Source organism: Streptomyces peucetius (assembly GCF_025854275.1).
GTDB classification, from domain to species: Bacteria; Actinomycetota; Actinomycetes; order Streptomycetales; family Streptomycetaceae; genus Streptomyces; species Streptomyces peucetius_A.
Window position 1 is genome coordinate 5,122,999 of the sequence record NZ_CP107567.1, and the last position, 57,671, is coordinate 5,180,669.

Here is a 57,671-nt window from a genome sequence, read left to right on the forward strand (position 1 = left end):
ACGGTCGTGATGCCGCCCCACGAGGGGGCGCAGGACTGGGGGTTTCACCATGGCTCGTGAGGAACTGACCCGGCTGACCGGCAACGGGAACGGCGAGTGCGGCAAGGACGACTGCCCGAACGTCTACCGGACCGCGTCCGGCTCGTTCGTCGTCCAGGGCGACGTGTCCAATGCGTTCGACGCCCCCGAAGGGGAAGGGCTCGTGGAGATCCCGGAGGAGACGTTGAGCGAGGCTTTCCGTGCTCTTGGCTGGTGAGGCATGGGCGGCGCGGTTCCAGCACTTCAGTCGGGAGGCGTGGCGCCTGGAGACGTTTCCGCAGTACCTCATGCCGCAGGAGGAAGAGGAGTTCGCGGCGCTCCGCTCCAGGGCCCGTATCGACCCGGACATGGTGGCGAACGAGTACACCGATCGGCTACGCCGACAGGTTGCGGAGGGGCGCACACAGGGCCGCGTTCACGTCGTCACTCGCCCTCTGTCGGAATACCTGCGCTTCGAATTCCACCACTACTACAAGGCCCATTCCTTGGCCGGCGAGCAGATCCGCATCCTCGATGTCACGGACAGGCGCAACCCGTTGGATGGCGTGCAGGACTTCTGGATATTCGACCATTCCGAAGTGATTCTCATGAACTACCACCCGGACGGCAGGCAGATCGGCCGCGAAGTGTACGAGGGTGATACGGCGCCGTTCATCGAATACCAGAGGATCGCGGTATCCGAGTCGGTTCCCTTTGAGGAGTACGTGAAGGGCCTTGACCTTTGAGTCGGAGGCCCTAGGCAAACCACCCGCCAGCCGCGTCCCCAACCTCACAGGGCAATACAGCTAGTTCTCCTCGTGCTCGGCGCGGCCAGGGGCCGCCGCCTCACCTGCGCCCGCCCTCCGGGAGGCTTGCGCGAGGGTTTCGAGCGCGGTGAGGTGCGCGGCGAGCGCCTGCCTGCCGTTCAGGGTGAGCGCCACCCAAGTCCGGGGCCGCTTACCGAGATAACCCTTCCGCACACTCACGTAGCCGGCTTTCTCCAGCGCCGCGACCGTCTTGCTCATCACGGAGTCCGTGACCCCGCAGTAGTCCCGCACCGCCCCGAACTCGGCCTCCGTGCAGCCGGAGAGGAACGCCGCCACGGTGAGCCGGGTCGGATGATGGATCTCTTTGTCCAGGCCGGGAACGTCCGCAGGGTTCACGACGACTCCAGAGCACGGGCACGCCGACGGGCGGCCCCCACCCAGGCTCCGGCCCCGGCGACCACACCGAACCCGACGAACCAGCCGGCCGTTCCGTAGGGGATCGCCAGCAGGAGGCCCGCGACGAACGGTACGAGGGGTGCGCCCCAGGAACGCCATGACGCCCGCTGCTCGCGCCGGTCGAACCAGGGGGCGATCCCAGCGCTGCGCATCATGATCCAGGTCACCGCGAGGAAGCCGACGGAGCAGAGCATGGCTGCCGCGAGGAACCAGCCCTGCCACTGGGGCCACATGCGTGCCGCGCCGAAGCCGGTGAATCCCGCGGCGAGCAACAGCCCGTGCGTGGCGGGATACCAGCCGGGCACCGCCTGGGGGCGCCGGGCCGCGGTCTGCGCGGCACGCGCGCCGCGCAGTGCCGCCGCGGCGGACTCTGCGCTCGGCTGCATCGCTCCTGAGGTGTTCATCGGTTCTCCGGCTTCTGGTGTCGACGAGGGGGGGCTTACGCATTCCAGCCTGGCATGAACTTTCCAGACTGGCAAGTACTTTCCATCACGATGCCCGCAGGCATGTGAGAGCCCCTCCGGGGGGCCCGGAGGGGCTCTCGCAGTGGTGGCCGTAAGCGGCCGGTCACCTTCTCCGAGGCGACTTCACCGCCCCTGAGCCGACTTCACCTCCCGCGCCAGCTCGGTGGCGGCCGTCAGGCTCAGACCCGGGAGCTCCAGCCGCAAGGCCCGTATGGCCGCCACCTCATGGCTCACGGGGTCGATGCCTTCACGCTCGAGGATTCCCCGGGCCCAGCGCAGCCGCGGCTCGCCGGCCCGCTCCGCCAGGTCGTCCAGGATCCGCGCGGCGCGCCGCAGTCCGGGGAGCTCGTCAACGGCGGCATCCGACAAGGCCTGGTGCACCGCGTCACGAGCGTCGCCGAGGTCGCTGAGCGCGATCAGATGCACTTCCTTCTTGCTGAACATGCCCGTTCCTTCTTTCTCGTCGGCCCTCTGGACCAACCTCCCAACCGTCCGGAGAATCCCGGTGGTTGACGTCCGGTCACGCTACAGCCGGCCATTGCTCCCGGTGACCACCGCCCGAGAAGAGCCGTGCATCAGCGCCAACTTTGAGGCGCCCCGGACTGGGCCAATTCGCAAGAACCGGGGCACCTGCCCCGGGGTGGCGCCGAAGGCTCAAGAATTATCGTTACTTTGTTCACGCGAGCCTGTGGTGGACTGGCTCAATACCCGGCCGCCGGATGCCTGACAGGGGCCATCACCATCGCCGCCGCCATCGCGATACGGATGGACTCGTGAATCCCGGAAATTCTCACACGAGGTGGAACAAGCGAATGCCAGTCGCCCGTAAGAAGCCTGCCCCGGGACTGCGGTTGGGCGCATATCTCGCCCGTGGAGACCGCCTGCAGCTGGGATTCGCCGCCCTGTTGGCACTGATATCGACGGCCGCGACACTGGCAGTACCACTGATGGTCAGAGACCTCGTGAGAGCCATTTCGGGAACCCGCGGACTGCTGTGGCCGGTCACCCTGATGGCCGCGGTCGCCATCGCCGGAGCACTGTCGGCGACCATGTCCGGCTATCTGCTCTCCCGTATCGGCGAACAGATGATCCTGAGACTGCGTTCGCGCGTCATGGACCACACCATGCGGCTTTCCCTGCGCGAGGTCCGGACCCAAGGTCCGGGCAACCTTGTCGCACGTGTCACCTCCGACGCGATGATGCTGCGCTCCGTGATCGACGTCGGGGCATCCAGCTTCCGCTGTCGGTCATCACCGTCCTGGCCACCCGGGTCGTCATGAGCCTGCTCGACTGGGTGCTCGTCCTGATCACCGTGGGGTCCTTCGCCCTTGCCGGCGCTGTCATCGGCCTGGTGATCGTCCGCGTACGGCGCAGCATCGTCGCCCAGCAGACAGCCCTCGGCGAACTGGCGCAGCGCTTCACCGCCACACTCGCCGCGCTGCCGACCATCAAGGCGTACCGTGCCGAGGAACACGCGACCGCGTTCCTGGCCCAAGACGCCACCGAGCTGACGGAATCCACACTCTTCAGCGTCCGGCTGCAATCACTCATCGGCCCCCGTGATGGGCCTCGGCCAGCAGATCGCTCTCGTCAGCATCATTCTCGGTGGCGGCGTCAGGATGGCCTCCGGCGATCTGTCCATGCCGGACTTCACGGCCTTCCTTCTCTACCTGCTCCAACTCGTCGCTCCCGTTGCGATCGTCGCTTCCAGCATCAGCCAGTTGCAGGCGGGGCTCGCCGCCCGCACGCGCTTCGACGAGCTCCTGTCGCTTCCCCAGGAAGCCGACGACACGGCCCCCACCGGCCCCGTACCGGTCGAGGGCGCACCGGGTGTCGAATTCAGCGACATCGCCTTCGGCTACGACGACGAGCCGGTCCTTGGGAACCTGACCTTCTCGGCACCCCGCCGCGGGCTCACCGCGCTCGTCGGGCACTCGGGAGCGGGGAAGTCCACGGTGCTGACGCTCATCGAACGATTCGTGCACCCGGACAAGGGCACGATCCGTGTCCTGGGGCATGACGTGATGGACTGGCCGCTGAACGAGCTCCGCCGGCGCGTGGCCTACGTCGACCAGTCTTTCACCCTGCTCGAAGGGACGGTACGCGACAACCTCCTGCTGGGTTGCGAGGCGGCACCCGGCGACGACGTACTCCTCGACGCCCTCCACTCCGTGGCGCTGCGCGACGAGGTGCTGCGGCTCCCCGACGGGCTCGACACCGTCCTCGGACGTGCGACGGACCTCTCGGGCGGACAGCGCCAGCGCCTCGCCCTGGCACGCGTGCTGCTCACCGACGCCGACGTGTTCTGCTGGACGAACCCACCTCGCAGCTGGACAGCATCGACGAACAGCGTCTGCGCGACCTGGTCACGCGGCTTGCGCAGGACCGCTCCGTGGTCGTCGTGGCCCACCGACTGTCTACCGTGCAGCATGCCGATCACGTGCTGATCATGGAGTCCGGCCACGCCCTGGACGCCGGAACGCACCAGGAACTGCTCGCCCGTTGCCCGCAGTACCAGGACCTCGTCCGCAATCAGCAGTGGTCGGCGGACGAAGCGGGCGCCGCCCCACAAGGCGTGCCGGCGTAGGCGGGCACGGCGAGGGCCGTCACCGCCGGCCGGCGGGGGCCCACGGCGTTCCGAGCGCTCGCCTGTGGGGTGATCTGCCCCACAGGCTGTCACAGCGGCCGAGAGCGCGGCGTCTTGTGGGCGTACCCCTGGAAACGGAGGAGGCACCATGGCTGAGCACGCTGAGGTGTTCGTGATCGGCGGCGGATACGCCGGTGTCCTGGCGGCGAATCGCCTGACGCAGCGCGACGACGTGACCGTTACGCTGATCAACCCGCGCCCGGCGTTCGTCGAGCGGCTCCGCCTGCACCAGCTGGTGGGCGGGTCCGACGACGCGGTCGTCGACTACCGGGAGATCCTGGCCGAGAACATCCGGCTGGTGGTCGACACCGTGACCGGGATCGACGCGGCCGGGCGCAGTGTGGCGTTGGCGTCGGGCGGCACGGTCGGCTACGACTATCTGATCTACGCCGTGGGCAGCGGCAGCGCCGACCCGCGGGTACCGGGGGCGGCGGAGTTCGCCCATCCGATCGCCGGCCTGGAGGAGGCGGAGCGGCTGCGGCCGGTCGTCGACGCCGCGCCTGCGGGGGCTGCGGTGTCGGTGGCCAAGCAGGTCCGTCCGGCATTGAGACCGCCGCCGAGCTGGCGGAGACCGGGCGTGAGGTGACGCTCGTCTGCGGCGGCGCGCTCGGCCCGTACCTGCACCCGCGGGGCCGCGCTCGGTCGCCAGGTGGCTGGCCAGGCTCGGCGTGACCGTGGTCGAAGGACCCGGCACGAAGGTGACGGCGGTGACGCGCGATGCCGTGCGGCTCGGTGACGGCCGCGAGTTGCGCAGCGACGTGACGATCTGGACCGCCGGGTTTCGGCGTGCCGGACCTGGCCGCGCGCAGCGGGCTGAGCACCGACGCCATGGGCCGCCTGCTCACGGACGAGACGTTGACGAGCGTGGACGACGTGCGCATCGTCGCCGCCGGGGGTTCGGCGGCGCAGTCGGGCCTGCCGTACCGGATGGGCTGCCGGTCCGCGGTCCAGCTCGGCCCGCAGGCCGCCGAGACCGTGCTCAGCCGGATCGCGGGTGTGCGGCCCGCGCCCGTCCACGTGGCGTTCGCCGGGCAGTGCATCAGCCTGGGGCGCCGCGCCGGGATCTTCCAGTTCGCCCGCAGGAACGACATCGCGATCAGCTTCTACCTCGGCGGCCGTCCGGGCGCGAAGCTCAAGGAGTTCGTGGTCAAGCACACCGTCAAGCAGCTGGCGGACGAGGCACGCAAGCCCGGTGCGCAGAACCGGTGGCTCAGGGACGGCAAGCGCCGGCAGCTGCTGCGGGACAGGCGCCCCGAGGCGCCCACCACCGCCGAACAGGCGGCCTAGCCAGGTACTCGTGTCCCGCCCGGGAGGGCGGGCCCACGCGGGCCCGCCCTCGAAGAGAGGCTCGTACGACGGGTGATCGCGGTCCTGTCCACGCCGTACGTGGTCCGGGCCGTGCGGGCGGCCACGGCCGGCAACCGCGCGGCAGCCTCCTCTTCAGAGCGGTGGGCGAGCCCGAGGGCCTGCCCGGCGCGGGCCCGGCCGGTGCGGGGTCGTGTCGGCGGGACGCCCACGGGTGTCGTACGCCCGTGGAAGGATGTGCGCACGTCGGACGGAACGTGCGCGAGGGGCGTCATGGCAGAAGGCGGTTCGGGTCGGGCCGGCTCGGTGATGCGGGCCGGCCGCGAGGCCAGGAGCCTGCTGGCGCGGGCCGCGGAGCTCCACGACGCCGCCCGGGCCGTGGTCGCCGATCACGGCCGTGCGACGGCCGAGGTGCGCGCGGCACTCGACCCCCTGCGGACCGAGCTGGTGGACCAGGAGCTCGGGTCCATCCCCGTGGCCAGGCTCAAGGACGTCACCGAGGGCCGGCTGCGGCTCGGCGCTCTCGAGGACGCCGGCTACGGAACGGTCCGTCAGGTGCACGCCGCGGGACGTCACGAGCTGCGGCAGATACCCGGCGTCGGCCGGCAGACCGCTGACCAGGCGATCGCCGCCGCGCGGCAGATCGCGGACGCGGTCGCCGAGACCGTCTCCGTACGGATCGACGTGGACCACCCGGAGCCGCGCACCACCGCGCTCGTCATCGCCCTGCACCGGCTCGTCGAGGCAGGGCCGGAACTGCGGCGCGCCCTGGAGACGGCGGAGCAGCTGGAGAAGAAGCTCGCCGATCCGCTGACGGCGGCCGGGCCCGCGGCCGGCCGGGTGCGCATGCTGTTCACCGGCCGGAAGCGGCGCGAGCAGGCGCTGGCGGCCCTTGCGCGGCTGAACGAGGTCACCGCCGAGGCGGCGGACGCGGACGTGCCGCTGCTGCTCGGCCAGGCGTCCGTCGACCTGCTGCGGAGCCCGGCCTCCGACGTCGCGGCGTGGGTCGACTTCGAGCTGCGTTCCGCCGAGTACTACAGCCTGCTCGCGGAGGTCACCGGGAAGGGCCCCGATCCCGAGACCGCCGAAGGGCTCCTGCCGGCCGAGCTCGCCGAACGGGTCCGCGCCCAGCAGCTCGACGACACCCACCGCCGGGTGTCGCTCCGCGGCTACCAGGCCTTCGGCGCCAGATTCGCGCTCGCGCAGCGCCGGGTGATCCTCGGTGACGAGATGGGCCTCGGCAAGACGGTCCAGGCCATTGCCGCGCTCGCGCATCTCGCGGCGCGGGGGGACACCCATTTCATGGTGGTCTGCCCGGCGAGCGTACTCATCAACTGGACGCGTGAGGTCAGGTCGCGCAGCACGCTGAGACCGGTGCCCGTGCACGGCACCGACCGCCGGGACGCGTACGCCGACTGGTGCGACCGGGGCGGCATCGCGATCACGACCTTCGACGCCCTGCACGGTCTGGCGGTCCCCGACGGCACACCACCGGGGATGCTGATCGTCGACGAGGCCCACTACGTGAAGAACCCGGAGGCGCGCCGCTCCCGGGCCGTGTCCCGCTGGGCCGAGCGGTGCGAGCGGGTCCTGTTCCTCACCGGTACGCCGATGGAGAACCGGGTCGAGGAGTTCCGCAGTCTCGTCCGCCACCTCCGGCCGGAGCTGCTGCCCACCATCCAGGGCAGCGACGCCGTCGCGGGCTCCCAGGCCTTCCGCCGCGCGGTCGCCCCCGCCTATCTGCGCCGCAACCAGCAGGACGTGCTGACGGAACTGCCGTCGTTGCTGCAGGTGGAGGAGTGGGAGGAGTTCAGCGCGTCCGACGCCGCGGCGTACCGGGAGGCGGTGCTGAGCGGCAACTTCATGGCCATGCGCAGGGCGGCGTACGCGCGCCCCGGGAAGTCGGCGAAGCTGGAGCGGCTGCGTGAACTGGTCGCGGAGGCGGCGGACAACGGGCTCAAGGCCGTGGTCTTCTCGTACTTCCGTGACGTCCTCGGAACCGTTCACGATGCCCTGGGCGGTGGCGTGTTCGGCCCGATCTCGGGGAGCGTCCCGGCGGCCCGCCGCCAGCAGCTCGTCGACGAGTTCACGGCCGAGCCCGGGCACGCGGTGCTGCTGGCCCAGATCGAGGCGGGCGGCGTCGGACTCAACTTGCAGGCGGCGTCCGTGGTCATCATCTGCGAACCGCAGGTGAAACCGACGATGGAGCACCAGGCGGTCGCCCGCGCCCACCGGATGGGGCAGGTGCGCCCCGTGCAGGTGCACCGACTGCTCGCGACGGACAGCGTGGACCAGCGGATGCTCGACATCCTGGAGAACAAGTCGCGCCTGTTCGACGCCTACGCCCGGCGCAGCGACGTCGCCGAGGCCACGCCCGACGCGGTCGACATCTCGGTCGGTTCGCTGGCCCGCCGGATCGTCGAGGACGAGCAGCGGCGGCTCGCCGGCCGGCCCGAGGACGCGCCGTCCCCGGCCTGACCGGTGAGTGACCGGCACCGGGGCGTCAGGGTGCCCGGCGCCGCCGACGGCGGGTCAGGCGCACCGGCGGCGGAGCCTGCGGAGCGCCCCCGACGCCGACCGGTGCGGGAGGCCGGTGCCGGGGTGCGGTGGGCGTCACGGGGCGAGCCCCGTCTTGAGCCCGGCGCCGCACAGCGGCACCACGGCCGTCCGGTCGGTCCACGCGCCGACGGCGGCCCAGCAGGCGACGCCCGTCGATTCGACGAACAGGCCCCGTGCGGCGAGATCGCGCTGGGCGGCCCGGATCTCGTCCTCCGTGACGGTCAGGAACGTTCCGCCCCACTCCCGCACCGCGCGCAGGATCTGGCGGGCCCGCGGCGGTCTCGGGATGGCGATCCCTTCGGCGAGGGTGGGCAGCCGCGAGGGGGCGGGCCGCGTCGGGGTGCCGCCGAGCAGTTCGCCGGCACCGGCACGGAACGCCGCCGCCAGCGGCGACACCGCCTCGGCCTGGACGGCGACCAGCGCCGGACGGGAGTCGATCAACCCGTGCGCGTGGAGTTCGGTCAGCGCCTGGGCCGCGCCCAGCAGCAGGGTGCCGTTGCCGACGGGGACGACGATCGCCTCCGGGAGCCGGCCGCCGAGGTCCTCCCACAGCTCGTACACGTACGTCTTCGTGCCGTGCAGGAAGTACGGGTTGTAGACGTGGCTCGCGTAGAAGACGCCGTCCTCGTCGGCGGCCGTGCGGGCGGCCGCGGCGGTGGCCTCCCGGTCGCCGGGGACGATTTCCAGCCGTGCGCCGTGTGCCCGGATCTGTTCGACCTTCTTGACGGAGGTGGCCTCGGGGACGTAGACGGTGCAGTCCAGTCCCGCCCGCGCGCAGTACGCGGCGACGGCGGTGCCCGCGTTCCCGCTGCTGTCGGCGACCACTTCGCGCGGTGCGAGACGTCGCGCGAGCTCCGCCAGCATGACGGCGCCGCGGTCCTTGAACGACAGCGTGGGCGTCAGGAAGTCGAGCTTCGCCGAGACGTTCCCCGTGAGTTCCACGAGTGGGGTGCGCCCCTCCCCGAGCGAGGCGGCGGGCCCGGAGAGGGGCAGCGCCTCCTCGTAGCGCCACAGTGAATTCACCCGGCCCGGCAGGGCGGTGAGAGGGACCGGGGAGGCGTCGAAATCGAGGTCCCAGGGGCCGCGGCACTCCGGGCAGCACCAGGTCAGGGAGCTGGTCGGCGCGCGAGTGCCGCAGTCCGGGCAGTGATAGGTCGTCATGGCTGCGCAGCATGGCATCTGTGTGCCGTGCTTGTTACTTGGCGGTCGGACCTCTTGTGGGATTCCTATGGATCGGTCAATCTTTCGCTCGGCAGGTGGAACTCGGGACGCCGCGAACCCGTCGGCGCGCCTTGTCATGCTCCTGTCGGAATCCCCCACAGCAACGCACCACCAATGAGGAGGACCCCTCACATGTCAGTGATGCGTGATTCCCGCCGAAGACTTACTTCGGTCAGTGCCATAGCCGTCGCCGCCCTGGCGCTCGGAACGGTCTCGGCTCTTCCGGCCGTCGCGGTCGAGCCGGCACCGGAAGGCGTCATCGAGAACGCCGGCGCTCCGGGCTCGGTCCCGGGCAGCTACATCGTCACCCTCGACGAATCGGCGGCCGACGCGGAATCCAAGGCGGGCAAGGCGCTTGCCGCGGAGTACGGCGCGGAGATCAAGAAGACCTACACGGCCGCGCTGAACGGTTACGCCGTCGAGCTCTCCGAGAAGCAGGCCAAGAAGTTCGCCGCGGACCCGGCCGTCGAGTCCGTCGTGCAGAACCGTGTCTTCACGATCTCCGGCACCCAGCCGAGCCCTCCCTCCTGGGGTCTCGACCGGATCGACCAGAAGTCCCTGCCGCTGAACCAGAGTTACACCTACCCGGACAGCGCGGGCGAGGGTGTCACGGCCTACATCATCGACACCGGTGTGCGCATCACGCACAACGACTTCGGCGGCCGTGCGACGTACGGCTACGACGCCATCGACAACGACAACGCGGCCCAGGACGGCCACGGCCACGGCACCCACGTCGCCGGTACCGTCGCGGGCTCGTCGTTCGGTGTGGCGAAGAAGGCCAAGATCGTCGGCGTGCGCGTGCTGAACAACCAGGGCTCGGGCACGACCGCGCAGGTCGTCGCCGGCATCGACTGGGTGACGCGGAACGCCGTCAAGCCGGCCGTCGCCAACATGAGCCTCGGCGGCGGCGTCGACACCGCCCTCGACAACGCCGTGCGCAACTCCATCGCCTCCGGCGTGACATACGCGGTCGCCGCGGGCAACGACGGCTCCAACGCCTCGAACTACTCGCCCGCGCGGGTCGCGGAGGCCATCACCGTCGGCTCCACCACCAGCTCGGACGCCCGCTCGAGCTTCTCCAACTACGGCAGCGTGCTGGACATCTTCGCCCCGGGTTCGTCGATCACCTCGGCGTGGAACAGCAGTGACTCGGCGACGAACACCATCTCCGGCACCTCGATGGCCACCCCGCACGTCGCCGGTGGCGCCGCGCTCTACCTGGCGCAGAACAAGAGCGCCACGCCGGCCCAGGTCTCCTCGGCCCTGGCGAGCGCCGCCACCAGCGGTGTCGTCGGCAACCCGGGCAGCGGATCCCCGAACCGCCTGCTGTATGTGGGCACCGGGGGCACCGACCCCGAGCCGCCGACCGGTGACCGCTTCGAGAACACCGCCGACTACGCGATCAACGACAACTCGACCGTCGAGTCGCCGGTGACGGTCAGCGGCATCTCGGGCAACGCGCCGTCGAACCTGAGCGTGCCGGTCAACATCCAGCACACCTACATCGGTGACCTCCGGGTCCAGCTCGTCGCCCCGGACGGCACCGTGTACACGCTGAAGAGCTACGGCACCGGCGGCAGTGCCGACAACATCAACACCACTTACTCGGTCAACGCCTCGTCGGAGACCGCCAACGGCACCTGGAAGCTGCGCGTCAGCGACAACGCCTGGTGGGACACCGGAAAGATCGACTCCTGGGCGCTGCAGTTCTGAACCCCATGAGCCGGTGACCGGCACAGCAGCAGAAGAAGGGCGGTCGCTCACGCGGCCGCCCTTCGCCGTGCCGTGGGCGTTTCGGCGTGAGGCAGCGACCCGGCGCGGTCCGTTCGATGCCTTCGGCTCCTTCGGCTCCTTCGCGTTCTTCGGCTCCTCGGGTGGCACGTCGCGGTCTCTCGGTGTGCGTGTTTGCCCGGCACGAGACGTTGCCTTACGTACCGTTTGTCCCTGACGAGTGGGGTGATTCCGGAGTGGCGGAAGACAAGCCGGCGAAGCCGGTGATCGGCCCGGACCTGGGGCTGCGCCTGGACGAGCAGCTGGAGGGCATGGCCTCGAATCTGCGTTCCCTCACCAAGGCGAAGGACCGGCTGCAGGGGTTGCTGGACGCGGTGCTGAACATCGGCAGCGAGCTGGACCTGCCCATGGTGCTGCACCGCATCGTCACCACCGCCATGGAGCTGGTGGGCGCCCACTACGGCGCGCTCGGGGTCCTGCACGCCTCGGGCGACCACCTGGAGCAGTTCATCACCGCCGGGCTGTCGGAGGAGGAGCGCGCCGCCCTCGGTGACGTCGACTTTCCCCACGGACGGGGCGTGCTGGGGCTGCTGATCCACCGTCCGGAGCCACTGCGGGTCGTGGACATCCCTGCCCATCCGGCGTCGGTCGGTTTCCCCGAGGGCCATCCGCCGATGCGCACTTTTGGGCGTGGCGATCAGCGTCCGGGGCGAGATCTACGGGGACCTGTATCTCTCGGAGCGGCGCGACGGCCGGCCGTTCGACCAGGACGACGAGGAGGTCGTGCGGGCCCTCGCGGGTGCGGCCGGGCTGGCGATCGAGAACGCGCGTCTGTTCGGGCAGATGCGGGACAGCGCCGAACAGTTCCAGCGGTTGCTGCTTCCGACGCTGCCGGACCTCGCCCCGTTCGCGGGTGCCGCGGTCTACCGGCCGGCGGCCGAGCCGGCCACGCGGGGCGGGGACTGGTACGACGCCGTCGTTCTGCCGGACGACGCCTGCGCCGCCGTGATCGGGGACGTGGTGGGTCACGACCTGCAAGCGGCCGCCGCGATGGCGCAGGCCCGCAACATGCTGCGCGCGCTGCTGTACGACCGGAAGAAGCCGCCGAGCGCCGTGCTGGCCCGGTTGGACCACACGGTGCACGCCATCACCGATCTGCCGGTCACGACAGCCTGTCTGGCCCGCATCGAGCCGGCGGACGGGGGGTGGCAGCTGTGCTGGAGCAGTGCCGGTCATCTGCCTCCGCTGGTTGTCGCGCCCGACGGCCGGACCGAGTATCTGCAGGCGGAACCCGGTATTCCGCTGGGTGTCGATCCCGACGTGGGGCGTCCGGATCACACGCGTCCGCTGCCGGCCGGTGCGACCGTGCTGTTCTTCACCGACGGTCTCGTCGAGCATCCGGATCACGCCATCGACGACCGGCTGGCCGCACTCGCCGAACTGGCCGCGGCGCACTCGGGCCTGCCGCTGGACGACTTCGTCCGCGCGCTGGCCGATCACCGTCCCAGCGACGGACACGACGACATGGCCGTCCTCGTCCTGCGCGTTCCCGCCACGGGCTGAGTCAGCGCCCGCCGCCTCGCCCGATCGCCGTACGGCCGGGCCTGTTCCGGCCCCTTCCCGGCGCCCCGATCCGGCCCCCTGTCCCGGCGGAACCGGACCGGGACAGGAGGCAGGCCGGGCCGGGGGTCAGCGGCGGTTCAGCCCCCTGTCGACCGCGGCGGTCAGCTCGCCGTCCGCGGTGTCCCCGTCCAGCGACCAGAACATCGCCCCACCGAGCCCGTGCCGGCGGATGTACGACGTCTTGGCGTGCAGCACCTGCGGGTCGTCGTACGTCCACAGGGTGGTGCCGTCGAAGAGCCAGGCATGCCCGTTCCGCCGGTCCCGGTGGACCTGGTACGCGCCTGAGTCGGCGAGCTTCTTGAGCACCTTGTAGTCCTCGTACCCGGCCGCCCAGGTCGCCGGTGCGGGCCCGGCCGCCGGCCGGCCCATGCCGTCGCCCCCGCCGGTCACTCCGGTCCAGCCCTGGCCGTAGAACGGCATGCCGACCACCAGTTTGCGGGCCGGCGCGCCGCGCCGGAGCCAGTCGCGGACGGTCCGGTCGACGCTGAAGTCCCCGCGGGCGTACAGCGCGGACTGCTGGGCGGTGGTCTTCTCGCCGGAGACGTGAAAGTCGTAGCCCTGGAGGTTGACGAAGTCGAAGTCCCGCATGATCCGGCGGACGTCGAACCCGGCGTCGATCTTCGCGGCCGAGGCCGGTACGAACGCGGTGAGCTCGTAGTACTTGCGCTTCCCGCCGCGGGCCTTCTGCCGGGACTTCGCGCAGGCGTCCAGCTGGGTGCGGAACTCGTGCACCAGTGCCGTGAAGTTCTTCTTGTCCTCCGGCCGGTACACGGTGTCGGCGTCACCCTCGGAGCCGGGCCACTCCCAGTCGAGGTCGATGCCGTCGAAGAGACCGGCCGCCGCCCCCTCGCCGCCGCGTGCGCCGTCGACCGGCAGGTTGCCCTTGATGTACAGGTCGATGCACGACGAGACGAGCGCCTTGCGGGACTCGGGCGTGCGGGCGGCGTCGGAGAAGTGGGTGGACCAGCTCCAGCCGCCGAGCGAGATGAGCACCTTGAGGCCGGGGTGCTCGGCCTTGAGCTCACGCAGCTGGTTGAAGTTGCCGGCGAGCCGCTGCTCCGCGGTGTCGGCGACGCCGTCGACCGAATCGGCCGCCGACAGCGGGCGCGCGTAGTCCGCCCAGGCGTCGGCCTCGCCGGGGATGTTGCTGCCGGTGAAGCATCTGCCCTCGGCGTCGACGTTGCCGAAGGCGTAGTTGATGTGGGTGAGCCTGGCGGCCTGACCGCTGACGTCCAGGTCCTTGACCTGGAAGTCGCGGCCGTAGACGCCCCACTGGGTGAAGTAACCGACGCGCTTGTACGACTGCTTCTGGTGGTGGCCGGGGTGGCCGTGGTGGCCTTGGCCGCCGCGACGGGCGTCCGCGGCGGACGTGGCGGCAGCAGCGGGGGCGAGGGTGGCGACGAGCGAGAGCGAGCAGACGGCAACAGCCGCCCGGACAAAGGTTCTTCGACGCATCGGACTCATTCCTGTGCGCGTACCGGAAACAGGTTCCGTGAACGGTGTCGTGTGCGCAGGAACGTATTGGTATGGACCATTGCGGTCAAGGGCCTCCGGTGAGCCAACCGCGACTACCTGCGGTAAGCGTCTGCTCAGCGGCAATCATCACTTCGGGTGAAACCCTGGCCTACGCTTGCGGTCAATGACCGAGGGTTGTCACGCTGTTGCAGTCTGTCAACGTGTTGGGAGTGCCAGTGACATTCGGTGAGCAGCCCGCTTATCTGCGCGTCGCGAGCGATCTCCGCGAGAAGATCGCCAACGGCTCGCTGCCGCCGCACACCCGCCTCCCCTCGCAGGCCCGTATCCGCGAGGAGTACGGCGTCTCCGACACGGTCGCCCTCGAGGCGCGCAAGGTCCTGATGGCGGAGGGTCTGGTGGAGGGCCGCTCCGGCTCGGGGACCTATGTGCGCGAGCGGCCTGTGCCGCGCAGGGTCGCCCGCTCCGGCTTCCGGCCGCCGTCGGGCGCGAGCCCCTTCCGTCAGGAGCAGGCCGCGGAGGACGCCCGGGGCACCTGGGAGTCCAGCACCGAACAGGAGGCGGCGACGCCGGAGATCGCCGCCCGGCTCGACATCAAGACAGGCGACCGCGTGATGCGCACGCGCTATGTCTTCCGGGACGCGGGGGAGCCGATGATGCTCTCCACCTCCTGGGAGCCGCTCGAAGTCACCGGGCGTACGCCGGTCATGCTGCCCGAGGAGGGGCCGCTCGGGGGCTGCGGTGTCGTCGAGCGGATGGCCGCCATCGACGTCGTCGTGGACAACGTGACGGAGGAGGTCGGGGCCCGGCCCGGCCTCGCGGAGGAACTACTGGCGCTCGGCGGTGTCCCCGGCCATGTGGTGATGGTCATCGAGCGCACGTACTACGCCTCGGGGCGTGCGGTCGAGACCGCCGACGTCGTCGTCCCGGCCGACCGTTATCGCATCGCGTACCACCTGCCGGTGAAGTGAGCCGGCGCCGGTGACCGGCGGGGGCGGACCGGTGGCCGGTCCGCCGTTCGCCAGTGCCAGGTCGCCCGTAGTGGGGTGGTGGGGCGTATCCGGCCGGATGCGCCCCCTCTTCATGCCTCTTTGTGAAAACCCGTATCCGCTCAGTAAAGGCCAGGCGTAGGCTTCCGCATATGCATACTGCGGTTTCCTGGCGATCGTTACGGACACTCGGGCCGGCCGAGGGAGGGGTGCGATGACCGACAGCGGCGCTGTCCTGCCCTGGCTCGTCATTCGGCAGGACGACAACGGCAACTGTTACCGCGTCGGCAGGTACGCCACCGAGGCCGAGGCGCAGAAGATCGCGGACTCCCTCGACGGCCGCGGTCACAAGCAGCTCTACTGGGTCGAGCGGATCGGCCGGACGGCGCGCTGACGGCGCCGCCGGAGCGCAGGGACCTGTCCGGCGGTCGAGCCGGCTGCCGGGCAGGCTGCCTGGCCGGGGGCCGTCCGGCGGCGCTCCGGCGCGCAGTACGCTCCGCCGCATGACTGATCGTGTGGTGGTCGTGGCCGGAGCCGTGTGCGAGGAAGGGCGGCTTCTCGCCGCACGGCGCAGCGCGCCCGAGGAGCTCGCCGGACGCTGGGAGCTCCCGGGCGGCAAGCTGGAGCCGGGCGAGCGTCCCGAGCAAGCGCTGGTGCGCGAACTGCGCGAGGAGCTGGGCATCGAGACCGAACCTGTCGAGCGCGTCCCCGGTGAGTGGCCGCTGCGGCCCGGATACGTGCTCCAGGTGTGGGCGGTCCGGCTGGTGTCCGGTGAGCCGAGACCCCTGCAGGATCACGACGCGCTGCGCTGGCTCGCGCCCGGCGAGCTGGACACCGTCGACTGGCTCGATCAGGACCGGCCCGCGGTCGCCGCGTGGGAGCGCCTCCGGCGCGAAGAGGCGGGGGAGGGCTTGCGCCGCTGAGCTGTGCGCCGTTCGAGCCACGGCTGCATCCATTGCGGTCCGGGCACGGTAATCAAGGCCCCAAAGGGGGTATGTCCTGATTAACCCCCCTTAAATGGGACACGATTCCGGTGGTGATCGGGGAAGTGGTCGGCGTGATCGGCACCCGAGGCGAATGCGCCGAGTGGACTTTTCCGGCCGAACCGAACGTGGTGCGCACAGCCCGGCACGCCGTCCGCGACACACTGAGAGAGTGGGGACTGGACGCCGCCGTCGGAGACGTGGCCGTGCTCCTGGTCAGCGAGTTGGTGACCAATTCCCAGCGGTACACCCCCGGTCCGATCACCGTCCGGCTGTTCCGGCCGGAAAGCGGCGACCCCCTCCCTGTCCTGCTGGTCGAAGTCTCCGATCCGCTTCCGGATCCCCCGGTCGAGAAGTCCGCGCGCTCCGAGGACGAAAGCGGACGCGGGCTGCAACTGGTGGCCTGTTCCGCCCGGCGCTGGGGCACGCGGCGCGGCAGGACCGGCAAGACGGTGTGGTTCGAGCTTGCCCTGGCTGGTTAGAAGTCCTGAGGGACGACGATCACGTCGGAGTCGGCTCAAAACGAACGAGACCTCTCTGTGATCGTGAACGCCGTGTCGGTGAGAGCCGTAGTGCTGAATACTGCGGTCATGGCCGGTCCGGTGGGTGAGCTGGAGGGGACGGTCGCGTGAGCGAAATACCTGAGACGGCGAGCGACGTCGTATGGCAGAGCAGTCCGCCTGGCTCGATCTATGACTACATCAAGGTGGCCTCCTTCTCGATCGGTCACGACGGACTGGTCGACCAGTGGAGCGACCGGGCCGTGGAACTGTTCGGCATCACCGCCGACGAGGTCAGAGGCAAGGACCCGGTCGAGGTCTTCATGCCCGCGGAGCTTCGCCTGCGAGGACGCCGCAAGGTCGCGGAGATCCTCGACGGCAAGGAGTGGACGGGACTCGTCCCGTTCCGGATGCCGGGCGGCAGCCGGGTCCACGGCCTCGCCGAGATCTATGTGATGCCCAGTCGGACGGCCGGGGGGGAACAGGCGGCGCTCTGCATCGTCGTCGACGTCCGGGCGCTGCGGCGGATAGAGTCCGACCTCGCCGCATCGCAGGCCATATTCGGCCAATCTCCTTTCGGTTTCCTGCTCTTCGGCACCGATCTCACCGTGCAGCGCGCCAACCAGCGCTTTGCCACCGTCTTCGGCGGTGCCGCGGACGACCACCGCGGCCGCACGGTCCACGACTATCTCTGCCGTCCCGAGGCCGAACGGATGGACGCCGCCCTGCGCAGGGTCCTGGAGACCGGCGAGTCCGTCACCGACCTCCAGATCGTCGGGACGGTACCGGGGAGCACGGACCGCAGGCACTGGTCGATCAACCTCTATCGCGTGCACGGCGGTTCCGGCCGGCCCGTCGGTGTGGCCGGGCTCGGCACCGACATCACACGCCGTCACATCGCCGCCCGCGAAGCCGCGAACGCCCGCCGCAACCTCGCCCTCCTCAACGAGGCGAGCGCCCGCATCGGCAACTCCCTCGACCTGGAGACCACCGCCCGCGAACTCCTCGACGTCGCGGTCCCCGGTTTCTGTGACCTCGCCTCCGTCGACCTGTACCAGGCGCTGCTCACCGGTGACGAGGCCCCACCCGGTCAGTGGGGTTCGGCGAGGTCGGAGAGCTACGGCGGCGGCAGCGCGGAACTGCGGCGGGTCGCCTTCGCCAGCGCCGTCTCCGACGGCCCGTTGATGACCACCCCGGGCTGCGTACCCGAAGGCAGCGCCCCCGCCGCGGTCGGTGAGGTCCACCGCTATCCGTTCAACTCCCCCTGCGCCGGGGCCCTGCGCACAGCCCGTGTCCGGACGGTCCCGGGCGAGGACGGCAGCCTCGTCCAGTCGACGCTGGCCGTCCCCATGGTGGCGCACGACACCGTCGTGGGACTGGTGCAGTTCTCCCGCACCAAGGGCAGCGAGCCGTTCGGCGAGCGGGACCGGGCACTCGCGGTCGAGCTCGCCGCCCGGGCCGCCGTCTGTATCGACAACGCCCGCCTGTACCGCAGGGAGCACGAGCGCGCCCTCATCCTCCAGCGCAGTCTGCTGCCGCCCGGCGACCCGGAGGCCGCCGGCCTCGACATCGCGTGCCGCTATCTGCCGGGCACCGCCGCGACCGAGGTGGGCGGCGACTGGTTCGACGTCATTGAGCTGCCGGGCCACCGCACCGCGCTGGTCGTCGGCGACGTCATGGGACGGGGTCTGCGGGCCGCCGTCGCCATGGGTGAACTGCGCACCGCCGTACGGACGCTGGCGCTGCTGGACCTGGAACCGGCGGAGGTGCTCTCGGCGCTCGACGAGATCGCGCGGGGTCTGGGCAGCCCCGCGAAGGCCGGCCGTGCCCGGGGCGGGGCCCAGGTCCCGTCCCGCGTCGCCCACAAGTCCCGCGAGGCGGACCTCTCCGAGGTCTATCTCGCCACCTGCGTCTACGCCGTCTACGACCCGGTCACGCGCCGCTGCACCTTCGCCAACGCGGGCCATCTGCCGCCCGTGCTCGTCGAGCCGGGGGAGGAGGCGCTGATGCTCGACGTACCGCCGGGGATGCCGCTCGGCGTGGGCGGTGAACCCTTCGAGGAGGTCGAGGTCGAAGTGCCGGAGGGCTCCCTCCTCGCGCTCTACACCGACGGGCTGGTCGAGTCCCGCGACCATCCGCTCGACGAAGGTCTGCGGGCCTTCCGCACGGCGCTCACCGACCCGGTCCGCCCTCTGGAGGATGTCTGCGACCATGTGCTCAGCGCACTCGACACGCGGCACGGCGAGGACGACATCGCGCTGCTGATGGCCCGTATACAGGGCCTGCCGGCCGAGGCCGTCGGCGACTGGCGGCTGCCGCGCGAGCCCCGCTCCGTGGGCCGCGCCCGTGAGCTGGCCCGCGGCCAGCTCACGGCCTGGGGCCTCGAAGCCCTGGTGGACACGGTGGAACTGCTCGTCAGCGAGCTGGTCACCAACGCGTTGCGGTACGGCGAGGGCGAGATCCGGCTGCGGCTGCTGCAGGACCGGACGCTGGTGTGCGAGGTGTGGGACGCGGGCCTGGTACAGCCCAGGCGCCGACGGGCACGCGACACGGACGAGGGCGGACGCGGACTGCAACTGGTCGGTCTGCTGAGCGCGGCATGGGGCTCGCGACGGACGCCGCGCGGCAAGACGGTGTGGTTCGAGCTGGCGCTGCCGGACGGAGAGGGGGCGGCGGAGCCGACGGTGGAGCAGCTGCTGAGCATGTTCTGAGGGGACGCCGAGGGCGCGGAGGACGCCGAGGGGGCGCCGGGTGTGCGCTGCGGTGCGGTGCGCCGACGGCGGACCTCGCCCCCACCCCGCCCCTTCCCGAGACTGGGGCAAAGCCCCGGACCCCGGCCCGCCCAGCGGGCGGGGGCCCCGCGCCCGGGCCTGGCCCTGCGGGCGTGACCCTGGGCTCCGCCCATGTCCGCCACGCCCTGCGGCGTGGTTCGGGCTGCGCCCGAACTTGCGGCCCGTCGTGCGGGCCGGGCTCCGGCCGGGCCTGGTACCGCGTTCCGGCAGGGCCCCGGTCACCGCGGCTCCGCGGGGTGGTCGCAAACTCGCCCCTATCGCCTGGCGGTCGGTGGTGGACGTTCCCTTCCGCGCCGCCAGGTGTAGCGGCGTGCCCCCGGACGGGTCGGGTTTCGCTTCGCGCAGTGGCGCGTCCGCACCCGGCGCGACGCCCTACGCCGTCTTCAGCGCGGCCAGGCGCGCCTCGATCTCCGCGGTGTCGCCCATGCTGTCCAGCTGTTCGAACTGGGCGTCCAGTGACGAGGCCGCGAGTTCCTGCTTTCCCAGTGCCTTCGCCTCCTCCCGCCGGACCTTGTCCTCGAAGCGGTGCAGCTCGCTCGTCGGGTCGAGGACGTCGATGCTCTTCACGGCGTCCATCATGCGGTTCTGCGCCTCCGCGGACTTCGCTCTCGCCACCAGCTCGTCCCGCTTCGACTGCAACTGGCCCAGCTTCGCCTTCATCTCGTCGAGACCGGACTTCAGCTTGTCGACGACCGCCGTCTGGGAGGCGATCGTCGGCTCCGCGGTCCTCGCCTCCCGCTCGGACTGCAGCTGCCTGCCCAACGCCACCTTCGCCAGGTTGTCGAACCTGTCCGCGTCCGCCGTCTGTCCCGAGCTCCGCAGCTCGTCCGCCTTCCTGCTGGCCGCCAGCGCCTTCTCGCCCCATTCGCGGGCCGCCTCCACGTCCTCTTGGTGGTCCTGCTCCAGGAGGCGCAGATTGCCGATGGTGCTCGCCACGGCCTGCTCCGCCTCCACGATGTTGTTCGTGTAGTCGCGGATCAGTTGGTCGAGCATCTTCTGCGGGTCCTCGGCCTGGTCGAGCAGCGCGTTGATGTTGGCCTTCGCCAACTGCGCCACCCGCCCGAGAACGGTCTGCTTCGTCATGCCACTGCTCCTTGAACGCCGGTCGCAACCTTCGCAAGACGGGTAACTCCCGCACCATTCGCCACAGGCGATGTGCCTCAGAAACGGCCACCGCCCATCCGGCCGCGGGTGCCACCGCCGCCGAAGCTGCCGGGCCCGCCACCGAATCCACCACCGAGACCGCCATGGCCCCCGCTCCTTCCCCCGCCGAGCATTCCGCCGAGGAGGATCCCGCCGAGCACCGCGCCCCCGAGACCGCCCCCCGCTCTTCCCACTCCTGTTACACCGCCCGGCCCGTACGGGTTCCCGAATCCGCGGACATCGCGCTCCGCGAGGCTCTGCGCCTGCTGCGCCAGCCAGTCCGCCCGCCGTGCCTCCGCCAGCGCGGTCTGCGGATCGCCGCCCTTACCGTCGTCGCCGGCCAGCGCCTGCGCCCGCTCCAGCCGCCGCTGTGCCTCCGCCAGCCGGGTCCGGGCCTCGCTGCCGACGGCGCCGCGGTGCGTGGTGATGTAGTCGGCCGCCGCGCCGGTACCGGAGCGCGCGCCGAGCATCGCCCGCTCCAGGAGGGCGCGGGCGCGCCGCGTCCCCTGCTCCTGCTCCCGGGCCCCGGCCAGCGCCTCGTCCAGGCCGGCGTCCGCCTCCTCCACGCGGCGCAGCGCGTCGATGGGGTCGTACGGGCCGGTCTCCGTCGCGCTGCGCACCTCTGCGACGACAGCCTCCGCGCGGGCGATCCGGCCCTGGAGCGTGGCGGTCGACGCGCCCTCCGCGGTGCCCTTCAGCAGGCCGCGCGCCTCCGCCAGGTCCGTCTCCGTCTCGGTCAGCGCGCCCGGCAGCTTCCCGGCCGCTTCGGCCAGCTCCTGCGCCCGGCGGTCGACCGCCGCCATCAGCCGGCCGGCCTGGGCGACGGCCGCCTCCGCCGCCCGTACCCGCACGGCGGCCCGGCCGTTGTCGTCGGCCTCGACGGCCTGCCGGGCCTCGCCGAGACTGCTCGTCGCGAACTCCAGCCGGTCCTTGGCCTGCTCCACGTCGTCCGCGACGGGCGCCGCGGCCGAGGGTGCGTACCGCTCGCGCATCACAGTGAGCGCGGCCTCCGCGCTGACGACGCGGCCGTCGGCGTCCTCGAATGCGGCTTCCGCGGCCTCCAGCGCCTGCGGTGCGTTCCGTTCCAGGTCGCGCAACCGGTCGAAGTCCGCCGACTCGGCATCGAGCCGGCGATTGGCCTCCGAGCAGCGGGCCACGATCTCTTCGAGCATCCTGCGCCGGGTGGCGTCGTCCTCCGGATAGGCGTCGTCGAGCTGCTGGCGCAGCCGGAACGCGGCGGTCAGCTCCTGCTGCGCGTGTTCCACCGCCTCCTGGAACGGCCGCGCCGCCTCGTCGCCGAACTGGGCGGCCGCGAAGCCGAGTTCCTCCTGACTGGTGCGTACCGCGTCGTCGGTGTCCACCAGCGCCTGCTTGGACTTGGCGTCGAGCTCGGGGAGCGGCGGCTGCTCCGGCGCGCCCCAGCCCTCCTGGCCGCCCTGCGGCGTGGTGCGGGTGGCCGTGCGCCGCCTGCGTTTGGTGTAGGCGTACGCCGCGAACGCGCCGGCGGCGCCGAGCAACGCGATCGGAAGCACCAGGTCGCCCGTGCCCGTACCCGCGCCCCCGCCCGATCCCGGGTCGGCCTCGCCGGGCGTGATGTCCACCCGCGGTACCGGCCTGCCGGCCAGCACCGCGCCGTAGCCGTCGGCGGCGCCGATCGCGGCGCCCGCCCAGTCGTTCTCCTGCAGCGCGGGCTCCACAGCCGTCGCCGAGACCTCCGCCAGCTGGGCGTCGGTCAGGCGGGAGGCGTCGTCGACCCAGTACGCGTACTGCCGGTCGCGGGTGGCGACGGCCAGCAGGGCGTCCTCCTGCCCCAAACCGTTCCTGGCGGCTGTCGCGGCGGTCCACTCCTGGGCGGACCGGCCGGAGAAGTCCGTCACGTAGACGACGAAGAGCTGCAGCCGCTGCTCGTCGTAGAGGCGGTCCAGCGCCCGGGACACCTGGGCCTCGCGGTCGTCGAGCGCGCCCACGCGGTCGGTGATCTGGCCCTGCCGGGAGAGGTCGACCGGGTCGTCGGCCGTGACCGGGCCTGCGGCGGGCACGACCAGCCACCATGCCGCCGTCAGCACGGCGAGGAAGATCCGGGCGGCTGTTCGCATCACATTTCGGAGGCTAAGTCGCCGTCTGTCCCGCCGCGACCGGACGCGGTCGGGAACCACGGGCGCCCGGCGGCGGTCCTGCACCGCATGGAGATCAACGACGGGACGGCAACGGGAACAGGCGCGCGGCCCGCGGGCAGGGCCGCGGCGCTGCGACGGAGATGGCGGAGCCCCCGGCTGAAGTGGCCCAAGCGGATCGCGCTCGCGCTGGCGGTGGTCCTGCTCGTCCCGCCGGCCGCCGCAGCGGTCGCGCTGCGCGTCAACTACACGGGTGACCTCCGGGACGGCACCCGTACCCGCGGCAACGACGCCGTCTGGCTCGGCCACGCATGGGTGGACGGCCGTAAGAAGGAGGCGGACGTGCGGGACTTCGCCGAGCGGATCCGCGGCACCGGCATCAAGGACCTGTATGTGCACGCCGGCCCGCTGGAGCACGACGGCACGCTGCCCGCCGACCGCCATCCCCGTGCCCGGTGGTTCATCGACGCCGTGCACCGCGAGATGCCGGGCATACGGGTCCAGGCGTGGCTCGGCGACGTACTCGCGAACGACGGTCCGGACGGACTGCACCTCGACGACAAGAGGACGCGCGACGCGGTGGTGGTGTCCGCCGGGCAGATCCTGGACACCGGCTTCGAGGGGGTCCACTTCGACCTCGAGCCGCTGCTCTCCGGCGACGGCGACTATCTGTCGCTGCTCGCCGCACTGCGCACCCTGACGCTGGACCGCGACGCGCAGCTGTCGGTCGCCGCCCACCAGATCGACCCGCTGCCGGCCGCCCACAGCGTGAACGCGACGGTCACGGGCCGCGAGAAGTGGTGGTCGCAGGAGTTCTTCGGCGAGGTGGCGCGGCGCGTCGACCAGATCGCGGTCATGTCCTACGACACCTGGATGCCGCTGGAGTTCATGTACGGCGGTTATGTCGCGCACCAGACGGAGCTGGCGCTCGAGGTCACGCCCGAGAGCACCGATCTGCTGATGGGCCTGCCGTTCTTCCACGAGGACGACCTGGGGCACCACGAGAACGCGGAGACGGTCGCGGCCGCGGTCCGCGGCACCCGCCTCGGCCTCGGGCGCACGGACCGCGACCGGAAACGTTTCGGCGTCGCGCTGTACGTGGACTTCGCGGCGGAGGAGGGCGACTGGCGAGCCTACCGCGAGGGGTGGTGCTGACGGGCCTGCCGCAAGGGGTGGTGCTGACGGGTCTGCCCGCTGGCCGTGCGCTCTCGCACGATCAGCGGGCAGACCCGGACGGTCAGCTCTCCCGTCGCCTGATCCTGTTGCCCAGCCACACCAGCGGGTCGTACTTGCGGTCCGCGGCCCGTTCCTTCAGCGGGATCAGCGCGTTGTCCGTGATCTTGATGCCTTCCGGGCAGACCTCCGTACAGCACTTGGTGATGTTGCAGTAGCCGAGCCCGTGTTCGTCCTGGGCCGTCGTCCTGCGGTCGAGCCCCGCATCCGCGGCCGCGTCCAGCGGGTGCATGTCCAGCTCCGCCACCCGCATCAGGAAGCGCGGGCCGGCGAAGGCCTGCTTGTTCTCCTCGTGGTCGCGCACCACATGGCAGGTGTCCTGGCACAGGAAGCACTCGATGCACTTGCGGAACTCCTGCGACCGTTCCACGTCCATCTGCTGCATCCGGTACTCACCGGCCGCGACACCCGGCGGCGGCACGAAGGACGGGATCTCCCTGGCCTTGGCGTAGTTGAAGGAGACGTCGGTCACCAGGTCCCGCACCACGGGGAAGGCGCGCAGCGGGGTCACCGTGATCGTCTCCTCCCGCGAGAAGACCGACATACGGGTCATGCACAGCAGACGCGGACGGCCGTTGATCTCGGCGCTGCACGATCCGCACTTGCCGGCCTTGCAGTTCCAGCGGACGGCGAGATCGGACGCCTGGGTGGCCTGGAGGCGGTGAATGATGTCGAGGACGACCTCACCGTCGTTCACCTCGACGGTGAAGTCCTCCAGACCGCCGCCGTCCTGGTCACCCCGCCAGACCCTGAAGTGGGCTCGGTACGCACTCACTCGGTCAGCTCCTCTTCGGCGAGGTACTTGACCAGCTCTTCCTTCTCGAAGAGGGCGAGCAGGTCCGGACGGATGGGCTCGGTCGTCTTCCGTTCCAGCTCGATCCGGGCGCTCGCCGGATCGCCGGTGGCCGGGGCCAGCCGACACACCAGGTTGGTCCGGCGCCATTCGCGCTCCATGCCGGGGCAGTCCTCGCGGGTGTGACCGCCGCGGCTCTCCGTACGCTCCAGCGCCGCCCGTGCGATGCATTCGCTGACCAGCAGCATGTTCCGCAGGTCGAGGGACAGGTGCCAGCCGGGGTTGAACTGCCGGTGCCCCTCGACCCCGGCGCGGCTCGCCCGCACCCGCAGTTCGGCCAGCTTCTCCAGGGCCTGCTCCATCTCGCCGGCCCGCCGGATGATGCCGACCAGGTCGTTCATCGTCTGCTGGAGTTCCTGGTGCAGCGTGTACGGGTTCTCCGGGGCCCGCCCGTCCGCCGGACCCTCCGCGCTGAACGGGCGCAGTGCTTCCGCCGCCGCCGCCTCGATCCTGCTCTCGTCGACCGCGGGCCGTGCGGGGAGCCGCTGGGCGTACTCGGCCGCGTGCAGTCCGGCTCGGCGGCCGAAGACGAGCAGGTCGGACAGGGAGTTGCCGCCGAGGCGGTTGGAGCCGTGCATCCCGCCGGCGACCTCACCGGCCGCGAACAGCCCGGGCACGCCGTGAGCGGCGGCGGTGTCGGACTCGACGGCGATGCCGCCCATCACGTAGTGGCAGGTGGGGCCGACCTCCATGGCCTCGGCCGTGATGTCCACGTCCGCCAGCTCCTTGAACTGGTGGTACATCGACGGCAGCCGGCGCCGGATGACATCGGCCGGCATCCGGGTGGAGACGTCGAGGAACACCCCGCCGTGCGGGGAACCGCGGCCGGCCTTGACCTCGGAGTTGATCGCCCGCGCCACCTCGTCGCGGGGCAGCAGCTCGGGAGGACGGCGGTTGTTGTCCGGGTCCTCGTACCAGCGGTCGCCCTCGTCCTCCGACTGTGCGTACTTCTCCTTGAAGACATCGGGGACGTAGTCGAACATGAACCGCTTGCCCTCGGAGTTCCGCAGCACCCCGCCGTCGCCGCGGACCGACTCGGTCACGAGGATGCCCTTCACCGACGGCGGCCAGACCATGCCCGTCGGATGGAACTGCACGAACTCCATGTTGAGCAGCGGGGCGCCCGCCAGCAGCGCCAGGGCGTGCCCGTCACCGGTGTACTCCCAGGAGTTGGAGGTCACCTTGAAGGACTTGCCGATGCCGCCCGTGGCGAGAATGACGGAGGGCGCCTCGAGGACGAAGAAACGGCCCGTCTCCCGCTCGTAGCAGAAGACCCCGGCCACCCGGCCGTCACCCTTGAGGACCTGGGTGACCGTGCACTCCTGGAAGACCTTCAGGCCGGCCTCGTAGTCGCCGAGCTCCCGTTTGTCCTCCTGCTGCAGCGAGACGATCTTCTGCTGGAGCGTGCGGATCAGTTCGAGCCCGGTCCGGTCGCCGACGTGGGCGAGGCGTGGGTACTCGTGGCCGCCGAAGTTGCGCTGCGAGATCCTGCCGTCCTTGGTGCGGTCGAAGAGCGCGCCCCAGGTCTCCAGCTCCCACACCCGGTCGGGCGCCTCACGGGCGTGCAGCTCGGCCATCCGCCACTGGTTGAGGAACTTCCCGCCGCGCATCGTGTCGCGGAAATGCACCTGCCAGTTGTCGCCCGCGTTGACGTTGCCCATGGAGGCGGCGATGCCGCCCTCCGCCATGACCGTGTGCGCCTTGCCGAACAGGGACTTGCAGATCACCGCCGTGCGCGCGCCCCGCTCGCGCGCCTCGATGGCGGCGCGCAGGCCCGCACCCCCCGCGCCCACCACGACGACGTCCCACTGCTGCCGTTCCAGTTCAGTCATCGGGTCCTTCCCTCTGCAACAGCCATCTAGAACAGCCTCGGATCGTCGAAGACGCCGGACGCGACGAGGTAGACGTAGAAGTCGGCCAGCGCGACGCTGAGCAGTGATGCCCAGGCGAGCTGCATATGACGGGCGTTCAGCCTGCCGACCCAGTCCCAGAGGCGGTAGCGCACCGGGTGTTTGGAGAAGTGCCGCAGTCTGCCGCCGATGATGTGCCGGCAGGAGTGGCACGAGAGGGTGTACGCCCAGATCAGGACGATGTTGACGAGGAACACGAGAGTGCCGAGGCCCATGTGGCCCCACTCGTAGTTCTCGTCGCGGAAGGCCAGCACCGTGTCGTAGGTGAGGATCCCGGCGACCGGCACGGCCGCGTAGAAGAAGTACCGGTGGATGTTCTGCAGGATCAGCGGGAAGCGGGTCTCGCCGGTGTACTTCTTGTGCGGCTCGGCGACGGCGCAGGCCGGGGGAGAGGCCCAGAAGCCCCGGTAGTAGGCCTTGCGGTAGTAGTAGCAGGTCAGCCGGAAGCCGAGCGGGAAGATCAGGATCAGCAGCGCGGGGGAGAGCCCCCACCAGCTGCCGAAGATCTCCCAGTTGGGCCCCGCGCGCATCGGTTCGCAGTTCTCCGCCAGACAGGGCGAGTAGAACGGTGAGACGTACGGCGCCGCGTAGTAGTCGTCGTTCGCGAAGGCCCGCCATGTCGAGTAGACGATGAAGGCGAGCAGCCCGGCGGCGGTCAGGGCCGGGGCCAGCCACCAGCGGTCCGTCCGCAGATGGCCGGGGGCGATGGTGGCTCGCGTGGCCTCGTGCACGCCCGTATTGACGTGGGGTGGTTCGGTACCAGTGGCCAACGAAGGCTCCGGGTGGAGTGGGATCGGAGTGTGGACCCGGCCGGCGGCCTCACCGGCCTGCTACGGGCCGGTCCTGCCGTCCGGGCCGGTCAGGGCGCGTGCCGGTCGCGGACTCCCAGCCCCTCGTCGTCGGAGTCCGTCCACAGGGCGTTGTCGTACGGGGCGTCCGGGATGGTGACCAGTTCGGTGCGGGCCGTGGCGGCCCGAGAGGGGGCGGGCGTGACCGGGCCGGAGGCACGCAGCCGGTCGACGGTCTGCTCCAGTTCTCCGACGCGTCGGACCAGCTCGTCGAGACGGCTCTGGACCGCCGCCAGATCTTCCTGGTGTGACATGACTTGCCCTCACTTCCGCAGGGTGCGGTGGCGTCGTTCATGCGCCTGCGAGTGTCGCGCGTCACATCCCCCTTGTGAAGGGGACGTACGGGCATTCCCGGCGCACGCGCTACCAGCGCGCCCCTTGTGGTGGTTGTCTCACTCCCCCCATATTCGCCCTTTGTGTCCGGTTGTGCGGCGTTCCGGGTTCCCCCGCACGGGTGGCCTTGGCGCCGCGCCCGCCGCGCCTCCGTCCGGCGCGGCGCCCGCTCCACTTCAGTGAGGGGAATCGGTGTGATCATCTCTAAATTCGACGAAACAGGACGAAGAGGTACAAGCCATGTCCCAGGTCGAAGCCCCCCGCGGGCGGACATGCTCCCGAAGGCTCCGCCCCGTCGCACTGCTCGCGAGCGGAGTGCTGGTACTCCCCGTTCTCGCCGGCTGCAGCTCGGGTGAGGAGCAGAGCCGGGGGAAGCCCCCGGCCCAGGACATCTCGCCCGCCGATCGCGACCTCGTCGAGGACGGAGGCACCCTGCGCTGGGCCGTCGACGCGATGCCCGCCACCCTCAACACCTTCCAGGCCGACGCGAACGCCACCACGAGCCGGATCGCCGGCGCTGTGCTGCCCGCCCTCTTCGTCCTCGACGAGAACGGGCAGCCGCAGCGCAATCCGGACTATCTGGAATCGGCCGAGACCGTCGAGCGCGAGCCCAAGCAGGTCGTGCTCTACAAGCTCAACCAGCAGGCCGTGTGGAGCGACGGCCGCGAGATCGGCGCGCCCGACTTCCTCGCCCAGTGGCGCGCCCTGAGCGGAAAGGATTCCTCGTACTGGACGGCCCGCAACGCCGGGTACGACCGGATCCAGAAGATCGAGCGCGGCGCGAGCGACCTCGAGGTCAAGGTGACCTTCACCAAGCCCTACGCGGACTGGCGGTCGCTGTTCACGCCGCTCTACCCCAAGGACGTGACGGGGACCCCGGACTCCTTCAACGACGGCGCCCGCACCGAGCTCAAGGCGACGGCCGGCCCCTTCCGGATCTCCGGGATCGACCGTGAGGCCGCCACGACGACCCTGGTGCGCAACCCCCGCTGGTGGGGGGACCGGCCCAAGCTCGACAAGCTGGTCCTGACGGCGGTCCCGCGCGACAAGCGCGTCACCGCCCTCGCCGCCGAGCAGATCGACCTGGCGGACATCGACCCGTCGGCGGCGGAACGAATCTCCTACGCGGTGAAGGACGCCGGACGCGGCGGCCGCCCGCTCGCCTACGGTCCCGCCGCCACCGCCCCGTCCGCCGCGCTGAAGTCCTGGGCCCTGGCCCACGGCTCCGACGAGGAGCTGGCCGAAGTCGCGCAGGAGGCCCGCAAGCGGGCGGCCGAGGCCGAGAAGAAGTACGCGAAGGAGCAGTCGGCCCTCAGTAAGTACGAGGTCCGCAAGTCCCTGGAGCCGGCCTACACCCAGCTCGCGCTGAACGGTGAGTCCGGGCCGCTCGCCGACGACCGGGTGCGCCGGGCGATCGCCCGCGCACTGAACCGCAAGGAGCTGGCCGAGGCCGTGCTCACCCCGCTCGGTCTGCCCGCAGAGCCGCCCGGCAGTCACCTGGCGCTGGCGGGCCAGGCCGCCTACACGGACAACAGCGCCGCCCTCGGGGAGCAGGACACCCAGGAGGCGCAGGCGCTGCTCGCCGACGCCGGCTGGACGCCCGACGGATTGCTCGAGGGGCCGGCCAAGGCCGGCGGCGAGGCCGGGGCCAAGGGCGAGGACGAGAAGGCGGGCGACAGGAAGAGTGAGAAGGAGGACGAGAAGAAGGGTGACGGGGGCAGGGCCTCCGCCGAGCCGTCACCGGCGTCCTCCGCGAAGCTGAAGCCCGCCGAGGCGGCGTCGGAGAAGAAGCCGGAGAAGGAAAGGGACGTCGCCTCGAACGAGGGCCTCTACATCGTCGGCGACGACAAGCCCGCCGGACGCGACCCCCGCGCCGGCTCCCGCGCCACGCACATCCTCGCCCCGGCACCCGGCGCGGCCCTCCAGAGCCTCGCCCTGCGCCGCCAGGCCGCCTCGCTCCGCGACGACGCGGCGAACGCGGCAGCATCCGCCGACAAGGACGGCGGAGCGGACAAGACCGGCAAGAACGCCCAGGAGAAGCGCGGTGTGGCCGGCGCCTACGCCCCGCTCGGCACCGCGGCACCCGGCCAGGCCGCAGCGGGCGGTGCGCTCGGCAAGGACGGAAAGCCGCTCAGCCTCCGCTTCGTGCTGCCGTCCGGGCCCGGCTCCGAGGTCCTGCGCACCGTCGGCGACAAGATCGCTCAGATGCTCGACCGGATCGGGGTGCGGACGGAGATCGTCAAGGTCGACGACGCCAGCTTCTTCAAGGACCACATCGCCTCCGGCGACTACGACCTGGCCCTCTACTCCTGGCCGTCCAGCCCCTACCCGGCGACCGACGCCAGGCCGATCTACGCCAAGCCGAAGCCGGCCTCCGACGGCTCGCTCCTGGTCGAGCAGAACTACACACGGGTGGGTACCGACTACATCGACCAGCTCTTCACCCAGGCCGCCGGGGAGCTGGACAAGGACGCCGCCCGCGATCTGATGCGCAGGGCCGACGCCAGGATCTGGGCCGCGGCGGGTTCCATCCCGCTCTACCAGCGCCCCGAGCTGGTCGCGGCACGCAAGAACGTGGTCAATGCGGGAGCGTTCGGGTTCGCCGACCCGCGGTACCAGGACATCGGGTTCAAAAAGCCCGGCGCCGCTGCCAAGAAGTAGAAAACAGCAGGTCACAACCTCAGAACTGGCTCAAGTTCCTTGCCCGCCGGTCATGCCGGCGGGCAAGCTCATGCCGACCCTCGACCCGGGCTCACCCCTGTGTGTCCGCCCGCCCCGCCGTACCGGCACCGCCCCTGCCGCGGCGTGATCCCCGCCTCGTTCGCCCCGGACCCGATCGTTCCGGGGAGCCCGTGTCCCGGCGGCCCCGTACCATAGGAACAGCCGTGGCGTGTCCGCCCGGCGGGCGGACGGGTAAATCCCATCCAACGCCTGATCCCACGATCGAGAGAAGCGCCTGCACGCATGCCCACGCGCCACGACATCCGTAACGTAGCCATCGTCGCCCACGTCGACCACGGCAAGACCACCCTGGTCGACGCCATGCTCAAGCAGGCCGGTGCCTTCGCCGCGCACGCCGCCGAGCAGCTCGACGACCGCATGATGGACTCGAACGACCTGGAGCGTGAGAAGGGCATCACGATCCTGGCGAAGAACACCGCCGTGAAGTACCACCCCAAGGACGGCGGGGTCCCGATCACCATCAACATCATCGACACCCCCGGTCACGCCGACTTCGGTGGCGAGGTCGAGCGTGGTCTGTCGATGGTCGACGCGGTCGTCCTCCTCGTCGACGCCTCCGAGGGGCCGCTCCCGCAGACGCGTTTCGTGCTGCGCAAGGCTCTCGCCGCGAAGATGCCGGTGATCCTGTGCATCAACAAGACGGACCGCCCCGACTCCCGGATCGCCGAGGTCGTCGACGAGACGTACGACCTGTTCCTGGACCTGGACGCCACCGAGGAGCAGATCGAGTTCCCGATCGTCTACGCGTGCGCCCGTGACGGTGTCGCGTCGCTGACCAAGCCCGAGGACGGCACCGTCCCGACCGACAGCGACAGCCTGGAGCCGTTCTTCTCCACGCTGCTCGACACCGTCCCGGCCCCCGAGTACGACGAGTCCGCCCCGCTGCAGGCTCACGTCACCAACCTCGACGCCGACAACTTCCTCGGCCGTATCGCGCTGCTCCGCGTCGAGCAGGGTGAGCTGCGCAAGGGTCAGACCGTCGCCTGGATCAAGCGCGACGGCACGATCTCGAACGTCCGCATCTCCGAGCTGATGATGACCGAGGCGCTCACCCGCAAGCCGGCGGAGGTGGCCGGCCCCGGTGACATCTGCGCCGTCGCCGGTATCCCGGACATCATGATCGGCGAGACCCTGGCCGACCCGGAGAACCCGATCGCCCTGCCGCTGATCACGGTCGACGAGCCCGCGATCTCGATGACCGTCGGCACCAACACGTCGCCGCTGGTCGGCCGTGGCGGCACCGGCAAGGGCGCCGACGCGAAGGCGGCGGTCAAGGACCGCAAGGTCACGGCCCGCCAGGTGAAGGACCGTCTCGACCGCGAGCTGATCGGTAACGTCTCGCTGCGCGTGCTGGACACCGAGCGCCCCGACGCCTGGGAGGTGCAGGGCCGCGGCGAGCTGGCGCTGGCGATCCTGGTCGAGCAGATGCGCCGCGAGGGCTTCGAGCTGACCATCGGCAAGCCGCAGGTCGTCACCAAGGAGGTCGACGGCAAGGTCCACGAGCCGGTCGAGCGCATGACGATCGACGTGCCCGAGGAGCACATGGGCGCTGTGACGCAGCTCATGGGCGTCCGCAAGGGCCGCATGGACAACATGTCGAACCACGGCTCCGGCTGGGTCCGGATGGAGTTCATCGTCCCGTCCCGCGGTCTGATCGGCTTCCGTACGGAGTTCCTGACGAACACCCGCGGCACCGGTATCGCGCACTCCATCCACGAGGGTCACGAGCCCTGGTTCGGCCCCCTGCAGACCCGGAACAACGGCTCGCTCGTCGCCGACCGCTCCGGCGCCGTCACCGCGTTCGCGATGACGAACCTTCAGGAGCGCGGCGTGCTGTTCACCGAGCCCGGCACCGAGGTGTACGAGGGCATGATCGTCGGCGAGAACTCGCGCTCCGACGACATGGACGTGAACATCACCAAGGAGAAGAAGCTCACCAACATGCGGTCGTCCTCGGCCGATTCGTTCGAGGCGATCGTCCCGCCGCGCAAGCTCTCGCTGGAGCAGTCGCTGGAGTTCTGCCGCGACGACGAGTGCGTCGAGGTGACCCCGGAGGCCGTCCGCATCCGCAAGGTCGTCCTGGACCAGAAGGAGCGCGGTCGCGCCGCCTCGCGTGCCAAGCACGGCTGACGGATCGCCAAAGCTCTGGCAAAACAGCTGAACACACGGCCCGGCCCTCCGCAGAGACTGTGGAGGGCCGGGCCGTTCGTCAACTTCTTTTCATGGTCCGAGTGTCCGTATATCGGCCGTCGCACTCCGGAACATGTGTTAAGGGTCCGTTTCGCGGGTGTCTGTCTGGGATCGCTTTGTCCGGATTTCGGGCTGGAGTGCCCCTCTGATGTTGTCAAAACGAGACCCTTTAGGTGTGGTTTACAAGCCTGTCCTACTTAATAGTTGGCTCCATTGAGCTCGGGTCAATGGGTCATGCGCTGTGGGGAGCGCCGACTCACGAGCACACTCGGGGCACTTGACGAACGCTGTCAGGGGTGTCAGCGCGCGTAGAAATGTGCCCCTCTTGTAGTGACAAGTGGACTCATGAGGAGGAACCCATGCGTGGTGCCAAGAGCGCCAAGTGGGTCGCGGGAGCGATCGTTGTCGCCCTGGCGGCCACTGCCTGTGGCGGCGGCAGCGGTGATGAGGGCAAGAAGAACACGTCGGGCAAGCCGGCCGGCTACGTCTCGATCGACGTCGGCGAGCCGCAGAAGCCGCTGATCCCGGCCGACACGAACGAGAGCAACGGCTCCTACGTCATCCAGGCGCTCTTCACGCAGCTGCTGGACTTCGACAACAAGGGCGAGATCGTCTACACCAACGCGGAGTCGGTGACGACGGAGGACTCGAAGACCTGGACCGTCAAGCTCAAGGCGGGCTGGAAGTTCCACAACGGCGAGGCCGTCACCGCGCAGTCGTACGTCGACGCGTGGAACTGGTACGCGAACGTCAAGAACAACCAGCAGAACGCGTTCTGGTTCGGTGACATCGCCGGCTACGACGACGTGCACCCGGAGAAGGGTGACCCGAAGGCCGACAAGATGTCCGGTCTGAAGGTCGTGGACGACACCACCTTCACGATCGAGCTGAAGGACAAGGTCCCGTACTTCAACTACAAGCTCGGCTACGCGACGTTCGCGCCGCTGCCGAAGGTCTTCTACGACGACCCGAAGGCGTTCGGCCAGAAGCCGGTCGGCAACGGTCCGTACAAGTTCGAGAAGTGGACCCACAAGAAGCTGATCCAGGTCGCGGCCAACCCTGACTACAAGGGTCCGAACAAGGCTGCGAACAAGGGCATCCAGTTCAAGAACTACGCGACCCTCGAGGCCGCGTACCAGGACGTCGTCTCCGGCAACCTGGACATCATCCGCCAGGTCGGCCCGACGGACCTGCCGAAGTACAAGCAGGACCTGGGCGACGGCGCCATCGAGCAGCCGTACGCGGCCATCCAGTCGCTGGTCCCGGCGTTCTACAGCAAGACCTTCAAGGACATCGACCCGAAGGTCATCCAGGGTCTGTCGATGGCGATCGACCGCAACACGATCACCAAGACCGTCCTGAACAACACGCGTACCCCCGCGACGAGCTTCACGCCGCCGCAGGTCAAGGGCAACCAGGACCTGGGCACGGACATCTTCACGTACAACCCGGAGAAGGCGAAGAAGCTCATCCAGGAGGGTGGCGGCGTCCCGGACAACAAGCTGTTCATCCAGTACAACACCGACGGCGGCCACAAGGAGTGGGTGACCGCGGTCTGCGAGTCCATCCGCAAGGCGACCGGTGTCGACTGCGTCGGCGACGCCAAGCCGGACTTCCCCACGGACCTCGAGGCCCGTGACAACGACCAGGTGAAGTCGATGTACCGCGGTGGCTGGGTGGCCGACTACCCGGTCAACGTCAACTTCATCAAGGAGCTCTACCACACCAACGCCGAGTCCAACAACGGTCGTTTCTCCAACAAGGAGATCGACAAGATGATGGCGGAGGCGGACAAGGCGAACTCCCTGGAAGAGGCCGTGAAGGGCTACCAGGAGGTCGAGAAGAAGCTGCTCGAGGAGATGCCGGCCATCCCGCTGTGGTACTACCGCATCAACGGTGGCCACGGTGAGGGCGTCGACAACGTCGCGGTCGACTTCCACGGTGACCTGGAGCTCACTGGCGTGACCGTCAAGTAATCGCCTGCGGGCCCCACCCCACTCGGCCGTAACCCGCCGCCGTCGGTCATCCGGCGGCGGCGGTGGTCCGGGGGCCGTCCGCACGCGGACGGCCCCCGGACCCAGTTAACCCCTCACGGAGGCACCCATGGGGCGCTACGTCGCACGACGACTGCTCCAGATGATCCCGGTCTTCATCGGGTCGACCCTGCTCATCTTCATGATGATGTACGCGCTGCCCGGCGACCCCGTGCGCGCACTGGCAGGTGAACAGCACGTCGATCAGGCGCAGATCGACTCTCTGAAGCAACAGCTCGGGCTGGACAAGCCCATTCTGATGCAGTATGTGATCTACCTCGGGAACCTGCTCCAGGGTGACTTCGGTACACAGATCGCAAGCCAGCGCCCCATCGCGGAGGTCATCGCCGACGCGTATCCCGTCACCATCCAGCTGACGTTCTTCGCGTTCACCTTCACGGTCGTCGCGGGTATCACCCTGGGTGTTCTCGCGGGTCTGAAGCCCGAATCGCTGCGTGACCGCGGTCTGCTGCTCCTCACGCTGCTGCTGATCTCGGTCCCCTCGTTCGTGCTGGGCCGGCTCTCGCAGTACTTCTTCGCGTTCGAGCTCGGCATCGTGGAGCCGAACGTCTCCCTTCAGGAGAACTGGAACGAACTGCTGCTGCCCGCTTCGGTTCTGGCGGCCCTCTCCCTCGCCTATGTGGCGCGACTGACCCGCACGTCGGTCGCGGAGAACCTGCGGTCCGACTACATCCGGACCGCCGTCGCCAAGGGCCTGCCGCGCCGCCGTATCGTCACCGTGCACCTGATGCGGAACTCGATGATCCCGGTCGTCACGTTCCTCGGTGCCGACCTCGGCACCCTGATGTCGGGTGCGGTCGTGACCGAGGGCATCTTCAACGTGAAGGGCATCGGCAGTCTCGTTTTCGAGGCCCTGAGACGGCGCGAGGGAGCCACGGTCGTCGGCGTGGTCACGCTGATCGTCCTTGTCTACCTAATCTGCAGCCTGCTCGTCGACCTGCTTTACGCGGTCCTGGACCCGAGGATCCGGTATGCCTGAGAAAATCGCAGAGACCTCGAAGACCCAGGACGAGCTGCTGACCGCTGCCGAACCCGAGACCGCGTTGGTGGTCGAGGCCGGCCCGGCGAGCGCCAAGGCGCGCAGCCTCTGGTCCGACGCCTGGCACGACCTGCGCCGCAACCCGCTGTTCATCGTGTCGTCGGCGCTGATCCTGCTGCTGATCGTGATGGCGGCGGTGCCCAGCCTGTTCACCAGCGCGTCGCCGCGCGACGGTGACCTGGTCAACCACTACCTGCAGCAGCCGAACTGGAGCCACTTCTTCGCTCCGGACTGGTTCGGCTACGACATCCAGGGCAGGTCGATCTACGCCCGCGTCATCCACGGCGCCCGCGCCTCGATCACCGTCGGCATCACTGTGACGATCCTGGTCACCCTGATCGGCGGCGCCCTCGGCATGATCGCCGGCTACTTCGGCGGCCTGCTGGACACGCTGCTCTCCCGGCTGACCGACATCTTCTTCGGCATCCCGTTCCTGCTCGGCGCCATGGTGATCCTCACCAGCTTCGAGAAGCGCGCCGTGTGGACGGTCATCCTGGCGCTGGCCTTCCTCGGCTGGACCTCGATCGCCCGTGTCGCCCGAGGCGCGGTCATCACCGTCAAGCAGGCCGACTATGTCGTGGCTGCGCGGGCTCTCGGTGCCTCGACCTCGCGGATCATGATCAAGCACATCATGCCCAACGCCCTCGCCCCGGTGATCGTCGTCGCGACGATCGCGCTGGGCGGCTACATCGGCGCAGAGGCGACGCTGTCCTTCCTGGGTATCGGTCTTTCCGAGCCCACGGTCTCGTGGGGCATCGACGTCTCCGACGGCTTCGCCCAGATCCGGAACGCACCGTACGTGCTGATCATCCCCTCGGTGATGGTCTCGATCACAGTGCTCTCGTTCCTCATGTTCGGCGATGCGGTACGCAACGCCCTCGACCCGAAGATGCGCTGAGGGAGGCGTACGTGACCATCATCGAAGAAACAGCAGGGGTTCCGGCGCCGCGCGGCGCGGGGGATGCCTCCGGTCCACTGCTCGACGTGCGTGACCTGCACGTGGAGTTCCACACCCGTGACGGTGTCGCCAAGGCGGTCAACGGCGTCAACTACAGCGTCGACTCCGGCGAGACCCTGGCCGTACTGGGCGAGTCCGGCTCCGGCAAGTCCGTGACCGCGCAGGCGATCATGGGCATCCTCGACATGCCGCCGGGGAAGATCCCGCAGGGCCAGATCCTCTTCCGTGGCCAGGACATGCTCACCATGAGCAACGAGGAGCGGCGGAAGATCCGGGGTCAGAAGATCGCGATGATCTTCCAGGACGCGCTCTCCTCGCTGAACCCGGTGCTCTCCGTGGGCTACCAGCTCGGTGAGATGTTCCGCGTCCACCAGGGTCTGTCCAAGAAGCAGGCCAAGGCCAAGGCCGTGGACCTGATGGAACGGGTGAAGATCCCGGCCGCCAAGGACCGGGTCAACGATTTCCCGCACCAGTTCTCCGGCGGTATGCGCCAGCGCATCATGATCGCCATGGCCCTGGCTCTGGAGCCGGACCTGATCATCGCCGACGAGCCGACCACCGCGCTCGACGTGACGGTGCAGGCCCAGGTCATGGACCTGCTGGCGGAGCTGCAGCGCGAGTACAACATGGGTCTGATCCTGATCACCCACGACCTCGGCGTCGTCGCCGACGTCGCGGACAAGATCGCCGTGATGTACGCGGGCCGGATCGTCGAGACCGCACCCGTGCACGAGCTGTACAAGCGGCCGGCGCACCCGTACACCCGGGGTTTGCTCGACTCGATCCCGCGCCTGGACCAGAAGGGCCAGGAGCTGTACGCGATCAAGGGTCTGCCGCCCAACCTGCTGAAGATCCCCACCGGTTGCGCATTCAACCCGCGCTGCCCCAAGGCGGACGACATCTGCCGTACGGAGATCCCGGCGCTGGTCCCGGTGACCGAGCAGGACGGCAGCGAGCTGCCCGGCCGCGGCAGCGCGTGCCACTTCTGGAAGGAGACGATCCATGGCTGAGCTCAAGAAGACGAACGAGGCCGTGGACGCGACCCCCAACGTCGCCAAGGTGGAGACGGTCGACGCCGCCTCCGAGGCGGCGGCGGTCCAGGCGATCGAGGCCCCGGTCCACCGCGGTGAGCCGATCCTCCAGGTGCGCAACCTGGTCAAGCACTTCCCGCTGACCCAGGGCATCCTCTTCAAGAAGCAGATCGGCGCGGTCAAGGCCGTCGACGGGATCTCCTTCGACCTCTACCAGGGCGAGACGCTCGGCATCGTCGGCGAGTCGGGCTGTGGCAAGTCCACCGTCGCGAAGCTGCTGATGACGCTGGAGCGGGCGACCGCCGGCGAGGTCTTCTACAAGGGCCAGGACATCACCAAGCTGACGGGCCGTGCGCTGAAGGCCGTCCGCCGCAACATCCAGATGGTGTTCCAGGACCCGTACACCTCGCTCAACCCGCGGATGACGGTCGGCGACATCATCGGCGAGCCCTTCGACATCCACCCCGAGGTGGCTCCGAAGGGCGACCGGCGCCGCAAGGTGCAGGATCTGCTGGACGTCGTCGGTCTCAACCCCGAGTACATCCACCGGTACCCGCACCAGTTCTCCGGCGGTCAGCGTCAGCGCATCGGCATCGCCCGCGGCCTCGCGCTCAATCCGGAGATCATCATCTGCGACGAGCCGGTGTCCGCGCTGGACGTGTCGGTGCAGGCGCAGGTCGTCAACCTGATGGAGAAGCTGCAGGACGAGTTCAACCTGTCCTACCTCTTCATCGCCCACGACCTGTCGATCGTCCGGCACATCTCGGACCGCGTCGGCGTGATGTACCTGGGCAAGATGGCGGAGATCGGCACGGACGTGCAGATCTACGACCACCCCACCCACCCGTACACGCAGGCGCTGCTCTCCGCGGTCCCGGTCCCCGATCCGGAGATGCGCGAGGGCCGTGAGCGGATCATCCTCACCGGCGATGTGCCGTCGCCGGCGAACCCGCCGTCGGGCTGCCGCTTCCGCACCCGCTGCTGGAAGGCGGAGGAGAAGTGCGCCACCGAGGTGCCGCTGCTCGCGGTGCCCCAGCGCTTCAAAGGCCAGGACACCCCGGCCGCGCACGAGTCGGCGTGCCACTTCGCCGAGGAGAAGGACGTCGTCCACGCGGCGTAGTCCCCACTCGTCGACGCAGGGCGCCCACCTCCTCGGGGGTGGGCGCCCTGCGCGTCGTGGAAAGGCGTTGCGCGGAGAGCGCCCGCACCGGAGGGTGTCCGAATGGAACATGAACCGACCGACCGCGAAGGCCGCCGCATCGCGCTGTGCGCCGTCGACGACGGCAACTGGCGGGCCGTCGCCGACATCGCGCCCCGAGACGAGCAGCGGGGTTTCGTCGCCGCCCTCGCCGCCCGCTATCTGCTGCTCTCGATGTGCGGCGGACTCTGGACCTCGCTCGGCGTCCTCGCGGACGACACCGTCGTCGGCCATGTCATGTGGGCGTACGACGAGGAGGGCGGGGCCCACTGGATCGGGGGTGTGGTCGTCGACGCCGACGAGCAGGGCAAGGGTGTGGGCCGGGCGGCCATGCAGGCGCTGATCCGGATGCTGTCCCGGCGGCCGGACTGCCGGGAGATACGGCTCTCCTACCACCCGGACAACAGTGGCGCGGCCAAGCTCTACGCGGCCCTCGGGTTCACGCCGACCGGGGACTTGGAGGACGACGAGGTGGTGGTCGCCCTGGCGGTCCCCCGGGACCCGGCGGCCTGAGAGGCGAAAATCTGTTGCGTGGCCCGGGACGGGCCGCCGACAGTGGGCGGTATGCCACTCACCGTCCGGCCCGCGACGCTCGCGGACGCACCCGCCGTCTGTGCACTGCTGAACGCCGCCGACGTCGCCGAGATCGGCCACCCGGACACCGAGCTGCACACGGTCGAGACCGATCTGGCCCACCCCGAGATCGACCTCGCCCGGGACTCGTGGCTGGTGCACGAGGACGGTGACCTCCTGGCGTACGGAATCCTGTGGAGCGACTCGGGGCAGGGCGACATCGGCGTCGACCACTACGTCCTGCCCGGCCGGCCGGATGCCGCCCTGCCGGTCCTCGAGCGGATCGAGGAGCGCGCCGCGCGGAAGGCCGCGGCGGCCCGCGCGGAGCGGGCCGTGCTGCACCTGAACCTCAACGTCCGGCCCACGCTCGACACCGCGCTGCTCGTGACGCGCGGCTGGCGTACCGTCCGTCGCCACCAGGTCATGACACGTCCGCTGACCGCCGCCGACCGGCCCTGTGAGCCGCCAGCCGGAGTGTCGCTGCGCGACTGCGTCGCGGATGCGGACCACCGGACGGCCCACGCGCTGGTGGAGGAGACCTTCGCCGAGCACTTCGACCACCACCCGCGCAGCTACGAGCAGTGGCTGGCGGACACCGGCCCCCGCGACCGGTCGCTCATGTGGATCGCCTCCGTCGAGGGCGAAGGCGACGTGGCCGTGCTGCTGACCCGGAACGACAAGGAGACCATGGGCTGGATCGGCAATCTCGGGGTGCGGAAGGCGGCACGGGGCCGTGGACTCGGCGGCCATCTGCTGCGCCACGCCTTCGCCGTGTACGCAGCCCGCGGCCGGGACACCATCGGCCTGGCGGTGGACACGCAGAACGAGAGCCGGGCGCTGGCCCTCTACGAGGCGCACGGGATGACCCTGCACTACGCGATCGACACATGGGAGCTGATCCTGCCGGTGCCGGCTCCCGCCACACGGGCGACCTGAAAATGCGTTAGGTCCCTTGTGGAGTGATATTGGGCCCAAGTCGACTTGGGATCTAGGAGGCACTCCATGCGCGGAGCCACCCACGTGAAGTGGGCCGCATGCGCGGTCGCCGTCGTCCTCGCGGCGGCGGGCTGCGGCGGTGGGAGCGACAGCGGCGGTGGTGGGGCCGACGGGATCGTGAGTTCCTCGTGGGGCGACCCGCAGAATCCGCTGGAGCCCGCCAACACCAACGAGGTGCAGGGCGGCAAGGTCCTCGACATGATCTTCCGCGGTCTCAAGCGGTACGACCCGAAGACCGGTGAGGCCGAGGACATGCTCGCCGAGAGCATCGAGACCACCGACTCGGTCAATTTCACGATCACCGTCAAGCCCGGGTGGAAGTTCAGCAACGGAGAGGCCGTCACCGCCAGGTCGTTCGTGGACGCCTGGAACTACGGGGCGCACCTGAAGAACAATCAGCGCAACGCCTACTTCTTCGGCTACATCGACGGGTACGACAAGGTCCACCCGGAGGAGGGCGAGGCGACCGCCGACACCCTGTCAGGGCTCAGGGTCACCGGCGACCGGACCTTCACCGTGAAGCTCTCCCAGAAGTTCTCCACCTGGCCCGACACCCTCGGCTACGCGGCGTTCGCCCCGCTGCCGAGAGCGTTCTTCGACGATCACGACGCCTGGCTCGCCAAGCCCGTCGGCAACGGCCCGTACACCGTCGACTCGTACGCCAGGGGCTCCCAGATGTCCCTGCGCCGCTGGGACGGCTACATGGGGCCCGACAAGGCGCAGAACGGCGGCATCGACCTCAAGGTCTACACCGACAACAACACGGCCTACACCGACCTGATCGCCGGCAACCTGGATCTCGTCGACGACGTACCCGCCTCCCAGCTCAAGAACGTGCAGGCCGACCTCGGCGACCGGTACATCAACAGTCCCGCCGGCATCATCCAGACGCTCGCCTTCCCCTACTACGACGACGACTGGGACACCCCCGACGGGGCGAAGCTCCGCACCGGCCTGTCCATGGCGATCAACCGCAAGCAGATCACCGACACCATCTTCCAGCAGACCCGCACACCGGCGAAGGACTGGACCTCACCGGTGCTCGGCGAGGAGGGCGGCTACGACCCGCCCCTGTGCGGCACGGCGTGCGAGTTCGACCCCGCCCGGGCGAAGCAGCTGATCGCCGAGGCCGGCGGTCTGCCGGGCGGACGGATCACGATCTCGTACAACGCCGACACCGGCTCCCACAAGGACTGGGTCGACGCCGTCTGCAACTCCATCAAGAACGCCCTCGGCAACGACCGGGCGTGCGTCGGCAACCCGATCGGCACCTTCGCCGACTTCCGCAACCAGATCACCCAGTCCAAGATGTCCGGGCCCTTCCGGGCCGGCTGGCAGATGGACTACCCGCTGATCCAGAACTTCCTCCAGCCGCTCTACTACACCAACGCCTCCTCCAACGACGGCAAGTGGAGCAACAAGAAGTTCGACGACCTGATCGATCGCGCCAACGCCCAGACCGACCCCGCGCAGGCCGTCGAGACGTTCAAGGAGGCGGAGAAGGTCGTACGGGACGAGATGGCCGCCATCCCGCTCTGGTACCAGAACGGCAGCGCCGGCTACTCCGAGCGCGTCTCCAACGTCGCGCTCAACCCGTTCAGCGTTCCTGTCTACGACCAGATCACGGTCAACTGACGGCGGAAGGCACCCGCCCCGCGCACCCGCATCGCCGGGCCGGTGCCCCTTCCCCGACCCCCGGAGCCGTTCATGGGACGTTATGTGATCCGGCGTCTGCTGCAGATGATCCCCGTCTTCTTCGGCGCCACCCTGCTGATTTTCCTCATGGTCAATGTGATGGGCGACCCCATCGCGGGACTGTGCGGAGAGCGGCGGTGCGACCCGGCGACAGCCGCCCGGCTGCGCAAGGAGTTCGGCCTCGACATGCCCGTCTGGCAGCAGTACGCGACCTACATGGGCAACGTCTTCACCGGGGACTTCGGCACCGCCTTCAACGGCCAGAAGGTCACCGAGCTCATGGGCGAGGCGTTCCCGGTGACGATCAGGCTCACCCTGGTGGCCGTCGTCTTCGAGATCATCATCGGCATCGCCCTCGGCGTCGTCACCGGCCTGCGCCGCGGCCGCCCCGTCGACAGCGGGGTGCTCCTGTTCACGCTCGTCGTCATCTCGGTGCCCACGTTCGTCACCGGTCTGCTGCTCCAGCTGCTCCTCGGCTACAAGTGGGACATCATCGACCCGTCCGTCTCCACCGACGCCAGGCTCGACGAACTGATCGTCCCCGGTCTGGTGCTCGCCTCCGTCTCGCTCGCCTATGTCACCCGGCTGACCCGCACCTCCATCGCGGAGAACAGCCGCGCCGACTACGTCCGCACCGCCAAGGCGAAGGGCCTGCCGCGGAGCCGGGTGATCCGCAAGCACCTGCTGCGCAACTCCCTGATCCCGGTGGTCACCTTCATCGGCACCGACGTCGGCGCCCTGATGGGCGGCGCGATCGTCACCGAGCGGATCTTCAACATCCACGGGGTCGGCTATCAGCTGTACCAGGGCATCCTGCGGCAGAACACACAGACCGTCGTCGGCTTCGTCAGCATCCTCGTCATCGTCTTCCTCGTGGCGAACCTGCTGGTCGACCTGCTGTACGCCGTTCTGGACCCGAGGATCCGCTATGCCTGAGCCGCAGCAGAATCCGCATTTCGACGACCCCGCCCACTTGGCCGTCGCCGCCACCGGAGCGGGCGGCGCGACCAATCTGGCGATGAGCGAGGGCGAGACGCTGGAGCAGACACCCGACGGCCCCGAGGGCACCGGGCCGGCCGCGAAGCCGCGCAGCCTCTGGTCGGACGCCTGGCGCGATCTGCGGCGCAACCCGGTCTTCATCGTCTCGGCCCTGGTGATCCTCTTCCTGATCTTCATCTCGCTGTGGCCCTCGGCGATCGCCTCCGGCAACCCGCTCACCTGCGACCTCGCCAGGGCCCAGGAGGGCTCCCAGCCCGGACACCCGTTCGGCTTCAACGGACAGGGCTGCGACGTCTACACCCGTACCGTCTACGGTGCGCGCGCCTCCGTGACCGTCGGCGTCTGCGCCACCCTCGGCGTGGCGCTGCTCGGCTCGGTGCTCGGCGGGCTGGCCGGCTTCTTCGGCGGCGCCTGGGACGCCGTCCTGTCCCGGCTCACCGACATCTTCTTCGGCATCCCCGTGGTCCTCGGCGGCCTGGTGCTGCTGTCCGTGATCACCAGCACCACGGTCTGGCCCGTCGTCGGTTTCATGGTGCTGCTGGGCTGGCCGCAGATCTCCCGTATCGCCCGCGGCTCCGTCATCACCGCCAAGCAGAACGACTACGTGCAGGCCGCCCGGGCGCTCGGCGCCTCCAGCTCACGGATGCTGCTGCGGCACATCGCCCCCAACGCCGTCGCCCCGGTGATCGTGGTGGCGACCATCGCGCTTGGCACCTACATCTCGCTGGAGGCGACGCTCTCGTTCCTGGGCGTCGGCCTCAAACCGCCGACCGTCTCCTGGGGCATCGACATTTCGTCGGCCTCCCCGTACGTCCGTAACGCGCCGCACATGCTGCTGTGGCCCGCCGGGGCCCTGGCGGTCACGGTGCTCGCGTTCATCATGCTCGGCGACGCGGTGCGCGACGCCCTCGACCCCAAGCTGCGCTGACCGAAGCTGAGGAGCCGCCATGCCCGCCACGTCCTACGAGGCCGTGATGCCCGCTCAGCCCGACGCCTCCGGCAGCCTGCTCGAGGTACGCGGCCTGCACGTGGAGTTCCGTATGCGGGACGGGGTCGCCAAGGCGGTCAACGGTGTCGACTACACCGTCGACGCGGGCGAGACGCTCGCCGTGCTGGGCGAGTCCGGGTCCGGCAAGTCCGTCACCGCGCAGGCCGTCATGGGCATCCTGGACATGCCGCCCGGCCGGATCACCGGCGGCGAGATCTTCTTCAAGGGCCAGAACCTGCTGACGATGCGGGAGGAGGACCGGCGGAAGATCAGAGGCGCCGGAATGGCCATGATCTTCCAGGACGCCCTGTCCTCCCTGAACCCGGTCCTGAGCGTCGGCGACCAGCTCGGCGAGATGTTCGTCGTCCACCAGGGGCTGTCGCGCAAGGACGCGAAGGCCAGGGCGGTCGAGCTGATGGACCGGGTCCGCATCCCCGCGGCCAAGGAGCGGGTCGGCCAGTATCCGCACCAGTTCTCCGGGGGCATGCGCCAGCGCATCATGATCGCGATGGCGCTCTCGCTGGAGCCCGACCTGATCATCGCCGACGAGCCGACCACGGCCCTCGACGTCACCGTGCAGGCGCAGGTCATGGACCTGCTGGCCGAGCTCCAGCGCGAACTCGGCATGGGGCTGATCCTGATCACCCACGACCTCGGGGTCGTCGCCGACGTCGCCGACAAGATCGCCGTCATGTACGCGGGCCGGATCGTCGAGACGGCCCCCGTCCACGACATCTACCGCGCACCCGCCCACCCGTACACCAAGGGCCTGCTCGAGTCGATCCCGCGCCTGGACCAGAAGGGTCGGGAGCTGTACGCGATCAAGGGACTGCCGCCGAACCTGATGCACATCCCCTCGGGCTGTCCCTTCCACCCGCGCTGCCCGATGGCCCAGGACGTGTGCCGGACCGATGTACCACCGCTGTACGAGGTGGACGAGCGGCGCGGGAGCGCCTGCCACTTCTGGGAGGCGACGCTCCATGGCTGAGGCGATCCTCGAGGTCCGCGACCTGTACAGGCACTACCCGCTCACCAGGGGCGTCCTTTTCAAGAAGCAGGTGGGCGCGGTCAAGGCGGTCGACGGCGTCGACGTGGACCTGTACGCCGGCGAGACCCTCGGCATCGTGGGGGAATCGGGCTGCGGCAAGTCCACGCTCGCCAGGATGCTGGTCCATCTGGAGCGGCCGACGGCAGGCACCATCCGGTACAAGGGCGAGGACATCACCAGGCTGTCGGGGCGTGCGCTGAAGGCGGTGCGGCGCAACATCCAGATGGTGTTCCAGGACCCGTACACGTCGCTCAACCCGCGGATGACGGTCGGCGACATCATCGGGGAGCCGTACGAGATCCACCCGGAGGTCGCCCCCAAGGGATCGCGCCGGCAAAAGGTCCAGGACCTGCTGGACGTCGTCGGGCTCAACCCGGAGTACATCAACCGCTATCCGCACCAGTTCTCCGGCGGCCAGCGCCAGCGCATCGGCATCGCCCGGGGGCTCGCCCTCCAGCCGGAGGTCATCGTCGCCGACGAGCCGGTGTCCGCGCTGGACGTGTCGGTGCAGGCGCAGGTCATCAATCTGCTGGAGAAGCTGCAGGACGAGTTCTCGCTCAGCTATGTGTTCATCGCCCACGACCTGTCGATCGTCCGGCACATCTCGGACCGGGTCGGGGTGATGTACCTCGGACGGATCGTGGAGATCGGCAGGGACGCCGAGATCTACGACCACCCCACGCACCCGTACACGCAGGCGCTGCTCTCCGCGGTCCCGGTGCCCGACCCGGAGGCGCGAGCACCGGGTGGGGGTCCCCCCGGCGAAGCCAGGGGGAGGATCATCCTCACGGGGGACGTGCCGTCACCGACCAGCATTCCGTCCGGCTGCCGCTTCCGGACCCGCTGCTGGAAGGCGCAGGAGCGGTGCGTCGTGGAGGTGCCGCTGCTGGCCGTCCCGGAACATCTGCGGACGGCCGAGGGGTCCGTGCAGCACCCGTCGGCCTGCCACTTCGCGTCGGAGATGCATGTGGTGCCCGGCGGACCGGAGCGCGGTGACGACGACGGTGCGAAGACGCTGTGAGTCGGCGTCAAATCTGTTAACACCGCGGCAACTCGGGCGAAGCGGCTCCGATATACGGACCGGGCATCCTGAGGAACGTACGGCCGTGCGGGTGCCGTAGACCGGCCGGGTCCGCGCCCGCGGACCCGGCCGGTCGTTCGTACCGCCTGTGCGCCGGTGTCCGGAACTGTCCGATCGTCGCCTTGTTTCGCCCGTTACCACCCCGGCAGGATCGGCGGCGTGACTCTTACGCGGGGGGCCCGGATCACCGGAGCGGCGCTGTGCGGCGTGCTCGCGCTGATCACCGGGGCGTGGATCGCCAGGGACATGTCGGTGACCGGCGGACTCGCCGACTTCTGGGCGCAGTGGTCGTACGACACCCGGTACCACATGCGGATGTCCGTGTTGGTCAGCTCGCCGGTCGACGCGGTGCTGGTCGCCGTGTACGCCGGCACGGCGGTCGCCGCGCTGCGCTCCTCGGCCGCCGCAGCCGCGCTGATCGCGACCGCGGTCTTCACCCTCGCCGTCCGGCTGCCGAGCCTGTGGGTCCTGACCGCCTCCTGGGCCTACCTCCAGCCCACCGAGTCGCTGCGCGCCCGCGGCCTGCTCAGCACCTTCGCCGTACTCGGGCTGGCCGTGGGACTGGTGATCACCGCGCTGGCCGGCGGACGCCCGGCGGAAGCGGACGGTCGCGGCGCCGGTTTCCGGGCGGGTGCCGCCCGGCCGACCACGGCCGTCGCCTGGCTCGCCGGAGCGCTGCTGCTGCTGGACGCCACGGTGGTCACCGCGTGGCAGATCCGCTTCGGATACCAGGTCGGCCCGGCCGTCTTCGTCGACAACCTGGTCGGCGGTGAGCGGGTGGCACAGCGGCTGCTCGCCCCGCCGGCCGGCTGGCTGGCGGCCACCGTCGTGATCCTCTGCGTGACGGCGGGCATCGGCCTGCTCGCCAGGGCCGCCTTCTCCCGCCCGCTGGGCCTGGTGCTCGCGGCGGTCGTCGTCATGGCGGGAGCGGTCGGGGTCGACACCGTCCTCCGGTACCGGCTGCTGGAGAACTTCGAGCTGGTGTCGCTGGAGCGCCAGCTGATCACCGTTACCTCGTTCTTCGAACTGATCGCCGGGGCCGCGCTGATCGTGCTGCTGCTGATGCGCGGCGAAAGCCGGCCCGCGGACGACTCCCCGCCCGGCGCGCACCGGTTCCCGGCGGGGTACGGGTACGGATATCCGCCGGCCGGGCCGGCGTACGGGTATCCGGGGCCTTCCGGCGGCCACGGACCGCCGCAGGGCCCGCCGCCGCCCTCGTCACCGCCGCCGAACTGGTGACCGGCCGCTCCTCAGCCGCCGAGCCCCAGTGACCGCTTGAGGAAGTCGACCTGGAGCAGCAGCAGGTTCTCCGCGATCTGCTCCTGCGGCGTCATATGGGTCACTCCCGTCAGTGGCAGCACCTCGTGCGGGCGGCCCGCGGCCAGCAGCGCCGAGGAGAGGCGCAGTGCATGGGCCACCACGACATTGTCGTCCGCCAGACCATGGACGATCATCAGCGGCCGTGCCGGGCCCTCCACGGCCGTCAGCCCGGCATCGGTGACCAGCGAGTTCGCCGCGTACGCAGCGGGACGGTCACCGGGGTCGCCCAGATAGCGCTCGGTGTAGTGGGTGTCGTAGAGCCGCCAGTCGGTCACCGGGGCGCCCGCCACCGCCGCGTGGAAGACGTCAGGACGGCGCAGCACCGCCATCGCCGCCAGATATCCGCCGTACGACCAGCCGCGGACGGCCACCCGGGACAGGTCGAGCGGGAAGGACCCGGCCAGGGCGTGCAGTGCCTCGATCTGGTCGTCCAGCGTCACGGTGAAGTCCCCGGCGATCGCCTTCTCCCAGCCCGGGGAGCGGCCGGGGGTGCCGCGGCCGTCCGCGACGACGACGGCGAAGCCCTGGTCGGCGAACCACTGCGAGGTCAGATACGGGTTGTGGGCGGCCAGCACGCGCTGACCGTGCGGACCCCCGTACGGGTCCATCAGCACCGGCAGCGGGCCGTCCGACTCCTGGTGGTCCGACGGCAGCAGCACGGCGCACGGAATCCGCCGCGCCCCGGCCTGTGTCAGCACCGGCCGGGCGCGCAGCACCGGCTGCTCGGCGTGCGAGGCGACGAGCGCGATCTGCTTGCCGTCCCTGAGCACCTGGACCGTGGCGCCGCTCGCGTCCGTGCGGGACGACGCGAGGACGGTCACCCCGCCCGCGCGTACCGCGGCATGGACGCCGGGTCCTTCCGAGACGCGCTCGACGCCCAGTTCGTTCACCCGGTACACATGGATCTCGCCGGTCTCCGGCCGCGCGGCGTCCTCGCCCGCCGCAGCCGAGACCAGTACGTCGCTCTCTCCGATGTCCAGCACCGCGCGCATCTGCAACTGCGGGCCGGTCAGCACCCGGTCGCCGACGGCGAGCACCCGCGCCCCGCCCTCGTCCGCGATCCGCACCAGCCGGCCGGCGCCGAAGCCGCGCGCGTGCGACGAGTCCGGGGCCCAGGCGGGCACCCCGGGGAAGAGTTCCAGCCACGCGGCGTCCTCGTCCACATGCACGGTCCGGGTTCTGCCCGACTCCGGATCGGCCGCCAGATGGACCTGGGTGCGCTGGTCCCGGGACTGCACGAGCAGCAGCGGAGCGCCGGCCGCCGACCAGTGCACGCGCGCCAGGTACGGATAGCGGTCCCGTTCCCAACTCACCTCCGTGCGCTCCCCGTCCAGGGTGACGAAGAACAGCCGTACGTCGGCGTTGGGCGTGCCCGCGGCGGGATACGCGACCTTCGCCGGCTCCCGGTCCGGGTGCGCCGGGTCGGGGATCCACCAGCGCCGCACCTCGCGTTCGTCGGCGCGGGCGACGAGCAGTCCGTCCGAGTCCGGTGACCACCAGAAGCCTCGAGAGCGGTCCATCTCCTCGGCGGCGACGAACTCCGCGAGACCGTAGGTGACGTGCTCGTCGTCCGGCTCGGCCAGCGCACGGTCCCCCTCGCCCTCCGCGCCCGTCACCCGCAGCGCGCCGCCCGACACATAGGCGACGAGCCGGCCGTCCGGGGAGGGCCGGGGGTCCAGCACGGGCCCCGGCACGGTCAGTTCGCGTGCCGTACCGGCCCGCAGCTCCGCGGTGAACAGCCGCCCGGACAAGGTGAACGCCGCCAACTCGACCGCCTGGTCGACCGCGTAGCCGACGATTCCGGCGGAGCCTTCCCTGCTGCGCTCGCGCCGGGCGCGCTCCTCGGCGGACAGCTCCTCGGCGGAGCCGCCCAGCAACTCCCGCGGGTCCGCGGCCGGACGCTCCAGCGGCGGGCCGTGGCCGTCCAGGTCGAGCACCCACAGCAGTCCCGACCGGTCGGTCCCGGACGCCGAGCGCAGGAACACCAGGCGCGACCCGTCCGGGGACACGGTGAAGGCGCGGGGGGCGCCCAGCGTGAAGCGCTGGGTCCGCGCGGACTGACGCGGAAAGGAGAGCGGCGGCGTCGACGTCATGGATCCGAACCTTAGGCGCTGTGCGCCCCCGTGTGCTGCCGTGCACCGATCGATGCCTGGGTACGGATAGTTATGATCCGTAGCGCAAGGTGGGTATGAACCTCCTGGCACATGTCCTGGCACATGCAACTGGCCCGTCCCGACCGAATATCTGTGGAGGTGAACCGCCGTGGCACTCTCGATTTCGGCGGTGGTGCTGCTGGCGATCGTCGTCTTCCTGCTGATCCGGAAATCCGGGCTGAAGGGGGGACATGCGGCGGTCTGCGTGTTGCTCGGGTTCTACCTCGCAAGCTCGTCGATCGCGCCGACCATCACGGAGCTGACGACGAACGTCGCGGGGATGATCGGGGGCATCAAGTTCTGACCCGGACACCGCCGCGGCACCCGTTCTAGGGTGTCCGTATGAAGGATCTCCCCGCCCGCCGTCTGCTCCTGGTGCATGCCCACCCGGACGACGAGTCGATCAACAACGGCGCCACGATGGCCCTGTACGCGGCCTCCGGCGCCCATGTCACGTTGGTGACGTGCACGCTCGGCGAGGAGGGCGAGGTCATTCCGGACGATCTCGCCCATCTCGCACCGGACCGGGAGGACCGGCTGGGGCCCCACCGGGTCGGGGAACTGGCCGCCGCGATGAAGGAACTGGGCGTCACCGACCACCGTTTCCTCGGTGGCAGGGGTCGTTTCCGGGACTCCGGGATGATGGGACTCGAGCAGAACCACCGCGAAGGGGCGTTCTGGAGCGCCGACATCGACGAGGCGGCGGGGTACCTCGTGGAGGTCGTCCGCTCGGTGCGTCCGCAGGTGCTGGTGACCTACGACCCCGACGGCGGGTACGGGCACCCCGACCACATCCAGGCCCACCGCGTGGCCATGCGGGCCGCCGAACTGGCCGCGGACCCCGGCTTCCGGCCGGATCTCGGAGCGCCGCACAAGATCGCGAAGATCTACTGGAACCGTGTCGCACGGTCGGCGGCCGAAGAGGGCTTCGCACGGCTGCGGGCAGCCGGGGCGGACTTCCCCGGCATCGCCGAGATCGGTGACATCCCCGGCGTGGTGGATGATTCGGACATCACCACCGAGATCGACGGCACCGCGTTCGCGGAGCGAAAGGCGGCCGCGATGCGTGCGCACACCACTCAGATCGCCGTGGACGGTCCGTTCTTCGCGCTCTCCAACGACCTGGGGCAGCCCCTGTTCACCACCGAGTACTACCAGTTGGTCGTCGGTGAGTCCGGAGCGGCGCCCGGTGAGCGCGAGTACGACCTTTTCGCGGGGGTTCCGGCGTGAGCGGCAGCGGCAGGACGGGAAGCGGTAACGCGGGCAAGGGCGGCAGCGGCAGGGCAGGGAGCGGTGACGCGGGCAGGAGTACGGGGAGCGGCGGCGCGGGCGGGAGCACGGCGAGTGGCGGGGGCGGCGAGCGCGGGACCGGTTCCTGGCTGACCCGGTCCCCGCAGCTTCCCCGGCCCGGCCGGATCGCGGCGTACGGCGTGCTCCTGATCCTGGGCGCGGCCGTCGGCGCGGCGGGCTCGCTCGTCCAGGCCGCCTGGTTCCCCGGCGGGTTGGCCCTGGCGCTGCTGGCCTCGGCAGGTCTGTTCCTGGGCTCCGTGCGGGCGACGGGCACCCAGTTCGGGGTGGCGTCCTCGGCGGTGGGCTGGCTCGCGGCGATCGTCGTGCTCAGCGTGGGACGCCCGGAAGGCGACGCGATGTTCGGCGCCGGGATCGGACCGCTCGTCTTCATGCTCGGCGGCATGGCGGCCGCTGTGATGTGTGCCACCATGTCGCGGTTGCCGCGACCCGGCGGTGAGCCGGAACGACTTGGCGGATAGTCGCCGACAGGACCCCAGCAATCAGCCGGTGTGACCGGCCCCCTAGGGTGGGTCGCCCCACGGGGTGGGTAGCCGCTGAACTGACCATGCCCGTACGGTCGGCGGAAGGCCGCTTCCCGCAGTCCCGGGGTGTCCGTCGGCGGTGGCCAGTATGGTGGTGCGCGCCGCCGAGCCGCCCGCAGCAGAAAGCTATCCAGTAAGAACGGGCGGCGAAGCCAACCGGGAGAACCTGCTTTGAGTCGTGAAACTGACAGTTCGTCCGCCGGCCCCCAGGGGCGCGGTGGAGCCGCGTACCCCTCCGGGACACCGCCGTACGGATCGCGCCAGTATCCGTCGCTGCACCCGCAGGACGCCTCCGACGAGGCCGGGGAAGCAGCGCCCGAGCAGCAGCCGGAAGAGAAGAAGACCGAGACGACGCTGACGACGCGCATCCGGATCAACATCCCGGGTTCGCGGCCGATCCCGCCGGTCGTGATGCGTACGCCGATGAGCGACGTGGACGCGGGGCCCGGCGCCGACACGTCCAGGACGTCAGGTTCGGGGACGAGGGCCGGTACGGGCCCCGGGTCCGCCTCGGCGTCCACCACGGCAGCCTCCGAGCGGGAGAGCGAGCGTACGGGCGGCACGCCGCGCCCCGGAGCGCCGGCGGCGGGCCCGTCGGCACCGGCGGCCGAGGGGAAGCCGCCGGCCAGCGACTGGTTCGCGCCGCGCAGGCCGGCGGCAGGCTCACCGCCGGCGGGCGCGACGCCCGGGCCGGGTGCCGGTGCGGGTGCGCCCGCCGGTGGGATGCCGGGACCCGGCGGTCCGAGCGGGGGCCCGGGTGGTCCTGGCGGCGGTCCCGGTGCGCCGCAGGGTCCCGGTGGCCCCGGTGGCCGGAGCGGCCCCGGCGGTCCCGGAGCCGGCTCCCCGCGCTCGGGCCTGGCGGCTCTCGCGGACCAGACCGGTGGCCCCGCAGCGCCCCCCGGGCCGGGCGGTCCTCCCGGCGGCCGTGGCCCCGGCAACGGCTTCGCGCCGCCGCCCGGGCGTACCACGCCCCCGCCCGGCGCACCGGACCGCAACGGCGCTCCCGCGGGTCCGACGGCCGGACCGGCCACCGGTGACATGCCGCTCGGCCCGCGTACCGGCAGTCCGGCACCGGGCACGGGTGCACCGTCGGTGCCCCGGATGTCCGACGACACGGCGGTGCTCACCCCGCAGAGGTCAGCGCCCGAAGGCGGCGGGCACGTCTCCGGTGACACGCTGACCAGCGGCATGCCGGTGGTACCCGGCGCGCACCGCTCGCCGTTCGCGCCCCTCGGCGGACCGGACAACGGCCCCGGCACCGGCCCCAACCCGATCCTGGCCCAGCGGTCCGCTCCGCCGGCCGCGGACGGCGGCTTCTCCGTACCGGAGTTCCCGGCCGGTCCCGGTGGCGGCCCCGTGGCCCCCGATGCCGCGGACAGGCCCGCGCCCCGGCCGGCACCGACGCCCCCGCCGGCCAGGAAGGGCCGCTCCAAGCTGGTCCTGGCCGGAGCGGGTGTGGTCGGCCTGCTCGGTATCGCGTACGGCGCAGGGCTGCTGCTCAACCACTCCGACGTGCCCAAGAGCACCACGGTCCTGGGCGTCGACATCGGCGGCGGGACGAAGGACGAGGCGGTCAACAAGCTCGAGGCCGCGTTCGGTGAGCGGGCCAAGGCACCGCTGCAGCTCTCCATCGACGGGAAGAAGGCGGAACTTCCACCGGACAAGGCCGGTCTGTCCCTGGACAGCCAGGCCACCGTCCGCGGGGCCGCCGGCAGCGACTACAACCCGGTCTCCGTCATCGGCTCCCTCTTCGGCGGCGAGCGCGTCGCCCCGCCGATGATCGTCGTCGACGAGGAGAAGCTGAGCGTCGCCCTCGCCGACCTGGCGGGCGGCGCCGGGCCCTCCAGCGACGGCACGATCAGGTTCGAGCCCGGGAAGGCCGTCGCCGTCCCCGGGAAGCCGGGCAAAGCGCTGGACGTCGGCCGCGCGATGATCTCCGTCAAGGACGCCTACCGCGCCCAGGTGCAGACCGGAGCTCCGAACGTGGTGGAGCTGCCCGTGACCACCCGCGAGCCGACCATCACGCAGGCCGAGCTCGACCGGGCGATGAAGGAGTTCGCGGAGCCGGCCATGTCCGGTCTGATCACGATCAAGGCCGGCAGCAAGTCGATCCAGTTCGGACCGACGAAGTCGCTGCCGAAGATCCTCTCGGTGAAGGCGATCGACGGCAGGCTGGTCGAGGTCTACGACAAGGAGGCCATCGACACCCTGCTCGAGGGCGTCTTCGACGGCATCATGATCACCAAGGGCGACGGCAAGAAGCACGAGGTCTCCCCGGACGACGTGGCCGCCGTGATGGGTCCTGCCCTCCGCGGCAAGACCCCCGCGGAGCGCACGGCGGTCATCGAGCTGAACCCGAGCTGAGCGGTCTCCACGGAACTCTGCTGTCGACGGAGCCCCTCGCCCGAAACCGGGTGGAGGGGCTCCGTCGCGGAGCGTACGCCTGTGAGATCGGCGGCTGATGGCCCCGCACGAAACAAGCCCGAGGTCGCCGCCGCTGACCGGGTGCCTGCTCGGAAAATCTCTTCCGTGGGATCGGTGAAGTGGCACGAACGGACGCCGTTCGACATGAGACCTGGCTGCGCTCGCGCGCGACGCCCTGGCCGTCCCCGGTGTGGATGACCGTTCGCACCTGGTGGCGGTGTCCCGGTCGGGCTTCAAGGCGGAGGGGGGCGCTGCGGCGTACGGACCGGAGCAGCTCATGGCGGCGTGGGCGCCGACGTGACTATGGCATCCCTTCCCCACGGCGCTGCTCGGCCGATCGCGCCCGCACGGTGGCGACCTCGGCCCGATTCTGACCACGTCCTCGGCGTCCACATCGGAGTCTGAAGGCTCGCGGGGACTTCGGCCTCCGATTCGGCTGCGGTGATGGCTTCGTCGACGTGCGCGAACGTCGATGCTGCAAGGGCCGGCCGTGCCGCTTTCTCGCGGCCGGCGGGCACCAGGAAGGCCGACACGTCCAGACCGGTCTCCGCCGCGGCCGCAAGGATCGACTCGGCATCGACAGGGCTGATGGTGCCGTGCCTTCTGGTTAGCGACAGGGGCGCGCTCGGCCCCGGAAACCCGTAGCCCGTTGGCCGAGCCCGGCGTTATTGTCCAGCCGTATGAGCGGCAGCCCCGTCACCACCACACTCTGGCGTCCCACCGGCCCCGTCGAGCTCGATCTCGTGCGGCAGTCGGGGTGGCGGGCGTGGCCGCCGAGGTTGCCGGAGCAGCCGATCTTCTACCCCGTGCTCAACGAGGACTACGCGGTCCGCATCGCGCGTGACTGGAACGTCAAGCACGACGGCGCCGGCTTCGTCACGCGCTTCGAGGTCGAGTCGGAGTTCGTCGCGCGGTATCCCGCTCGGCAGGCCGGCGGGGAGACGATCCTGGAGCTGTGGGTGCCGGCCGAGGAGCTCGACGAGTTCAACGCGCACATCGTGGGGGAGATCCAGGTCGTGCACGAGTTCCGCTGAGCGGGGCGGGTCGGGCGCGTTCAGTTCAGGCGGGCCCGGGCCGCCCGTGCCTGGCTCCTGATCGCCTCCGCCGCCGTCGGCTCGACCGCGTCCACGACCTCCGCGTACGCGTCCATCTCCGCCGCGCCCGTCATGAAGTCGCCGCGTTGTACGAGCAGCTGGGCCCGCTCGAAACGCAGCCGGGCCGGGCGGGAGGGGAGGAGGAGCAGGAGGTCCAGCGCCCAGAGGGCGACCCCGGAGTGTTCGGGGCGCAGGGCCGCCCAGGCGCGGATGTTGTTGAGGATGCGCGAGACCACGGCGAGCGGATCGGCGGGGGACAGCATCGACGGGGTCAGGGAGGTGCCCGTCGTGCCGGCGACGAGGAGTTCGGCGTCCGGGCCGGACAGGACGCGGCCGGCCGCGAAGGGGTCGGCCAGCACCTGTTCCTCGGGGTCGCCGAAGCCGACGACGAAATGGCCCGGCAGGGCCACCCCGTAGACGTGCCCGCCCGCACGGCGGGCGACCTCCGTCCAGACGACGGAGAGCAGGATCGGCAGGCCGCGGCGGCGGCGCAGGACCTGGTGGAGGAGCGAGGACTCCAGGTGCTGGTAGTCGCCCGGGGTGCCGTGGAAGCCCTCGCGGCCGCCGAGCAGTTCGGCCAGGGCGGCCGCCCAGGCGTGCGGGCCGCGCAGCCCGTACGGGACCATCCCGGCCAGGCGGTCCAGCTCGATCTGGGCCGCGTCCATGGCCGCCTCGTCCAGTGACGGGTCCGCCTCCGCGCCGATGAGCAGGCAGAGCAGGGCCAGGTCCGGGCGTTCGGAGCGGGCCTCCTCGGCGAAGCGGGACCGCCGGTCGTTCTCATGCATGACTGACTCGTGCCCCCGGACCTACCGCGCCCGGTAGTGGTGATAGTGGTGATGGACCGAGAATCCCATGCCGGCGTACAGGGCGCGCCCACCGCCGTTGTCGGACTCCACCTGGAGCCAGGCCGCGGACGCGCCCTCGTCGAGAGCCCGGCGGGCCAGGGCGGCCATGACTGCCGACGCGAGGCCCTGACGCCGGAGTTCCGGGTCGACCTCCACCGCCATGAAGCCGGCCCAGCGTCCGTCGACCACACAGCGGCCGATGGCGGCGGGGACGTCACCGGAGCCGGGTATGGAGGCGAACCACACCGAAGGGCCGCTGCCCAGGACCTCGAGCACGTGTGGTCCCGGCACACCGAACCGCTGGTAGCGCCGTAGCCACGCCTCGTCGACGGAGCGGGAGAGCACGACCCGCGAGACGTCGGCGTCGAGGTCTCCCACCGCCGCCAGCCCCCCGATCTGCACCTGCGCGGACACCTCGCGCTCCCAGTCGCGTGCCTCCAGCTCGGTGCAGAGCTCCTCCTGCGTCCCTGCCGCGCCGGTCGCCGTCTGGATGTACGCCGGAAGGCCGCGGGCCGCGTACCAGTCACGCACCCGCGTCAGCGCGTCGTCCAGCGGGAGGCCGGGACCGCCGAGCGGCAGCACGGAATTGGCGCGCCGGGTGAATCCGGCGGCGGCCCGCAGCTCCCAGTCGCCGAGCCGCTCGCTCTCCACCGGCTGCCACGCACGCGCCGTGACCCTGGCGAGCTCGTGGAAGTCCGCCGCGGGAACGCCCCTGCGCCGGGCGGGCGCCGCCGGTACGACCTTCCCCGCGACCACCGAGGATTCCGGGATGCGGACACTCTCGCCGGTCCTTCGTGTGATCACCAGCACACCGTCGGTCCAGGATGCGAGAACACCCACCGTGTCGGTGAACTTCGTGCCCGTTGCTTCAGCCTCACTCGACCGTCGTACCGAGACGCGTTTTCCCACGTCAGAGGGTGTGATGCGGATTTCGAGCCGTCCGCCCGCAGTGAATTCCACAGCTCTGTGAGCCCCTCCTGTTCGGATCGTTACCAAGAACGGAGATACTAGAGGCGGGCATCGACGACGCCGCGCTCCCGCGCAAGCCAGCCCTTACCGAGGAGGAACGACAGCGTGACCTACGTCATCGCGCAGCCTTGTGTCGACGTCAAGGACAAGGCGTGCATCGAGGAGTGCCCCGTCGACTGCATCTACGAGGGCTCCCGGTCCTTGTACATCCACCCGGACGAATGCGTCGACTGTGGTGCTTGTGAGCCGGTCTGCCCGGTCGAGGCCATCTTCTACGAGGACGACACCCCGGAGGAGTGGAAGGACTACTACAAGGCGAACGTCGAGTTCTTCGACGAGCTCGGTTCGCCCGGCGGCGCTTCCAAGCTCGGCCTGATCGAGCGGGACCACCCCTTCATCGCCGCCCTGCCGCCGCAGAACGGCTGATCCGATCCGCATGTCCCCGGTCCCGTACGGTTCGTCGTCCGTACGGGACCG

The 57,671-nt window shown here is 70.4% G+C and carries 48 protein-coding genes and 3 pseudogenes; 37 read left to right on the forward strand and 14 right to left on the reverse strand.

From position 1 onward, the window contains the following. Nucleotides 1-49: 49 nt before the first annotated feature. Both OGH68_RS23725 and OGH68_RS23730 read left to right on the forward strand, forming a co-directional pair. On the forward strand, nt 50-256 hold the full coding sequence (locus tag OGH68_RS23725; RefSeq protein ID WP_264246982.1) for a hypothetical protein: 207 nt from the start codon (nt 50-52) through the stop codon (nt 254-256). After that, a complete protein-coding gene (locus OGH68_RS23730; RefSeq protein ID WP_264246983.1) occupies nt 240-764 on the forward strand; it encodes a DUF6879 family protein in 525 nt (174 codons plus the stop codon). The genes OGH68_RS23725 and OGH68_RS23730 overlap by 17 nt, the downstream gene beginning before the upstream one ends. A 60-nt stretch (nt 765-824) precedes the next feature. Here OGH68_RS23730 and OGH68_RS23735 read toward each other — a convergent pair whose 3' ends face one another. From OGH68_RS23735 to OGH68_RS23745, 3 genes are all read right to left on the reverse strand, one after another. After that, nucleotides 825-1,181, reverse strand: a complete 357-nt coding sequence (locus OGH68_RS23735; RefSeq protein ID WP_264246984.1) for a transcriptional regulator — start codon at nt 1,179-1,181, stop codon at nt 825-827. After that, nucleotides 1,178-1,645, reverse strand: coding sequence for a hypothetical protein (locus OGH68_RS23740; protein ID WP_264246985.1), 468 nt, complete (start codon nt 1,643-1,645; stop codon nt 1,178-1,180). The genes OGH68_RS23735 and OGH68_RS23740 overlap by 4 nt, the downstream gene beginning before the upstream one ends. A gap of 183 nt (nt 1,646-1,828) precedes the next feature. Next, a complete protein-coding gene (locus OGH68_RS23745; RefSeq protein ID WP_264246986.1) occupies nt 1,829-2,149 on the reverse strand; it encodes a hypothetical protein in 321 nt (106 codons plus the stop codon). Nucleotides 2,150-2,652: 503 nt separating this feature from the next. Between OGH68_RS23745 and OGH68_RS23750 the strand changes: the two genes are divergently transcribed. The 6 genes and pseudogenes from OGH68_RS23750 (at nt 2,653) to OGH68_RS23775 (ending at nt 8,135) form a co-directional block, all read left to right on the forward strand. Then, nucleotides 2,653-2,985 (forward strand): ABC transporter transmembrane domain-containing protein, encoded by a 333-nt coding sequence (locus OGH68_RS23750; RefSeq protein WP_264250245.1) that lies wholly within the window; start codon nt 2,653-2,655, stop codon nt 2,983-2,985. After that, nucleotides 2,982-3,191 (forward strand): annotated as a pseudogene (locus OGH68_RS23755) (ABC transporter ATP-binding protein); the annotation flags it as partial. The gene OGH68_RS23750 and the pseudogene OGH68_RS23755, both read left to right, overlap by 4 nt. A 76-nt stretch (nt 3,192-3,267) precedes the next feature. Then, nucleotides 3,268-4,152, forward strand: coding sequence for an ATP-binding cassette domain-containing protein (locus OGH68_RS23760; protein ID WP_264246987.1), 885 nt, complete (start codon nt 3,268-3,270; stop codon nt 4,150-4,152). Beyond that, nucleotides 4,128-4,292 carry a hypothetical protein gene (locus OGH68_RS23765; protein WP_264246988.1) on the forward strand — a complete coding sequence of 55 codons (165 nt, stop codon included), beginning with the start codon at nt 4,128-4,130 and terminating at the stop codon, nt 4,290-4,292. The genes OGH68_RS23760 and OGH68_RS23765 overlap by 25 nt, the downstream gene beginning before the upstream one ends. A gap of 148 nt (nt 4,293-4,440) precedes the next feature. After that, a pseudogene (locus tag OGH68_RS23770) lies at nt 4,441-5,639 on the forward strand (NAD(P)/FAD-dependent oxidoreductase). 291 nt (nt 5,640-5,930) lie between these two features. After that, nucleotides 5,931-8,135, forward strand: coding sequence for a DEAD/DEAH box helicase (locus tag OGH68_RS23775; protein WP_264246989.1), 2,205 nt, complete (start codon nt 5,931-5,933; stop codon nt 8,133-8,135). 135 nt (nt 8,136-8,270) lie between these two features. Here OGH68_RS23775 and OGH68_RS23780 read toward each other — a convergent pair whose 3' ends face one another. Beyond that, nucleotides 8,271-9,377 (reverse strand): threonine synthase, encoded by a 1,107-nt coding sequence (locus tag OGH68_RS23780; RefSeq protein ID WP_264246990.1) that lies wholly within the window; start codon nt 9,375-9,377, stop codon nt 8,271-8,273. Between the two features lie 192 nt (nt 9,378-9,569). Between OGH68_RS23780 and OGH68_RS23785 the strand changes: the two genes are divergently transcribed. Both OGH68_RS23785 and OGH68_RS23790 read left to right on the forward strand, forming a co-directional pair. Next, complete coding sequence (locus OGH68_RS23785) at nt 9,570-11,153, forward strand: S8 family peptidase (protein ID WP_264246991.1); 1,584 nt, start codon at nt 9,570-9,572, stop codon at nt 11,151-11,153. 329 nt (nt 11,154-11,482) lie between these two features. Further along, a pseudogene (locus OGH68_RS23790) lies at nt 11,483-12,734 on the forward strand (PP2C family protein-serine/threonine phosphatase). Nucleotides 12,735-12,860: 126 nt separating this feature from the next. Here OGH68_RS23790 and OGH68_RS23795 read toward each other — a convergent pair. After that, on the reverse strand, nt 12,861-14,249 hold the full coding sequence (locus OGH68_RS23795) for a glycoside hydrolase family 18 protein (protein WP_264246992.1): 1,389 nt from the start codon (nt 14,247-14,249) through the stop codon (nt 12,861-12,863). Between the two features lie 236 nt (nt 14,250-14,485). Between OGH68_RS23795 and OGH68_RS23800 the strand changes: the two genes are divergently transcribed. From OGH68_RS23800 to OGH68_RS23820, 5 genes are all read left to right on the forward strand, one after another. Next, nucleotides 14,486-15,238, forward strand: a complete 753-nt coding sequence (locus tag OGH68_RS23800) for a GntR family transcriptional regulator (RefSeq protein ID WP_264250246.1) — start codon at nt 14,486-14,488, stop codon at nt 15,236-15,238. A 232-nt stretch (nt 15,239-15,470) separates the two neighbouring features. Then, nucleotides 15,471-15,650, forward strand: coding sequence for an SPOR domain-containing protein (locus OGH68_RS23805; protein ID WP_264246993.1), 180 nt, complete (start codon nt 15,471-15,473; stop codon nt 15,648-15,650). 109 nt (nt 15,651-15,759) lie between these two features. Next, on the forward strand, nt 15,760-16,179 hold the full coding sequence (locus OGH68_RS23810; RefSeq protein ID WP_264246994.1) for a (deoxy)nucleoside triphosphate pyrophosphohydrolase: 420 nt from the start codon (nt 15,760-15,762) through the stop codon (nt 16,177-16,179). Nucleotides 16,180-16,304: 125 nt separating this feature from the next. After that, nucleotides 16,305-16,721: an ATP-binding protein gene (locus OGH68_RS23815; protein WP_264246995.1), complete on the forward strand. Its 417-nt coding sequence runs from the start codon at nt 16,305-16,307 to the stop codon at nt 16,719-16,721. Nucleotides 16,722-16,867: 146 nt separating this feature from the next. Then, entirely contained in the window at nt 16,868-19,450 is a 2,583-nt protein-coding gene (locus OGH68_RS23820; RefSeq protein WP_264246996.1) for a SpoIIE family protein phosphatase, read from the forward strand. A gap of 453 nt (nt 19,451-19,903) precedes the next feature. Here the strand turns inward: OGH68_RS23820 and OGH68_RS23825 are convergent, their stop codons facing one another. Both OGH68_RS23825 and OGH68_RS23830 read right to left on the reverse strand, forming a co-directional pair. Further along, the gene (locus OGH68_RS23825) at nt 19,904-20,614 is read right to left on the reverse strand and encodes a PspA/IM30 family protein (RefSeq protein ID WP_264246997.1); all 711 of its coding nucleotides are present in this window, start codon (nt 20,612-20,614) and stop codon (nt 19,904-19,906) included. Nucleotides 20,615-20,691: 77 nt separating this feature from the next. Beyond that, the gene (locus OGH68_RS23830) at nt 20,692-22,770 is read right to left on the reverse strand and encodes a TPM domain-containing protein (RefSeq protein WP_264250247.1); all 2,079 of its coding nucleotides are present in this window, start codon (nt 22,768-22,770) and stop codon (nt 20,692-20,694) included. A gap of 87 nt (nt 22,771-22,857) precedes the next feature. Here OGH68_RS23830 and OGH68_RS23835 point away from each other — a divergent pair, with 87 nt between their 5' ends. Continuing rightward, complete coding sequence (locus tag OGH68_RS23835; protein ID WP_264246998.1) at nt 22,858-23,943, forward strand: hypothetical protein; 1,086 nt, start codon at nt 22,858-22,860, stop codon at nt 23,941-23,943. Between the two features lie 82 nt (nt 23,944-24,025). On the opposite strand, the gene OGH68_RS23840 is transcribed toward OGH68_RS23835, so the two are convergent. The 4 genes from OGH68_RS23840 to OGH68_RS23855 form a co-directional block, all read right to left on the reverse strand. Next, the gene (locus OGH68_RS23840) at nt 24,026-24,796 is read right to left on the reverse strand and encodes a succinate dehydrogenase/fumarate reductase iron-sulfur subunit (RefSeq protein WP_264246999.1); all 771 of its coding nucleotides are present in this window, start codon (nt 24,794-24,796) and stop codon (nt 24,026-24,028) included. Further along, nucleotides 24,793-26,706: a fumarate reductase/succinate dehydrogenase flavoprotein subunit gene (locus tag OGH68_RS23845; RefSeq protein WP_264247000.1), complete on the reverse strand. Its 1,914-nt coding sequence runs from the start codon at nt 26,704-26,706 to the stop codon at nt 24,793-24,795. The genes OGH68_RS23840 and OGH68_RS23845 overlap by 4 nt, the downstream gene beginning before the upstream one ends. Nucleotides 26,707-26,732: 26 nt before the next feature. After that, nucleotides 26,733-27,554: a hypothetical protein gene (locus tag OGH68_RS23850; protein ID WP_264247001.1), complete on the reverse strand. Its 822-nt coding sequence runs from the start codon at nt 27,552-27,554 to the stop codon at nt 26,733-26,735. 89 nt (nt 27,555-27,643) lie between these two features. Further along, nucleotides 27,644-27,886, reverse strand: coding sequence for a hypothetical protein (locus OGH68_RS23855; RefSeq protein WP_264247002.1), 243 nt, complete (start codon nt 27,884-27,886; stop codon nt 27,644-27,646). A gap of 319 nt (nt 27,887-28,205) precedes the next feature. Between OGH68_RS23855 and OGH68_RS23860 the strand changes: the two genes are divergently transcribed. From OGH68_RS23860 to OGH68_RS23930, 15 genes are all read left to right on the forward strand, one after another. Further along, on the forward strand, nt 28,206-30,626 hold the full coding sequence (locus OGH68_RS23860) for an ABC transporter family substrate-binding protein (RefSeq protein ID WP_264247003.1): 2,421 nt from the start codon (nt 28,206-28,208) through the stop codon (nt 30,624-30,626). Between the two features lie 303 nt (nt 30,627-30,929). Continuing rightward, on the forward strand, nt 30,930-32,837 hold the full coding sequence (gene typA / locus OGH68_RS23865) for a translational GTPase TypA (protein ID WP_264247004.1): 1,908 nt from the start codon (nt 30,930-30,932) through the stop codon (nt 32,835-32,837). A gap of 419 nt (nt 32,838-33,256) precedes the next feature. After that, nucleotides 33,257-34,873, forward strand: a complete 1,617-nt coding sequence (locus OGH68_RS23870) for a peptide ABC transporter substrate-binding protein (RefSeq protein WP_264247005.1) — start codon at nt 33,257-33,259, stop codon at nt 34,871-34,873. Between the two features lie 127 nt (nt 34,874-35,000). After that, on the forward strand, nt 35,001-35,930 hold the full coding sequence (locus tag OGH68_RS23875; protein ID WP_264247006.1) for an ABC transporter permease: 930 nt from the start codon (nt 35,001-35,003) through the stop codon (nt 35,928-35,930). Beyond that, nucleotides 35,923-36,888 carry an ABC transporter permease gene (locus tag OGH68_RS23880; RefSeq protein WP_264247007.1) on the forward strand — a complete coding sequence of 322 codons (966 nt, stop codon included), beginning with the start codon at nt 35,923-35,925 and terminating at the stop codon, nt 36,886-36,888. The genes OGH68_RS23875 and OGH68_RS23880 overlap by 8 nt, the downstream gene beginning before the upstream one ends. 11 nt (nt 36,889-36,899) lie before the next feature. Then, entirely contained in the window at nt 36,900-37,958 is a 1,059-nt protein-coding gene (locus OGH68_RS23885) for an ABC transporter ATP-binding protein (protein WP_264247008.1), read from the forward strand. Further along, nucleotides 37,951-39,099, forward strand: a complete 1,149-nt coding sequence (locus OGH68_RS23890) for an ABC transporter ATP-binding protein (RefSeq protein WP_264247009.1) — start codon at nt 37,951-37,953, stop codon at nt 39,097-39,099. The genes OGH68_RS23885 and OGH68_RS23890 overlap by 8 nt, the downstream gene beginning before the upstream one ends. Before the next feature lie 102 nt (nt 39,100-39,201). Further along, a complete protein-coding gene (locus tag OGH68_RS23895; RefSeq protein WP_264247010.1) occupies nt 39,202-39,690 on the forward strand; it encodes a GNAT family N-acetyltransferase in 489 nt (162 codons plus the stop codon). Between the two features lie 51 nt (nt 39,691-39,741). Beyond that, nucleotides 39,742-40,686 (forward strand): GNAT family N-acetyltransferase, encoded by a 945-nt coding sequence (locus OGH68_RS23900; protein WP_264247011.1) that lies wholly within the window; start codon nt 39,742-39,744, stop codon nt 40,684-40,686. Between the two features lie 66 nt (nt 40,687-40,752). After that, complete coding sequence (locus OGH68_RS23905) at nt 40,753-42,381, forward strand: peptide ABC transporter substrate-binding protein (protein ID WP_264247012.1); 1,629 nt, start codon at nt 40,753-40,755, stop codon at nt 42,379-42,381. A 72-nt stretch (nt 42,382-42,453) separates the two neighbouring features. Beyond that, the gene (locus OGH68_RS23910; RefSeq protein ID WP_264247013.1) at nt 42,454-43,377 is read left to right on the forward strand and encodes an ABC transporter permease; all 924 of its coding nucleotides are present in this window, start codon (nt 42,454-42,456) and stop codon (nt 43,375-43,377) included. Beyond that, complete coding sequence (locus tag OGH68_RS23915; RefSeq protein ID WP_264247014.1) at nt 43,370-44,368, forward strand: ABC transporter permease; 999 nt, start codon at nt 43,370-43,372, stop codon at nt 44,366-44,368. Before OGH68_RS23910 ends, OGH68_RS23915 begins: the two co-directional genes overlap by 8 nt. 19 nt (nt 44,369-44,387) lie before the next feature. After that, nucleotides 44,388-45,416, forward strand: coding sequence for an ABC transporter ATP-binding protein (locus OGH68_RS23920; protein WP_264247015.1), 1,029 nt, complete (start codon nt 44,388-44,390; stop codon nt 45,414-45,416). Continuing rightward, nucleotides 45,409-46,497, forward strand: coding sequence for an ABC transporter ATP-binding protein (locus OGH68_RS23925; RefSeq protein WP_264247016.1), 1,089 nt, complete (start codon nt 45,409-45,411; stop codon nt 46,495-46,497). The genes OGH68_RS23920 and OGH68_RS23925 overlap by 8 nt, the downstream gene beginning before the upstream one ends. Before the next feature lie 219 nt (nt 46,498-46,716). Next, nucleotides 46,717-47,796, forward strand: a complete 1,080-nt coding sequence (locus OGH68_RS23930) for a hypothetical protein (protein ID WP_264247017.1) — start codon at nt 46,717-46,719, stop codon at nt 47,794-47,796. An 11-nt stretch (nt 47,797-47,807) separates the two neighbouring features. Here OGH68_RS23930 and OGH68_RS23935 read toward each other — a convergent pair whose 3' ends face one another. Then, on the reverse strand, nt 47,808-49,970 hold the full coding sequence (locus OGH68_RS23935) for a S9 family peptidase (protein ID WP_264247018.1): 2,163 nt from the start codon (nt 49,968-49,970) through the stop codon (nt 47,808-47,810). A gap of 169 nt (nt 49,971-50,139) precedes the next feature. Between OGH68_RS23935 and OGH68_RS23940 the strand changes: the two genes are divergently transcribed. From OGH68_RS23940 to OGH68_RS23960, 5 genes are all read left to right on the forward strand, one after another. Beyond that, nucleotides 50,140-50,334, forward strand: a complete 195-nt coding sequence (locus OGH68_RS23940; protein ID WP_100108922.1) for a hypothetical protein — start codon at nt 50,140-50,142, stop codon at nt 50,332-50,334. A 38-nt stretch (nt 50,335-50,372) separates the two neighbouring features. Next, nucleotides 50,373-51,260: an N-acetyl-1-D-myo-inositol-2-amino-2-deoxy-alpha-D-glucopyranoside deacetylase gene (gene mshB, locus OGH68_RS23945; RefSeq protein ID WP_264247019.1), complete on the forward strand. Its 888-nt coding sequence runs from the start codon at nt 50,373-50,375 to the stop codon at nt 51,258-51,260. Between the two features lie 149 nt (nt 51,261-51,409). After that, nucleotides 51,410-51,799: a DUF6113 family protein gene (locus OGH68_RS23950; protein WP_264250249.1), complete on the forward strand. Its 390-nt coding sequence runs from the start codon at nt 51,410-51,412 to the stop codon at nt 51,797-51,799. A gap of 234 nt (nt 51,800-52,033) precedes the next feature. Beyond that, a complete protein-coding gene (locus OGH68_RS23955; protein WP_264247020.1) occupies nt 52,034-54,226 on the forward strand; it encodes a hypothetical protein in 2,193 nt (730 codons plus the stop codon). Nucleotides 54,227-54,966: 740 nt separating this feature from the next. Next, the gene (locus OGH68_RS23960; RefSeq protein ID WP_264247021.1) at nt 54,967-55,320 is read left to right on the forward strand and encodes a hypothetical protein; all 354 of its coding nucleotides are present in this window, start codon (nt 54,967-54,969) and stop codon (nt 55,318-55,320) included. 20 nt (nt 55,321-55,340) lie between these two features. On the opposite strand, the gene OGH68_RS23965 is transcribed toward OGH68_RS23960, so the two are convergent. Further along, nucleotides 55,341-56,165: a transglutaminase-like domain-containing protein gene (locus OGH68_RS23965; protein WP_264247022.1), complete on the reverse strand. Its 825-nt coding sequence runs from the start codon at nt 56,163-56,165 to the stop codon at nt 55,341-55,343. A gap of 21 nt (nt 56,166-56,186) precedes the next feature. Continuing rightward, nucleotides 56,187-57,185, reverse strand: a complete 999-nt coding sequence (locus OGH68_RS23970) for a GNAT family N-acetyltransferase (protein WP_264247023.1) — start codon at nt 57,183-57,185, stop codon at nt 56,187-56,189. Nucleotides 57,186-57,299: 114 nt separating this feature from the next. On the opposite strand from OGH68_RS23970, the gene fdxA reads away from it, so the two are divergent. Next, nucleotides 57,300-57,620: a ferredoxin gene (fdxA, locus tag OGH68_RS23975; protein ID WP_003985062.1), complete on the forward strand. Its 321-nt coding sequence runs from the start codon at nt 57,300-57,302 to the stop codon at nt 57,618-57,620. Nucleotides 57,621-57,671: the final 51 nt, after the last annotated feature.

What these genes read in the sequence shown, in the direction of transcription:
- OGH68_RS23890 (WP_264247009.1), top strand. Translation starts at nt 37,951, where the DNA reads ATGGCTGAGCTCAAGAAGACGAACGAGGCCGTGGACGCGACCCCCAAC.
- OGH68_RS23880 (WP_264247007.1), top strand. Translation starts at nt 35,923, where the DNA reads ATGCCTGAGAAAATCGCAGAGACCTCGAAGACCCAGGACGAGCTGCTG.
- OGH68_RS23805 (WP_264246993.1), top strand. Translation starts at nt 15,471, where the DNA reads ATGACCGACAGCGGCGCTGTCCTGCCCTGGCTCGTCATTCGGCAGGAC.
- OGH68_RS23830 (WP_264250247.1), bottom strand. Translation starts at nt 22,770, where the DNA reads ATGCGAACAGCCGCCCGGATCTTCCTCGCCGTGCTGACGGCGGCATGG.
- OGH68_RS23785 (WP_264246991.1), top strand. Translation starts at nt 9,570, where the DNA reads ATGTCAGTGATGCGTGATTCCCGCCGAAGACTTACTTCGGTCAGTGCC.
- OGH68_RS23960 (WP_264247021.1), top strand. Translation starts at nt 54,967, where the DNA reads ATGAGCGGCAGCCCCGTCACCACCACACTCTGGCGTCCCACCGGCCCC.
- OGH68_RS23725 (WP_264246982.1), top strand. Translation starts at nt 50, where the DNA reads ATGGCTCGTGAGGAACTGACCCGGCTGACCGGCAACGGGAACGGCGAG.
- mshB (WP_264247019.1), top strand. Translation starts at nt 50,373, where the DNA reads ATGAAGGATCTCCCCGCCCGCCGTCTGCTCCTGGTGCATGCCCACCCG.
- OGH68_RS23915 (WP_264247014.1), top strand. Translation starts at nt 43,370, where the DNA reads ATGCCTGAGCCGCAGCAGAATCCGCATTTCGACGACCCCGCCCACTTG.
- OGH68_RS23855 (WP_264247002.1), bottom strand. Translation starts at nt 27,886, where the DNA reads ATGTCACACCAGGAAGATCTGGCGGCGGTCCAGAGCCGTCTCGACGAG.
- OGH68_RS23935 (WP_264247018.1), bottom strand. Translation starts at nt 49,970, where the DNA reads ATGACGTCGACGCCGCCGCTCTCCTTTCCGCGTCAGTCCGCGCGGACC.
- OGH68_RS23740 (WP_264246985.1), bottom strand. Translation starts at nt 1,645, where the DNA reads ATGAACACCTCAGGAGCGATGCAGCCGAGCGCAGAGTCCGCCGCGGCG.
- OGH68_RS23775 (WP_264246989.1), top strand. Translation starts at nt 5,931, where the DNA reads ATGGCAGAAGGCGGTTCGGGTCGGGCCGGCTCGGTGATGCGGGCCGGC.
- OGH68_RS23965 (WP_264247022.1), bottom strand. Translation starts at nt 56,165, where the DNA reads ATGCATGAGAACGACCGGCGGTCCCGCTTCGCCGAGGAGGCCCGCTCC.
- OGH68_RS23925 (WP_264247016.1), top strand. Translation starts at nt 45,409, where the DNA reads ATGGCTGAGGCGATCCTCGAGGTCCGCGACCTGTACAGGCACTACCCG.
- OGH68_RS23905 (WP_264247012.1), top strand. Translation starts at nt 40,753, where the DNA reads ATGCGCGGAGCCACCCACGTGAAGTGGGCCGCATGCGCGGTCGCCGTC.
- OGH68_RS23810 (WP_264246994.1), top strand. Translation starts at nt 15,760, where the DNA reads ATGACTGATCGTGTGGTGGTCGTGGCCGGAGCCGTGTGCGAGGAAGGG.
- OGH68_RS23845 (WP_264247000.1), bottom strand. Translation starts at nt 26,706, where the DNA reads ATGACTGAACTGGAACGGCAGCAGTGGGACGTCGTCGTGGTGGGCGCG.
- typA (WP_264247004.1), top strand. Translation starts at nt 30,930, where the DNA reads ATGCCCACGCGCCACGACATCCGTAACGTAGCCATCGTCGCCCACGTC.
- OGH68_RS23895 (WP_264247010.1), top strand. Translation starts at nt 39,202, where the DNA reads ATGGAACATGAACCGACCGACCGCGAAGGCCGCCGCATCGCGCTGTGC.
- OGH68_RS23780 (WP_264246990.1), bottom strand. Translation starts at nt 9,377, where the DNA reads ATGACGACCTATCACTGCCCGGACTGCGGCACTCGCGCGCCGACCAGC.
- OGH68_RS23875 (WP_264247006.1), top strand. Translation starts at nt 35,001, where the DNA reads ATGGGGCGCTACGTCGCACGACGACTGCTCCAGATGATCCCGGTCTTC.
- OGH68_RS23750 (WP_264250245.1), top strand. Translation starts at nt 2,653, where the DNA reads ATGGTCAGAGACCTCGTGAGAGCCATTTCGGGAACCCGCGGACTGCTG.
- OGH68_RS23900 (WP_264247011.1), top strand. Translation starts at nt 39,742, where the DNA reads ATGCCACTCACCGTCCGGCCCGCGACGCTCGCGGACGCACCCGCCGTC.
- OGH68_RS23745 (WP_264246986.1), bottom strand. Translation starts at nt 2,149, where the DNA reads ATGTTCAGCAAGAAGGAAGTGCATCTGATCGCGCTCAGCGACCTCGGC.
- OGH68_RS23835 (WP_264246998.1), top strand. Translation starts at nt 22,858, where the DNA reads ATGGAGATCAACGACGGGACGGCAACGGGAACAGGCGCGCGGCCCGCG.
- OGH68_RS23910 (WP_264247013.1), top strand. Translation starts at nt 42,454, where the DNA reads ATGGGACGTTATGTGATCCGGCGTCTGCTGCAGATGATCCCCGTCTTC.
- OGH68_RS23795 (WP_264246992.1), bottom strand. Translation starts at nt 14,249, where the DNA reads ATGCGTCGAAGAACCTTTGTCCGGGCGGCTGTTGCCGTCTGCTCGCTC.
- OGH68_RS23825 (WP_264246997.1), bottom strand. Translation starts at nt 20,614, where the DNA reads ATGACGAAGCAGACCGTTCTCGGGCGGGTGGCGCAGTTGGCGAAGGCC.
- OGH68_RS23920 (WP_264247015.1), top strand. Translation starts at nt 44,388, where the DNA reads ATGCCCGCCACGTCCTACGAGGCCGTGATGCCCGCTCAGCCCGACGCC.
- OGH68_RS23870 (WP_264247005.1), top strand. Translation starts at nt 33,257, where the DNA reads ATGCGTGGTGCCAAGAGCGCCAAGTGGGTCGCGGGAGCGATCGTTGTC.
- OGH68_RS23860 (WP_264247003.1), top strand. Translation starts at nt 28,206, where the DNA reads ATGTCCCAGGTCGAAGCCCCCCGCGGGCGGACATGCTCCCGAAGGCTC.
- OGH68_RS23760 (WP_264246987.1), top strand. Translation starts at nt 3,268, where the DNA reads ATGGGCCTCGGCCAGCAGATCGCTCTCGTCAGCATCATTCTCGGTGGC.